This is a genomic window from Allobosea sp. GW821-FHT09G06 (assembly GCF_059416005.1).
This window is the reverse complement of sequence record NZ_JBWKOI010000009.1, coordinates 1-54,109: the sequence shown is the minus strand read 5'-3', so window position 1 is coordinate 54,109 and position 54,109 is coordinate 1. Positions and strand designations below refer to the sequence as shown.

57 protein-coding genes (1 of these 57 cut by a window edge) are annotated in these 54,109 nt (G+C 67.1%); 29 read left to right on the top strand and 28 right to left on the bottom strand.

Going from position 1 to position 54,109, the window contains the following annotated elements; all coding sequences use genetic code 11:
• On the bottom strand, positions 1 to 704 hold the 5' portion of the coding sequence (gene gluQRS, locus AC07NY_RS25585; RefSeq protein ID WP_494586077.1) for a tRNA glutamyl-Q(34) synthetase GluQRS. 178 nt of this gene lie to the left of the window's left edge; only the first 704 of its 882 coding nucleotides appear in the window; it begins with the start codon at positions 702 to 704; its stop codon lies off the left edge, out of view.
• 187 nt (positions 705 to 891) lie between these two features.
• Between gluQRS and AC07NY_RS25580 the strand changes: the two genes are divergently transcribed.
• Positions 892 to 1,536 carry a DNA-3-methyladenine glycosylase family protein gene (locus AC07NY_RS25580; RefSeq protein ID WP_494586076.1) on the top strand — a complete coding sequence of 215 codons (645 nt, stop codon included), beginning with the start codon at positions 892 to 894 and terminating at the stop codon, positions 1,534 to 1,536.
• A gap of 31 nt (positions 1,537 to 1,567) precedes the next feature.
• Here the strand turns inward: AC07NY_RS25580 and AC07NY_RS25575 are convergent, their stop codons facing one another.
• On the bottom strand, positions 1,568 to 2,347 hold the full coding sequence (locus tag AC07NY_RS25575; RefSeq protein ID WP_492288296.1) for an HpcH/HpaI aldolase family protein: 780 nt from the start codon (positions 2,345 to 2,347) through the stop codon (positions 1,568 to 1,570).
• Between the two features lie 146 nt (positions 2,348 to 2,493).
• Positions 2,494 to 2,817: a DUF1476 domain-containing protein gene (locus tag AC07NY_RS25570; protein WP_492288297.1), complete on the bottom strand. Its 324-nt coding sequence runs from the start codon at positions 2,815 to 2,817 to the stop codon at positions 2,494 to 2,496.
• Between the two features lie 317 nt (positions 2,818 to 3,134).
• Here AC07NY_RS25570 and purC point away from each other — a divergent pair, with 317 nt between their 5' ends.
• The 4 genes from purC to purQ all read left to right on the top strand — a co-directional run bounded on the left by purC (position 3,135) and on the right by purQ (position 5,727).
• Positions 3,135 to 3,929, top strand: coding sequence for a phosphoribosylaminoimidazolesuccinocarboxamide synthase (purC, locus tag AC07NY_RS25565; RefSeq protein WP_257735084.1), 795 nt, complete (start codon positions 3,135 to 3,137; stop codon positions 3,927 to 3,929).
• A 185-nt stretch (positions 3,930 to 4,114) separates the two neighbouring features.
• Positions 4,115 to 4,702: a hypothetical protein gene (locus AC07NY_RS25560; protein WP_494586075.1), complete on the top strand. Its 588-nt coding sequence runs from the start codon at positions 4,115 to 4,117 to the stop codon at positions 4,700 to 4,702.
• 83 nt (positions 4,703 to 4,785) lie between these two features.
• Positions 4,786 to 5,028 carry a phosphoribosylformylglycinamidine synthase subunit PurS gene (gene purS / locus AC07NY_RS25555; RefSeq protein WP_047580918.1) on the top strand — a complete coding sequence of 81 codons (243 nt, stop codon included), beginning with the start codon at positions 4,786 to 4,788 and terminating at the stop codon, positions 5,026 to 5,028.
• Positions 5,029 to 5,031: 3 nt separating this feature from the next.
• Positions 5,032 to 5,727, top strand: coding sequence for a phosphoribosylformylglycinamidine synthase subunit PurQ (purQ, locus tag AC07NY_RS25550; RefSeq protein WP_494586073.1), 696 nt, complete (start codon positions 5,032 to 5,034; stop codon positions 5,725 to 5,727).
• A 129-nt stretch (positions 5,728 to 5,856) separates the two neighbouring features.
• Here purQ and AC07NY_RS25545 read toward each other — a convergent pair whose 3' ends face one another.
• The 4 genes from AC07NY_RS25545 to AC07NY_RS25530 all read right to left on the bottom strand — a co-directional run bounded on the left by AC07NY_RS25545 (position 5,857) and on the right by AC07NY_RS25530 (position 7,741).
• Entirely contained in the window at positions 5,857 to 6,450 is a 594-nt protein-coding gene (locus tag AC07NY_RS25545; RefSeq protein ID WP_494586072.1) for a DsbE family thiol:disulfide interchange protein, read from the bottom strand.
• Positions 6,447 to 6,632 carry a heme exporter protein CcmD gene (gene ccmD / locus AC07NY_RS25540; protein WP_494586071.1) on the bottom strand — a complete coding sequence of 62 codons (186 nt, stop codon included), beginning with the start codon at positions 6,630 to 6,632 and terminating at the stop codon, positions 6,447 to 6,449. The genes AC07NY_RS25545 and ccmD overlap by 4 nt, the downstream gene beginning before the upstream one ends.
• Positions 6,629 to 7,390, bottom strand: a complete 762-nt coding sequence (locus AC07NY_RS25535) for a heme ABC transporter permease (RefSeq protein WP_494586070.1) — start codon at positions 7,388 to 7,390, stop codon at positions 6,629 to 6,631. Before AC07NY_RS25535 ends, ccmD begins: the two co-directional genes overlap by 4 nt.
• A 108-nt stretch (positions 7,391 to 7,498) precedes the next feature.
• Positions 7,499 to 7,741 (bottom strand): hypothetical protein, encoded by a 243-nt coding sequence (locus tag AC07NY_RS25530; protein ID WP_494586069.1) that lies wholly within the window; start codon positions 7,739 to 7,741, stop codon positions 7,499 to 7,501.
• Between the two features lie 200 nt (positions 7,742 to 7,941).
• Here AC07NY_RS25530 and AC07NY_RS25525 point away from each other — a divergent pair, with 200 nt between their 5' ends.
• A complete protein-coding gene (locus AC07NY_RS25525) occupies positions 7,942 to 8,169 on the top strand; it encodes a hypothetical protein (RefSeq protein ID WP_494586068.1) in 228 nt (75 codons plus the stop codon).
• 5 nt (positions 8,170 to 8,174) lie between these two features.
• Here AC07NY_RS25525 and ccmB read toward each other — a convergent pair whose 3' ends face one another.
• Complete coding sequence (ccmB, locus tag AC07NY_RS25520) at positions 8,175 to 8,843, bottom strand: heme exporter protein CcmB (RefSeq protein WP_494586067.1); 669 nt, start codon at positions 8,841 to 8,843, stop codon at positions 8,175 to 8,177.
• Positions 8,840 to 9,463, bottom strand: coding sequence for a heme ABC exporter ATP-binding protein CcmA (ccmA, locus tag AC07NY_RS25515; RefSeq protein WP_494586066.1), 624 nt, complete (start codon positions 9,461 to 9,463; stop codon positions 8,840 to 8,842). Before ccmA ends, ccmB begins: the two co-directional genes overlap by 4 nt.
• Positions 9,464 to 9,682: 219 nt before the next feature.
• Between ccmA and acnA the strand changes: the two genes are divergently transcribed.
• From acnA to AC07NY_RS25470, 9 genes are all read left to right on the top strand, one after another.
• Positions 9,683 to 12,382: an aconitate hydratase AcnA gene (gene acnA / locus AC07NY_RS25510; RefSeq protein WP_494586065.1), complete on the top strand. Its 2,700-nt coding sequence runs from the start codon at positions 9,683 to 9,685 to the stop codon at positions 12,380 to 12,382.
• Positions 12,383 to 12,585: 203 nt separating this feature from the next.
• Positions 12,586 to 12,867 carry an acyl carrier protein gene (locus AC07NY_RS25505; RefSeq protein ID WP_047580420.1) on the top strand — a complete coding sequence of 94 codons (282 nt, stop codon included), beginning with the start codon at positions 12,586 to 12,588 and terminating at the stop codon, positions 12,865 to 12,867.
• 128 nt (positions 12,868 to 12,995) lie between these two features.
• Positions 12,996 to 13,460, top strand: coding sequence for a 3-hydroxyacyl-ACP dehydratase FabZ family protein (locus AC07NY_RS25500; protein ID WP_492288306.1), 465 nt, complete (start codon positions 12,996 to 12,998; stop codon positions 13,458 to 13,460).
• A complete protein-coding gene (locus tag AC07NY_RS25495) occupies positions 13,457 to 14,590 on the top strand; it encodes a beta-ketoacyl-ACP synthase (RefSeq protein ID WP_494586063.1) in 1,134 nt (377 codons plus the stop codon). Before AC07NY_RS25500 ends, AC07NY_RS25495 begins: the two co-directional genes overlap by 4 nt.
• Before the next feature lie 11 nt (positions 14,591 to 14,601).
• Positions 14,602 to 15,882: a beta-ketoacyl-ACP synthase gene (locus AC07NY_RS25490; RefSeq protein WP_494586062.1), complete on the top strand. Its 1,281-nt coding sequence runs from the start codon at positions 14,602 to 14,604 to the stop codon at positions 15,880 to 15,882.
• Positions 15,879 to 16,625 (top strand): SDR family oxidoreductase, encoded by a 747-nt coding sequence (locus tag AC07NY_RS25485; RefSeq protein WP_494586061.1) that lies wholly within the window; start codon positions 15,879 to 15,881, stop codon positions 16,623 to 16,625. The genes AC07NY_RS25490 and AC07NY_RS25485 overlap by 4 nt, the downstream gene beginning before the upstream one ends.
• A gap of 27 nt (positions 16,626 to 16,652) precedes the next feature.
• Positions 16,653 to 17,675, top strand: coding sequence for a zinc-binding dehydrogenase (locus AC07NY_RS25480; protein ID WP_494586060.1), 1,023 nt, complete (start codon positions 16,653 to 16,655; stop codon positions 17,673 to 17,675).
• Between the two features lie 221 nt (positions 17,676 to 17,896).
• Positions 17,897 to 18,868 (top strand): lipid A biosynthesis lauroyl acyltransferase, encoded by a 972-nt coding sequence (locus AC07NY_RS25475; RefSeq protein WP_494586059.1) that lies wholly within the window; start codon positions 17,897 to 17,899, stop codon positions 18,866 to 18,868.
• A gap of 68 nt (positions 18,869 to 18,936) precedes the next feature.
• Positions 18,937 to 19,704 (top strand): DUF1223 domain-containing protein, encoded by a 768-nt coding sequence (locus AC07NY_RS25470; protein WP_494586058.1) that lies wholly within the window; start codon positions 18,937 to 18,939, stop codon positions 19,702 to 19,704.
• 17 nt (positions 19,705 to 19,721) lie between these two features.
• Here the strand turns inward: AC07NY_RS25470 and AC07NY_RS25465 are convergent, their stop codons facing one another.
• The 3 genes from AC07NY_RS25465 to AC07NY_RS25455 form a co-directional block, all read right to left on the bottom strand.
• Complete coding sequence (locus AC07NY_RS25465; protein WP_492288313.1) at positions 19,722 to 20,327, bottom strand: TPM domain-containing protein; 606 nt, start codon at positions 20,325 to 20,327, stop codon at positions 19,722 to 19,724.
• Complete coding sequence (locus AC07NY_RS25460) at positions 20,327 to 21,130, bottom strand: TPM domain-containing protein (RefSeq protein ID WP_494586057.1); 804 nt, start codon at positions 21,128 to 21,130, stop codon at positions 20,327 to 20,329. The genes AC07NY_RS25465 and AC07NY_RS25460 overlap by 1 nt, the downstream gene beginning before the upstream one ends.
• A gap of 142 nt (positions 21,131 to 21,272) precedes the next feature.
• Positions 21,273 to 21,824, bottom strand: a complete 552-nt coding sequence (locus AC07NY_RS25455) for a LemA family protein (protein WP_492288342.1) — start codon at positions 21,822 to 21,824, stop codon at positions 21,273 to 21,275.
• Positions 21,825 to 21,999: 175 nt separating this feature from the next.
• On the opposite strand from AC07NY_RS25455, the gene ggt reads away from it, so the two are divergent.
• Positions 22,000 to 23,736 (top strand): gamma-glutamyltransferase, encoded by a 1,737-nt coding sequence (ggt, locus tag AC07NY_RS25450; protein ID WP_494586056.1) that lies wholly within the window; start codon positions 22,000 to 22,002, stop codon positions 23,734 to 23,736.
• Positions 23,737 to 23,742: 6 nt separating this feature from the next.
• Here the strand turns inward: ggt and AC07NY_RS25445 are convergent, their stop codons facing one another.
• The 3 genes from AC07NY_RS25445 to AC07NY_RS25435 all read right to left on the bottom strand — a co-directional run bounded on the left by AC07NY_RS25445 (position 23,743) and on the right by AC07NY_RS25435 (position 26,293).
• Complete coding sequence (locus AC07NY_RS25445) at positions 23,743 to 24,222, bottom strand: hypothetical protein (RefSeq protein WP_492288316.1); 480 nt, start codon at positions 24,220 to 24,222, stop codon at positions 23,743 to 23,745.
• A 3-nt stretch (positions 24,223 to 24,225) separates the two neighbouring features.
• Complete coding sequence (gene rlmN / locus AC07NY_RS25440) at positions 24,226 to 25,452, bottom strand: dual-specificity RNA methyltransferase RlmN (protein ID WP_494586055.1); 1,227 nt, start codon at positions 25,450 to 25,452, stop codon at positions 24,226 to 24,228.
• Positions 25,453 to 25,681: 229 nt separating this feature from the next.
• Positions 25,682 to 26,293 carry an invasion associated locus B family protein gene (locus AC07NY_RS25435; protein WP_492288318.1) on the bottom strand — a complete coding sequence of 204 codons (612 nt, stop codon included), beginning with the start codon at positions 26,291 to 26,293 and terminating at the stop codon, positions 25,682 to 25,684.
• 185 nt (positions 26,294 to 26,478) lie between these two features.
• Between AC07NY_RS25435 and AC07NY_RS25430 the strand changes: the two genes are divergently transcribed.
• Positions 26,479 to 27,453 (top strand): NADPH:quinone oxidoreductase family protein, encoded by a 975-nt coding sequence (locus tag AC07NY_RS25430; RefSeq protein ID WP_494586054.1) that lies wholly within the window; start codon positions 26,479 to 26,481, stop codon positions 27,451 to 27,453.
• A gap of 7 nt (positions 27,454 to 27,460) precedes the next feature.
• On the opposite strand, the gene AC07NY_RS25425 is transcribed toward AC07NY_RS25430, so the two are convergent.
• A complete protein-coding gene (locus tag AC07NY_RS25425; RefSeq protein ID WP_494586082.1) occupies positions 27,461 to 27,796 on the bottom strand; it encodes a YkvA family protein in 336 nt (111 codons plus the stop codon).
• Between the two features lie 218 nt (positions 27,797 to 28,014).
• On the opposite strand from AC07NY_RS25425, the gene AC07NY_RS25420 reads away from it, so the two are divergent.
• Positions 28,015 to 28,800 carry an SDR family NAD(P)-dependent oxidoreductase gene (locus AC07NY_RS25420; RefSeq protein WP_494586053.1) on the top strand — a complete coding sequence of 262 codons (786 nt, stop codon included), beginning with the start codon at positions 28,015 to 28,017 and terminating at the stop codon, positions 28,798 to 28,800.
• 103 nt (positions 28,801 to 28,903) lie between these two features.
• Here the strand turns inward: AC07NY_RS25420 and AC07NY_RS25415 are convergent, their stop codons facing one another.
• The 4 genes from AC07NY_RS25415 to ftsY form a co-directional block, all read right to left on the bottom strand.
• The gene (locus AC07NY_RS25415; RefSeq protein ID WP_494586052.1) at positions 28,904 to 29,617 is read right to left on the bottom strand and encodes an RES family NAD+ phosphorylase; all 714 of its coding nucleotides are present in this window, start codon (positions 29,615 to 29,617) and stop codon (positions 28,904 to 28,906) included.
• Positions 29,614 to 30,027: an MbcA/ParS/Xre antitoxin family protein gene (locus AC07NY_RS25410; protein ID WP_494586051.1), complete on the bottom strand. Its 414-nt coding sequence runs from the start codon at positions 30,025 to 30,027 to the stop codon at positions 29,614 to 29,616. Before AC07NY_RS25410 ends, AC07NY_RS25415 begins: the two co-directional genes overlap by 4 nt.
• Positions 30,028 to 30,096: 69 nt before the next feature.
• On the bottom strand, positions 30,097 to 30,732 hold the full coding sequence (locus AC07NY_RS25405; protein WP_494586050.1) for a septation protein A: 636 nt from the start codon (positions 30,730 to 30,732) through the stop codon (positions 30,097 to 30,099).
• Positions 30,729 to 32,000 carry a signal recognition particle-docking protein FtsY gene (ftsY, locus tag AC07NY_RS25400; RefSeq protein ID WP_494586049.1) on the bottom strand — a complete coding sequence of 424 codons (1,272 nt, stop codon included), beginning with the start codon at positions 31,998 to 32,000 and terminating at the stop codon, positions 30,729 to 30,731. Before ftsY ends, AC07NY_RS25405 begins: the two co-directional genes overlap by 4 nt.
• 70 nt (positions 32,001 to 32,070) lie before the next feature.
• On the opposite strand from ftsY, the gene AC07NY_RS25395 reads away from it, so the two are divergent.
• Positions 32,071 to 32,823, top strand: coding sequence for an RluA family pseudouridine synthase (locus AC07NY_RS25395; RefSeq protein ID WP_494586048.1), 753 nt, complete (start codon positions 32,071 to 32,073; stop codon positions 32,821 to 32,823).
• A gap of 6 nt (positions 32,824 to 32,829) precedes the next feature.
• Here the strand turns inward: AC07NY_RS25395 and AC07NY_RS25390 are convergent, their stop codons facing one another.
• The 4 genes from AC07NY_RS25390 to AC07NY_RS25375 all read right to left on the bottom strand — a co-directional run bounded on the left by AC07NY_RS25390 (position 32,830) and on the right by AC07NY_RS25375 (position 35,648).
• Positions 32,830 to 33,126: a 4a-hydroxytetrahydrobiopterin dehydratase gene (locus AC07NY_RS25390; protein WP_492288327.1), complete on the bottom strand. Its 297-nt coding sequence runs from the start codon at positions 33,124 to 33,126 to the stop codon at positions 32,830 to 32,832.
• A complete protein-coding gene (gene thpR, locus AC07NY_RS25385) occupies positions 33,123 to 33,695 on the bottom strand; it encodes an RNA 2',3'-cyclic phosphodiesterase (protein ID WP_494586047.1) in 573 nt (190 codons plus the stop codon). Before thpR ends, AC07NY_RS25390 begins: the two co-directional genes overlap by 4 nt.
• Positions 33,696 to 33,902: 207 nt before the next feature.
• Positions 33,903 to 34,958 carry an NADP(H)-dependent aldo-keto reductase gene (locus AC07NY_RS25380; protein WP_494586046.1) on the bottom strand — a complete coding sequence of 352 codons (1,056 nt, stop codon included), beginning with the start codon at positions 34,956 to 34,958 and terminating at the stop codon, positions 33,903 to 33,905.
• 81 nt (positions 34,959 to 35,039) lie between these two features.
• The gene (locus tag AC07NY_RS25375) at positions 35,040 to 35,648 is read right to left on the bottom strand and encodes an arylesterase (RefSeq protein ID WP_494586045.1); all 609 of its coding nucleotides are present in this window, start codon (positions 35,646 to 35,648) and stop codon (positions 35,040 to 35,042) included.
• 180 nt (positions 35,649 to 35,828) lie between these two features.
• Here AC07NY_RS25375 and AC07NY_RS25370 point away from each other — a divergent pair, with 180 nt between their 5' ends.
• The 4 genes from AC07NY_RS25370 to AC07NY_RS25355 all read left to right on the top strand — a co-directional run bounded on the left by AC07NY_RS25370 (position 35,829) and on the right by AC07NY_RS25355 (position 40,826).
• Positions 35,829 to 36,530, top strand: a complete 702-nt coding sequence (locus AC07NY_RS25370) for an ABC transporter ATP-binding protein (protein ID WP_336814626.1) — start codon at positions 35,829 to 35,831, stop codon at positions 36,528 to 36,530.
• A gap of 2 nt (positions 36,531 to 36,532) precedes the next feature.
• The gene (locus tag AC07NY_RS25365) at positions 36,533 to 39,118 is read left to right on the top strand and encodes an ABC transporter permease (RefSeq protein WP_494586044.1); all 2,586 of its coding nucleotides are present in this window, start codon (positions 36,533 to 36,535) and stop codon (positions 39,116 to 39,118) included.
• A 220-nt stretch (positions 39,119 to 39,338) separates the two neighbouring features.
• On the top strand, positions 39,339 to 40,121 hold the full coding sequence (locus tag AC07NY_RS25360) for a Bax inhibitor-1/YccA family protein (protein WP_494586043.1): 783 nt from the start codon (positions 39,339 to 39,341) through the stop codon (positions 40,119 to 40,121).
• Between the two features lie 168 nt (positions 40,122 to 40,289).
• On the top strand, positions 40,290 to 40,826 hold the full coding sequence (locus tag AC07NY_RS25355; protein WP_494586042.1) for a GNAT family N-acetyltransferase: 537 nt from the start codon (positions 40,290 to 40,292) through the stop codon (positions 40,824 to 40,826).
• A gap of 147 nt (positions 40,827 to 40,973) precedes the next feature.
• On the opposite strand, the gene AC07NY_RS25350 is transcribed toward AC07NY_RS25355, so the two are convergent.
• Positions 40,974 to 41,342 (bottom strand): DUF2794 domain-containing protein, encoded by a 369-nt coding sequence (locus AC07NY_RS25350; protein ID WP_492288334.1) that lies wholly within the window; start codon positions 41,340 to 41,342, stop codon positions 40,974 to 40,976.
• A 462-nt stretch (positions 41,343 to 41,804) separates the two neighbouring features.
• Positions 41,805 to 42,353 carry a peroxidase-related enzyme gene (locus AC07NY_RS25345; RefSeq protein WP_494586081.1) on the bottom strand — a complete coding sequence of 183 codons (549 nt, stop codon included), beginning with the start codon at positions 42,351 to 42,353 and terminating at the stop codon, positions 41,805 to 41,807.
• 182 nt (positions 42,354 to 42,535) lie between these two features.
• Here AC07NY_RS25345 and AC07NY_RS25340 point away from each other — a divergent pair, with 182 nt between their 5' ends.
• Complete coding sequence (locus tag AC07NY_RS25340; RefSeq protein ID WP_494586041.1) at positions 42,536 to 47,368, top strand: NAD-glutamate dehydrogenase; 4,833 nt, start codon at positions 42,536 to 42,538, stop codon at positions 47,366 to 47,368.
• Between the two features lie 183 nt (positions 47,369 to 47,551).
• Positions 47,552 to 47,749, top strand: coding sequence for a Trm112 family protein (locus tag AC07NY_RS25335; protein WP_336814632.1), 198 nt, complete (start codon positions 47,552 to 47,554; stop codon positions 47,747 to 47,749).
• Between the two features lie 115 nt (positions 47,750 to 47,864).
• On the opposite strand, the gene AC07NY_RS25330 is transcribed toward AC07NY_RS25335, so the two are convergent.
• Positions 47,865 to 49,115, bottom strand: coding sequence for a ubiquinone biosynthesis hydroxylase (locus AC07NY_RS25330; RefSeq protein ID WP_494586040.1), 1,251 nt, complete (start codon positions 49,113 to 49,115; stop codon positions 47,865 to 47,867).
• Between the two features lie 123 nt (positions 49,116 to 49,238).
• Here AC07NY_RS25330 and tesB point away from each other — a divergent pair, with 123 nt between their 5' ends.
• From tesB to AC07NY_RS25315, 3 genes are all read left to right on the top strand, one after another.
• On the top strand, positions 49,239 to 50,105 hold the full coding sequence (gene tesB, locus AC07NY_RS25325; protein ID WP_494586039.1) for an acyl-CoA thioesterase II: 867 nt from the start codon (positions 49,239 to 49,241) through the stop codon (positions 50,103 to 50,105).
• A 238-nt stretch (positions 50,106 to 50,343) separates the two neighbouring features.
• Positions 50,344 to 50,682: a P-II family nitrogen regulator gene (locus tag AC07NY_RS25320; protein ID WP_199085746.1), complete on the top strand. Its 339-nt coding sequence runs from the start codon at positions 50,344 to 50,346 to the stop codon at positions 50,680 to 50,682.
• Positions 50,683 to 50,708: 26 nt separating this feature from the next.
• Positions 50,709 to 52,184 (top strand): ammonium transporter, encoded by a 1,476-nt coding sequence (locus AC07NY_RS25315; RefSeq protein WP_494586038.1) that lies wholly within the window; start codon positions 50,709 to 50,711, stop codon positions 52,182 to 52,184.
• Positions 52,185 to 52,239: 55 nt separating this feature from the next.
• Here AC07NY_RS25315 and AC07NY_RS25310 read toward each other — a convergent pair whose 3' ends face one another.
• Positions 52,240 to 52,575 (bottom strand): hypothetical protein, encoded by a 336-nt coding sequence (locus tag AC07NY_RS25310; protein ID WP_494586037.1) that lies wholly within the window; start codon positions 52,573 to 52,575, stop codon positions 52,240 to 52,242.
• A 190-nt stretch (positions 52,576 to 52,765) separates the two neighbouring features.
• Between AC07NY_RS25310 and AC07NY_RS25305 the strand changes: the two genes are divergently transcribed.
• Positions 52,766 to 54,109: DNA translocase FtsK (locus AC07NY_RS25305; RefSeq protein WP_494586036.1), on the top strand; the 1,344-nt coding region annotated here is incomplete at its 3' end.

Here is a 54,109-nt window from a genome sequence, read left to right as displayed (position 1 = left end):
ACGTCCGTCGCCGCTTCCAGATCCTGGCCGCGCACGACATGGGTCACGCCCTGCAAGGCATCGTCGACGGTGACGGCAAGGTGATAGCTCGTCGGCACATCCTTGCGGGCGAGCACGACATCGCCCCAGCGCTCAGGCGCGACCGGGACGGCCTGCCTGAAATCCGCGACGTCGAAAGCTGCATAGCTGAGAGGCCGCTTCGCAGCGGCGAGCGCCGCCGCCATGTCGAGCCGCAGCACATGCGGCTCTCCGGCCGCGATGCGTCGCGCCGCCTCATCCGGATCGAGCCCCTTGCAGAGGCCGGGGTAGAGCGGCGCGCCATCTGGATCGACCGGCCAAGGCTGGCCGGTCGCGGCTTCCCGCGCGGCCACAGCGCTGCGAATCTCCTGTCGCGAGCAGAAGCAGGGATAGACCAGCCCGCGCTGGCGTAAGGCAGCCAACGCCCCAGCATAATCGTCGAAATGCGCCGATTGCCTGCGGTGGCCCGGCTCAAACCGGATACCGAGCCAGGCAAGATCCTCTTCGATCCCCTCCACGAATTCCGGCCGGCAGCGGGTCAGGTCGATATCCTCGATCCGCAGCAGCAAGCGGCCGCCGAACCGACGCGCCAGCGCCTCATTGGTCAGGGCCGACAGCGCATGGCCGAGATGGAGGCGCCCGTTCGGGCTTGGGGCAAAGCGGAAAACGGGTGGAGAGGGCGGCATTGCTCCTGTCTAAAGCATTTTCGAGCGAAGTGGACACCGGTTCGCGTGAAGAAAATGCGTTAAAACAAAGGCCTAGAGCAATTCCGCGATTCGGAGAATTACGGAATTGCTCTAGGCCTTGCATCCGCCCGCGCCAAGCGGCTCCCTGCTGACGAAAGCCGTCGCCTCTGCCATCGATACCCGGATCATGATCGAGAGAATCACATCCAACGCCGATCTCGAGGAAGGCATGGCCGCCCTTATCGCCCTGCACCCGGACTGGCAGCCCATCGTCGCGCGCACCGGCCTGCCGCCCTTGCGGCTGCGCGAGGGCGGCTTTCCCGGCCTCGCCGCGATCATCGTCTCCCAGCAATTATCGGTCGCGAGCGCGCGCGCCGTCTGGAACCGGTTCGCCAGCGTCTTCGTCCCGCTGACGCCCGAGCGCGTGCTCGCCGCGACGGATGACGACATGCGCCTGTCCGGCCTGTCGCGGCCGAAGCAGCGCACGCTGCTTGCGCTTGCAAGCGCCCTCGTCGAGCGGCGCTTCGCCTTCGAGGCGCTTGAACATGCCTCCCCCGAGGCGGTTCACGCGCAGATGACGGCGATCTCCGGCATCGGCCCCTGGACGGCGGATGTCTATCTGCTGTTCTGCCTCGGGCATCGCGACGGCTTCGCGGCCGGCGATCTCGCCATCCAGGAAGCAGCCCGCCACGCCTTCGGCCTCATCGCCCGCCCGAAGCCGGCCGAGCTTCAGGCGATGGCGGAGGCCTGGCGGCCCTGGCGCGGCGTCGCGGCGCGGCTGCTCTGGGCGGATTACGCCCTGCTGAAGCGCCGCGAGGGCATCAACGCCTGAGATACCGGCCCGAAGGGCGCGGAACGGCCTTTCAGCCCCGCGTGATCTGGAGCGCCGTCTGCGCGGCCGCCTTCAGCATCCCTGAATCGCTCATCACCGTCACCATGCGCGCCCCCATGGCGAGGCCCTGCTTGGCGCGCTCCGCCGTCGCCGCATAGAGCGCAACCGGCTTGTTGGCCGCCGACGCCCGCGCGACGACATGCTTCAGCGCCTCATCGACCTCGCGCGCGGTGGCATCGACCTTCGCTCCACCGGAGAGCGCGATCGACAGGTCGGACGGCCCGACGAACAGCGCGTCGATCCCGTCCAGCGCCAGAATGTCGTCGACGATCGCCATCGCCTCGCGTGTCTCGATCATCGCGAAGGTCATCGAGAAGCTGTTGGCGGTCTTGAGATAGCTGTTCTGGTCAAGGCCGGAGGCGCCGAGACCGCCATAGCTACCCCAGCTCCGCTCGCCCATCGGCGGATATTTGGCATAGGCCGCGAAGCGACGGGCATCCTCCATCGTGTTGATCATCGGCGCGATCACGCCGGAGACACCGCTGTCGAACAGCTTCGAGACATTCTGGAACTCGCCGACCGGAATGCGCGCGATCGCCGGCTTGCCGGCGGCATTGATCAGCGGGATCGCGCGGATGACCTCGCCAAGCGTGATCGGCCCGTGCTGCATGTCGAGCGTGATCGCGTCGAAATCCTCTTGCGCCAGGATCGCCGCGATCGACGGGTCCGGCAAACCGCACCAGGCCGAAACGACGCTGTCACCCCGGGCGAAACGATCGGCGAGGGAAGCGAGGACGGTGGGCTTGGCCATGATGCGTTCATCCGTGTCTGGCCGCATTTCGGGCGTTGCGGCGGTCGATGCAGGTTGAACAGTCTCAGGCCGGAAAAGCAAACGGGCGCCCATGCGCCCGTTTCAAAGACGTCCTGCGTCAGCCGGGATGCAACCGGCCTGGGAGCTTAGCGCCCGGCCTGGATGTCGTCGGCCGCCTTGATCAACAGCTCGGTCATCACGGTGCGGATCTCGGTATCAGCGACGGTGACGCTGGCCAGCGCGAAGTCGTTCTTGACCTTGCGCACTACGTCCTCGTCGCCGGCCTCCTCGAAATCGGCCACGACGACCGACTTGGCATAGGCCTCGGCGTCGGCGCCGCTCTTGCCGAGCTTCTCGGCAGCCCAGAGCCCGAGCAGCTTGTTGCGCCGGGCGGTCGCCTTGAAGCGCAGCTCCTCGTCATGGGCGAACTTGTTCTCGTAGGCGTCCTTGCGCTGGTCGAAGGTCGTCATGCGGCGTCCATGTCCTTGTCTGGGGAATATGTCGCTCAACCATATAGGTTGCTCGCGAGGCGAGAGCCAGCCTCGATCAGGGTCTTCAGCGGTCTTTAAGCGTCTGGAAGCCTCCAAACGGCGATTTGTTGCGTTTACGGCGTAGACACTCCATATAGCAGGCGCGAGAGCACCGCCGGTGTTCCCGCACGCAACCGGCGCCGCTGCCGCCGCTGGATTCGTACCCGACGAGTCCGACAGGCCGACGACGCTGGACAAGAACAGATCAGGGGCCAGATCCCGCCGCGAGACCATCGCGTCCAGAGAAGGGCCGACCTTTGGATTTCCTCAAGCCACGGTACATACCCATGAATCGCCGCCGTCGCATTTACGAAGGCAAGGCGAAGGTCCTCTATGAAGGACCCGAGCCCGGTACGCTGATCCAGCACTTCAAGGACGACGCCACCGCCTTCAATGCCAAGAAGCATGAAGTGATCGACGGCAAGGGCGTGCTCAACAACCGCATCTCCGAGCACATCTTCTCGAATCTCAACGACATCGGCGTGCCCACGCATTTCATCCGCCGGCTGAACATGCGTGAGCAGCTCATCCGCGAGGTCGAGATCATCCCGCTCGAGGTCGTCGTGCGCAACATCGCCGCCGGCTCGCTGGCGACCCGCCTCGGCCTCGAGGAAGGCACGCAGCTGCCGCGCTCGATCATCGAGTTCTACTACAAGAACGACGCGCTGAACGACCCGATGGTCTCGGAAGAGCACATCACTGCCTTCGGCTGGGCGACGCCGCAGGAGATCGACGACATCATGGCGCTCGCCATCCGCGTCAACGACTTCCTCTCCGGCCTCTTCCTTGGCGCCGGCATCCGCCTCGTCGACTTCAAGATGGAGACCGGCCGGCTCTGGGAAGGCGAGATGATGCGCATCGTCGTCGCCGACGAGATCAGCCCCGATTCCTGCCGTCTCTGGGACATCAAGTCCAAGGACAAGATGGACAAGGACCGCTTCCGCCGCGACATGGGCGGCCTGATCGAGGCCTATTCCGAAGTCGCCCGCCGCCTCGGCATTCTCGGCGAGAACGAGAACCCCGGCCCGTCCGGCCCGCGCCTGGTGCAGTGACAAGGCCGTTTGACAATTCGCTGCGGGGTGTCGAATGGCGGCATTTTTGAGAACCGGAGCGGAGCGTACATTTGTACGTGAGCACTGGAAGCGCAAAAATGCTGTCAGTCGACCGCCGCAGTAGAATTGGCAAACTGGCCTTGAAAGCCATCGCGGCGCCATTATCGCCGACGAAACGGGAGCGCATGCGCTCCCGTTTTCATGTCGCGGCCGTGCTTCTGGTTGGCAGCCTCCTGCTCGGCGCCTGCTCGCATCATTTCGGAGCAGGCATCGCCGACCTGCCGGCTTCCCACGGCTGGCAGCCCCTGCCGATCGGCTCCTGGGTGCTGAATGACGGGCTCGAAGCCCGCTCCATGGTGTTCTGCCCGCGCGAAAGCTGCACGCGCCAGGGCTTCGCTGCCGTGATCGCCCTCGAAGGCGAGCAGGCCCGCGACATGGAAAAGGCTCTTTCCGAAAGCCCGGCGAGCCTCGGGCAGGCCTTCGCCCGGATGGCGGCAACGAAAGCGGCCGAGCGCCGCAAGGCGCAGCGAGGGCTGAAGAAAAAGCCCGACGCGAAACCGGAAGCCCGCAGCGCGACCGACGTCGCCCGCATCGCTTCGACTGATGCCAAGGGCGTTCTCGTCACGATCCGCTCGCTCGATACCGCCGGCCGTCAGGCCGTCGCCGCGATCTTCTATGGCCGCGAGGCCGACCGGCTCGTGCTGGCGCTTGCCGTCAGCGAGACCGCCGAGGCTGCCCGCCGCGATGCCGAAGCCGCCTGGCGCAGCCGCTGATTCACGTGAAACGGCGGGAAACGGTTGAGCCCGCTTCGATTCGCCGTTAAGGCACCCGTAACAATCCGCGTCCGGAGAACCCCATGAAAGCCCGCGTCACCGTCACCCTGAAGAACGGCGTGCTCGATCCGCAGGGCAAGGCGATCGAAGGCGCGCTGAAGTCGCTCGGCATCGCCGGCGTCGATTCCGTCCGCCAGGGCAAGGTCTTCGATATCGAGCTCTCGGGCTCGGACAAGGCCGCCGCCGAGGCTGCCCTCAAGGCCGCCTGCGACAAGCTCCTCGCCAACACCGTGATCGAGAACTACCGCGTCGAGATCGGAGCCTGAGCGATGAAAGCCGCCGTCATCACCTTTCCCGGCTCCAACCGTGACGGCGACGTCGCCAAGGCGCTGAAGCAGGCCGGCGCCGAGGTCACCCATATCTGGCACGGCGACAGCGAGCTGCCGGCCGGGACCGATCTCGTCGTGCTGCCGGGCGGCTTCTCCTATGGCGACTATCTGCGCACCGGCGCCATCGCCGGCCGCGCCCATATCATGGATGCCACTCGCGCCCATGCCGCCCGCGGCGGCTATGTTCTGGGTATCTGCAACGGCTTCCAGATCGCCTGCGAGGCGGGGCTGCTGCCCGGCATCCTCGTGCGCAACGCCCATCTGAAATTCGTCTGCAAGCGCCAGCACCTCAAGGTCGAGCGTAACGACACGCCCTATACGAGCGCCTATGCCAAGGGTCAGGCGATCGATGTTTGCATCGCCCATGGCGAGGGCAACTACATCGCCGATGCCGAGACGCTCGCCCGCCTCGAAGGCGAGGGCCTCGTCGCCTTCCGCTATGCCGATGCCGAGGGCAACGTGACCCCGGCGGCGAACCCGAACGGCTCGCTCAACAACATCGCCGGCATCTATTCGCCGGGTTTCAACGTGCTCGGCCTGATGCCGCACCCGGAAAACCTGATCGATTCGCTGGTCGGCGGCACCGACGGGCGCGGCCTGTTCGACAGCCTCGTCGGCTCCAAGCGCGCGGCCTAAAAAAGCGGCGAGCAAGCACAGGCACGTCATTCTCGGGCGAAGCGAAGCGCAGACCCGAGAATCTCCCGCAGAATAGACCGCCCTTTTCGGCATGAGATGCTCGGGTCAAGCCCGAGCATGACGCACCGGTCACCGCGCCTTCAGCGCCCGCTGTAGCAGCTTGCTCGCGGCATTCTGGTCGAGCGGGCCGACATGCTTGTCGAGGATGTGCCCGTCCGGCCCGATGACGAACGTCTCGGGCACGCCGTAGACGCCCCATTCGATCGCCCCGCGCCCGGCGGGATCCACACCGACCGCCGAGAACGGATTGCCGAGCGCACCGAGGAAGCGGCGGGCATTTTCGGCCTCGTCCTTGTAGTTCATCCCGACGAGAGCGACCTTGCCCTGCTTGACCGCATCGGTCTCGGCCAAGCCCATCAGCACGGGATGCTCGACCCGGCAGGGCGCGCACCAGCTCGCCCAGACATTGACCAGCGTCGCCTTTCCGCCAATGAGATCGGCATTGCCAAAAGCCGGCACGGGCTTGCCATCCCTTTGCAGCCCTTCCAGCGGCGCGAGCGTGATTACCGGTGCGACGCGCCCGATCAGGGCGGAGGGCACCTTGCTCTTGTCGCCGCTGAACAGGCCGATGCCGAAGACGATGGCGAGCAGGCCGAAAATGATCAATGGCGCGAGGAAGACGAGCGGCGAACGCCGCCGCGGCGCGGCTTCGACCTGGCTCATACCGCCTCCCGGCCCGAGCGGCGGCCGGCACCGCGACGCTCCAGCGCATCGAGCGCCCGCTTCTGGGCAGCGTGGTCGCGCAGGATCGCCAGCGTCAGCCCGGCGAGAACGAGCGCAGCCGCACCATAGGACGCCAGGATGAAGCCGGCATGCGGCCCGATTGCGTCGAGAAGCGCGCTCATGCCGGCGCGCCCTGCGCCGCCAGCCGGTCGAGCCGCTCCGCTTCGAGGATCGTCAGCGTCCTGACCCGCCGGCGCATGATCTCGGCGCGCATCGCGACCATATGCAGCGACAGCGCCATAAGCGTGAAGCCGACCGCCAGGATCAGGAGCGGCCAGAGCATCGAAGGATGGATCGTCGGCCCGCCCATGCGCAGCACCGAAGCCGGCTGGTGCAAAGTGTTCCACCAATCGACCGAGAACTTGATGATCGGCACGTTGACGAAGCCGACCAGCGTCAGGATGGCGACGGCCCGCGCTGCCCGCGAGGGATCGTCGAGCACCCGCCAGAGCGCGATCAGGCCGAGATAGATCAGCAAAAGCACGAGCATGGATGTCAGCCGCGCATCCCAGACCCAGTAGGTGCCCCACATCGGCTTGCCCCAGAGCGCGCCTGTGACGAGGCAGATCAGCGCGAAACAGGCGCCGATCGGCGCGGCGGCCTTCTGCGCGACATCGGCGAGCGGATGACGCCAGACCAGGGTGCCGAGCGCAGAGAGTGCCATCATCGAATAGAACATCATGGCGAGCCAGGCGGCCGGCACATGGATGAACATGATGCGGATGGTCTCGCCCTGCTGGTAGTCGGCAGGCGCCTTGAACCACGCGAGATAGAGCCCGACGACGATCAGCAGCGTCGCGATCGCGGCAAGCCACGGCAGCAGCAGCGCCGAGAAGCGCATGAAGCGCGTCGGATTGGCGAGGTCGATCAGGCTGGCCATGATGCCGGCGATGTCAGTTGCGGGGGCTTGAGCGCCATGGCGCAGCTTTAGCAATCTCGACGGGTTCCAAGCAATGGATGCCAGGGGGATGCGACAATCACGCTTCGGCTAGGTTTCCTCATCCGGGCCGGAAGCCTCCGCACCGCCCTTGTCGACGATGCCGAACTGCTTGGATTGAACGCCTTCACCGGCCAGATCGAAACCTTCGGCGGCCAGCCCACGTCGCAACAGCTCGCGCACGGCCGCCGCGCGGCTGGGCATGCGCTTGTCGAATCGCCAGTTTTCCAGGGCCCGCAACTCGTCCTGGTTGAGCATGATCTGGAGGCGTTCGCCCCGTTCTTCGGGCGGCATCCTGTGCAACCACATCAAAATGAGTAAGTGACGATAACAGCGCTTGAGACTGGGATGCAAGCACCTGCTCCAATGCCTGCACCGACGATGGTTCCTGCAATTGACTATCTTGCTAAACCATTGAAAATATTATCATTTTTTGACTTTCCGGTTGCCCCAGCCTTTGCCTTGCGCTAGCTTCACCGACAGGAGGATCGACCATGCTGATCAAGCTGTCGGAAGACATGCAGCGCGCCGTCGAGATGAAGGTGCGCAGCAAAATCGACGAGGTGCTTGTCCTCGACGTCAACGCCACCGCCGAGGAAATCCGCCGCGCTTTCGTCGAGCGGAACGTCGCGCTTGAGGATATCGCGGTATCCGTCGCCAAATTCGCGACCCAATGCGGCTACCCGGTCGAATTCGCGCCGCAGGCGCCCCAGCGCGACTGAACCGCCTAGTCGGCCGATCTCAAGGCTGCGGCGGCAGCCACGGTGCCCACCACGATCGCGCCCAGCGAGATCGCACAGAGGATCAGGAACGGCGTCAGGAAGGGCACGGTGCCGCCGACAGCGGCATTGGCAGCCGACACGCCGAAGATCAGCACCGGCACCGTCAAGGGTGCAACCAGCACCGGCACGATCAGACCGCCACGCCTGAGGCTTGCAGCCAGCGCCGCCCCGCCCGCCCCGATAAAGCTCAGGGCCGGCGTACCGACCAGAAGTGTCGCGACCAATGGCAAAACGCCCTCACCCGGCAGCGCCACCAGCAAGCCGAGCAATGGCGAGACCAAAGCCAGCGGCAGGCCCGTCGTCAGCCAATGCGCCAGCCCCTTGGCCAGCACGGCGAGCTCCAGCGGCAGGGCCGAGGCGCGGATCAGATCGAGCGAACCGTCCTCCTCGTCGCTCTGGAACAGCCGGTCGAGCCCGATCAGCACCGACAGCAGCGCACCGAGCCAGAGAATCGCCGGACCGATCCGCGACAGCAGGTTGAGATCGGGACCGAGCGCGAAGGGCACGAGCACGACGAGCGTCAGGAAGAAGACGAGCGCCAACTCGCCGCCACCGCCGGCCCGGCTCGCGACGGCGAGGTCACGCTTCAGGATGGCCCAGAAGGCGCGTCTCACGGGCCGATCCTGACTTCGCGCGTGCCCTCGATCCCCAGCGGGCCATGGGTCGCGGCGAGAATCGCGCCGCCCTGCGCCAAGTGATCGCGCATCAATCCGGCAACCATCGCTTGCGAGGCTGCGTCAAGTGCCGAGAGCGGCTCGTCGAGCAGCCAATACGGCCGCCGTGACACCAGAAGCCGCGCCAGCGCGACGCGCCGCCGCTGCCCCGCCGACAGATAGCCGGCCGGCAATTCCGCCGCGTGGCCGAGCCCGACGACGGCCAGCGCTTCGTCCGGGGTCAAGGCGGCGTCGCCCAGCACATCCCTTGCAAAGACGAGATTCTCGCGGGCCGTCAGCGCCGTCTTCAGCCCGTCGCGGTGGCCAACGAGATGCGAGATCTCCGCGAGATCGGCCTCGTCCTCCGTCCCTTCCAGCCGGATGCTGCCGCTGTCCGGCCTCAACCTCCCGCAGAGCATCGCGATCAGGCTCGACTTGCCAGCGCCGTTACGGCCAGTCAGAGCAATCGCCTGGCCCGGTTGCAGCGTGAAGCTCAAGCCCTCGAAAATCAGCCTGCCGCTGCGTCGGCAGGCGAGATTCTCGGCGTGGAGGCGCGTCGGCAGGAATGGAACTTGCTTCAAGGCAGCGCTGCCGCAGATACGTCCGAGCTCATTTCGTTCATCTAGCGCGCTTCTTGGAATTGCTCTATAGAACCCGCGGCTACGCCGCACGCCGATCCGGCGCGGGGCTCGGGCACTCCCGAGGCGGCGCGCGCGTCATGCGCATTAGGCCTTCGAACGGCGGTGTCCGCAAGGGCGCTCCGGTCGCGACCGCAACCCCTTGATCAGGATCAAGCCCGAATGGCCTCGCTCGACTCATTCAAAGCCCGCAAGACGCTCACCGCCGGCGGCAAGACCTACACCTATTACTCCCTGCCCGATGCCGAGAAGAACGGCCTGCCGGGCATCTCGAAGCTGCCCTTCTCGATGAAGGTGCTGCTCGAGAACCTCTTGCAGTTCGAGGACGGACGCTCCGTCACCAAGGCCGACATTGAAGGCTTCGTCGCCTGGCTCGACGACAAGGGCACCGCCGGCAAGGAGATCGGCTTCCGCCCGGCGCGCGTGCTGATGCAGGACTTCACCGGCGTTCCGGCCGTCGTCGACCTCGCCGCGATGCGTGATGGCGTCAAGGCGCTCGGCGGCGACCCGCAGAAAATCAACCCGCTCGTGCCCGTCGATCTCGTCATCGACCACTCGGTCATCGTCGACGAGTTCGGCACGCCCAAGGCGCTCGCCCAGAACGTCGAGCTCGAATACGAGCGCAATGCCGAGCGCTACAAGTTCCTCAAGTGGGGCCAGGGCGCCTTCGACAATTTCCGCGTCGTCCCGCCCGGCACCGGCATCTGCCACCAGGTCAATCTTGAGTACCTCGCCCAGACCGTCTGGACCCGCAAGGAGACCATCGACGGCGTCGAGGTCGAGGTCGCCTATCCCGACACGGTCGTCGGCACCGACTCGCACACCACCATGGTCAACGGCCTCGCCGTCCTCGGCTGGGGCGTCGGCGGCATCGAGGCCGAGGCCGCCATGCTCGGCCAGCCGCAGTCGATGCTGCTGCCGGAAGTGATCGGCTTCAAGCTGACCGGCTCGCTCAAGGAAGGCATCACCGCGACCGACCTCGTGCTCACTGTCACCCAGATGCTGCGCAAGAAGGGCGTCGTCGGCAAGTTCGTCGAGTTCTTCGGCCCCGGCCTCTACAACCTGACGCTGGCCGACCGCGCGACCATCGCCAACATGGGTCCGGAATACGGTGCGACCTGCGGCTTCTTCCCGGTCGATACCGAGACGCTGGATTATCTGACCACCACCGGCCGCGCGGCCGACCGCATCGCGCTGGTCGAGGCGTACAGCAAGGCGCAGGGCCTCTTCGCCACCCCCGAGACGCCCGATCCGGTCTTCACCGACACGCTCGAGCTCGATCTCTCGTCGGTCCAGCCCTCGATGGCCGGCCCGAAGCGTCCGGAAGGCCGCGTCGACCTCTCCGCCGTCAAGGCCGGCTTCGCCGCCGCCATGGACACCGACTACAAGAAGGGCGCCGAGCTCTCGCGCCGCGTCGAGGTCGAGGGCGAGGATTTCGACCTCGGCCATGGCGACGTCGTCATCGCGGCGATCACCTCCTGCACCAACACCTCGAACCCCTCGGTGCTGATGGCGGCGGGTCTGCTCGCCCGCAACGCGGTCGCCAAGGGCCTCAAGGTCAAGCCCTGGGTGAAGACCTCGCTGGCGCCCGGCTCGCAGGTCGTCGCCGAATATCTCGCCAAGTCCGGTCTCCAGACCGATCTCGACAAGCTCGGCTTCAACCTGGTCGGCTTCGGCTGCACGACCTGCATCGGCAATTCCGGCCCGCTGCCGGCGCCGATCTCGAAGACGATCAACGAGAAGGGCCTGATCGCGGGCGCCGTCATCTCCGGCAACCGCAATTTCGAAGGCCGCGTCTCGCCGGACGTGCAGGCGAACTACCTGGCATCGCCGCCGCTCGTCGTCGCCTATGCGCTCGCCGGCTCCATCCAGATGGACCTGACCACGCAGCCGATCGGCCAGGGCTCGGACGGCAAGGACGTCTACCTGAAGGATATCTGGCCCTCCAACAAGGAGATCCAGAGCTTCATCCAGCAGAACGTCACCCGCGCCATCTTCGAGGCGAAATATGCCGACGTCTTCAAGGGCGACGCGCATTGGCAGGCGGTCAACGCCCCGACCTCGGAAACCTATGCCTGGGACGACGATTCGACCTATGTGCAGAACCCGCCCTATTTCCAGGGCATGGGCAAGAAGCCGGCCGCGATCGGCGACATCAAGGGCGCGCGCATCCTCGGCCTGTTCGGCGACAAGATCACGACCGACCACATCTCCCCGGCCGGCTCGATCAAGGCGGCCTCTCCGGCTGGTTCCTACCTGACCGAGCACGGTGTCGCGGTGGCCGACTTCAACCAGTACGGCACGCGCCGCGGCAACCATGAGGTGATGATGCGGGGCACTTTCGCCAATATCCGCATCCGCAACCACATGCTCGGCCCGAACGGCCGCGAGGGTGGCTACACGATCCACTATCCCAGCAAGGAAGAGCTGCCGATCTACGACGCGGCGATGAAGTACCAGGCGGAGAAGGTGCCGCTGGTGATCTTCGCCGGCGTCGAGTACGGCAACGGCTCCTCGCGCGACTGGGCGGCGAAGGGCACGAACCTCCTCGGCGTCAAGGCTGTGATCGCCCAGAGCTTCGAGCGCATCCACCGCTCGAACCTGGTCGGCATGGGCGTCGTTCCGTTCACCCTGCAGGAGGGCACGAGCTGGGCCTCGCTCGACCTGAAGGGCGACGAGAGCGTCACCATCCATGGTCTGGCCAACGTCAAGCCGCGCCAGATGATGGAAGCCGAGATCACCTATGCCGACGGCTCGGTGAAGAAGGTGCCGATCCTCTGCCGCATCGATACGCTGGACGAGATCGACTACTTCAAGAACGCCGGCATCCTGCATTACGTGCTGCGCGGCCTCGCCGCCTGAGCCGAAAGCAGCGACAACACAGCTCATGGCCGGCGCAAGCCGGCCATGACGCATTGGGGGCGCCTCCCGGTTGTCCTCGCGCCCGCCGCAGTGTAAGGGGGCGGTTCAGTCATCCTCGGTGGCGACTAGGGGCAGGCGCAGGGCGAGTTCCCGCGCTCGGATGTCGTCCGCCATCACCGACAACAGACGGGAGCACCCGCAGCATGTCCGCCACGTTCGAGACGGTCGCCGGCATCATTTCCGAAACCTGCGATATTCCGCGGGAAAAGATCACGCCGCAGAGCCACGCGATCGAAGATCTCGGCATCGATTCCCTGGCCTTCCTCGACATCGCCTTCGCAATCGACAAGGCCTTCGGCATCAAGCTGCCGCTTGAGCAGTGGACGCAGGAAGTCAACGAGGGCAAGGCCCCGGCCGAGCAGTATTTCGTGCTCGAGAACCTCTGCAAGCGCATCGACGATCTCGTCGCTGCCAAGAAGGCGTAACAGCCTTCCGCCGCCGCCGGACTTGAGCCGGCGCGCGGCTCCCGATAGAGCATAGGGGCCGTTGCGCGGATCGACCGATCCGTGTCGCGGCCTTGCGCCGTTCTGGCGCCGATAGAGTCAAGGATCGCATGCGCCTCGAATATTTCGACATGATCGACAGGGTCGTGACCTTCGATCCGTCGCAGAAGCGCATCGTGACGCGCTCCACCGTTCCCGCCGAGAGCCCGGTCTTCGAGGGCCACTTCCCCGGCCACCCGCTGGTGCCCGGCGTGCTCCTGACCGAGACCATGGCGCAGGCCTCGGGCTATCTCCTGCTCGGCCTCAACGGGCTCTCGCAGATGCCGTTCCTGATGACGGTCGACAAGGCGCGCTTCCGCACCTTCGTCGAGCCCCGCACCGAACTGGAAGCCAGCGCCGAGCTGGTGATCGAGGGTTCCGGCTATGCGGCCACCAAGGTGAAGCTGACCAGCGAAGGCAAGCCGATCTGCGATGCCGAACTGCGCTTCCGCCTGATGCCATTCCCCGCCGATATGCGCGCGCTGATGCAAGGCCGCATCGAAGCCATCGGCCTGAAGCCGGAGCCTGCGCCATGAACCGCCGCGACGTGGTCATCACCGGCATCGGCATCGCCTCCAGCCTCGGCGAAGGCGTCGAGGCCCATGCCGCTGCGCTCGCCGCAGGCGGGCCGCCGGTCGTCGATACCGAGAGCTTCAAGCCCTATCCGCTCCACCCGCTGGCGGCGCTGGAACTGGACAAGCAGATTCCGAAGAAATCAGACCAGCGTCAGATGGAGCCCTGGCAGCGGCTCGGCGTCTACACGGCTGGCCTCGCCCTCGATTCCGCCGGGCTGAAGGACGATGCCGAGGCGAAGAGTGCCCTGCAGGTCATCGTCGCGGCCGGCGGCGGCGAGCGCGACCATGCCGTCGATGCCGGCATCCTCGAAGGCCTGCGCGGCGCCAACGACACCGGCGCCTTCCTCAACGAGCGCCTGATGGGCGATCTCAGGCCGACGCTTTTCCTGGCCCAGCTCTCCAACCTGCTCGCCGGCAACATCGCCATCGTCCACGGCGTCACCGGCCCGTCGCGCACCTTCATGGGCGAGGAGCAGGCCGGCGTCGATGCGATCCGCACCGCCCATGCCCGCATCGCCTCGGGCCAGTCCGACCTGATGCTCGTCGGCGGCGCCTACAATGCCGAGCGGCGCGACATGCTGCTGCTCTTCGAGCTCGGCGGCTATCTGCACCGCGACGATTTCAAGCCGGTCTTCACGCGCGAGGACGCTCCGGGCCTGATCACCGGCAGCGCCGGTGCCTTCCTCGTGCTGGAATCGGCCGAGCGCGCCGCCGCCCGTGGCGCCAAGGCCTATGCGAAGCTCAAGCACACAGGCGCCGCGCGCAGCCGCCGCGAGGCTGGCACGGTCCAGTCGGCCCTGACGACGCTGCTCGGTGGCTTCGGCCCGGTCGCCACTGAGGCGCTCGCGATCTCCGCCGCGACCGGCTGCGCCGGCATCACCGGAGAGGAAGCGGCGGCCATCGCAGCCGCGGCTCCTTCCGCAAAGCGCATCGCGGCCGGCGATCTCGTCGGCCATGGCGTCGAGGCGGCTTTCCCGGTTTCTGTGGCGCTGGCGGCAATCGCCCTGTCAGCCGGGCAGGCCAAGGAAGCGATCGTCACAGGCGCCGGCCACTGGCGTGGCGAAGGCGCCGCACATCTCATTCAAGCGTGAGGGTTGAAACCATGACCACGCATCGCGACGCCAAGGGCCGTCCGCTCGTCGCCGTTACCGGCCTGGGCGTCGTCACCTCGCTCGGCCAGGGCAAGGAAACCAACTGGCAGGCCCTGACATCAGGCCAATCCGGCATCCACCGCATCGATCGTTTCCCGACCGAGGGCCTGAAGACCAGCATCGGCGGCACCGTCGATTTCCTGTTCGACGGACCGTTCACTGCCCCCCAGCTCTCCGAGAAGCTCGCGACGCTCGCGGCGGAGGAAGCCGTCGGCCAGAGCGGCATCGGCACCGACGGCGATTTCCCCGGCGAACTCTTCATGGCGGTGCCGCCCGTCGAGATGGAATGGCCGCAGAAGCAGGAGATGGCCCAGGCCGTCTCCGGCGAGGTCGATTATGACGGTCTGCTGCGCGCCGCCGCCACCGGCAAGTTCCGGGCGATGCACGAGCTCTTCGTCTTCGGTGGCGTCGCCGACCATATCGCCGACCGTTTCGGCACCAAGGGCTCGCCGATCTCGCTCTCGACCGCCTGCTCCTCCGGTGCGACCGCGATCCAGATGGGCGTCGAGGCGATCCGTCGCGGCGATACGCAAGCCGCCCTCTGCATCGGCACCGACGGCTCGATCCATGCCGAGGCGCTGATCCGGTTCTCGCTGCTCTCGGCCCTCTCGACCCAGAACGACCCGCCGGAAAGCGCCGCCAAGCCCTTCTCGAAGAACCGTGACGGCTTCGTCATGGGCGAAGGCGCGGGCGCCTTGGTGCTGGAGGATTACGACCATGCGCTGGCGCGCGGCGCGACCATTTTGGGCATCGTCGCCGGTTGCGGCGAGCGCGGCGATGGCTTCCACCGCACCCGCTCCAGCCCGGACGGCAAGCCCGCCATCCTCGCCATGCAGGATGCGCTGGCCGATGCCGGGCTGACGCCCGACGACGTCGACTACATCAACGCGCACGGCACCTCGACGCCCGAGAACGACAAGATGGAGGCGATGAGCTGCGCCGCCGTCTTCGGCGAGCGCATGGCGAGCCTGCCGATCTCCTCGAACAAGTCGATGATCGGCCATACGCTGACGGCGGCCGGCGCGGTCGAGGCGGTGATCTCCTTCATGACCATCGCCAACGGCCTGATCCCGCCGACGATCAACTACGTGAACCCCGATCCGGCCATCGCGCTCGATGTCGTGCCGAACACGGCCCGCGAGGCGAAGGTTAGGACGGTGATCTCCAATTCCTTCGGTTTCGGCGGCCAGAACACTTGCCTCGTGCTGACGGCGCCTCCGGAGGCCGCATGACAAAAGTTCTCGTCACCGGCGGCGCCAAGGGCGTCGGCGCCGCGATCGTGCGCGCGCTCGCCGCCGCAGGCCACGATGTCGACTTCACCTTCCGATCCTCCGCCGAGCAGGCGAAGGCGCTGGCGCAGGAGATCGCCACGAGCCATCCCGGCCGCGCTATTACCGCGCTGCCGCTCGACCTTGCCGACAAGGGCGCGCTCGACGCCTTCTGCGAGGCGCGCGAGGGCGAAAGCTATTTCGGCCTCGTCCACAATGCCGGCCAGCCCTATGATTCGCTGGCCGCGATGATGGTGCAGGACAAGGCCGAGGCGGCGATGCAGGTCAATTTCTGGGCCTTCACCCGGCTCGCGAAGAGCCTGATGCGCGCCATGATCCGTGCACGTGCCGGCCGCATCGTCGCGATCGGCTCGGTCGCCGCGTTGCGCGGCAATCCCGGCAATGCCGCCTATGCAGCCTCCAAGGGCGCACTGATCTCCTACGCCAAGACGCTCGCTGTCGAGACCGGCAAGCGCGGCGTCACCGTCAACGTGATCGCGCCGGGCTTCGTCGATACCGACATGATGGCGCCCTACGCCGCCTATCGCGACAAGATGCAAGCGCAGATCCCGGCCGGCCGCTTCGCCAAGCCGGAAGAGGTCGCCGGCCTCGCCGCCTTCCTGATGAGCGAGCCCGCCGCGTATATCAGCGGCACCGTGCTGCCGATCGATGGCGGTTTGACGGCCCAGCTCGGCATTCACCGCTGATCCGTTTGTTCTGAAAGGTCGATTTTCATGCGTTCCCTCCAGCTCCACGGCGACCGCGACCTGCGCCTGGAAGAGATCGAGCCGCCACCGCCGCCCGGTCCGGGCGAGGTGCAGATCCGCATCAAGGCGGTCGGGCTCAACTATCTCGACCTCTGGGGCTTCCGCGGCATGGCCTTCGCCAAGCGCAAGATGCCGCAGGCGGCCGGCGTCGAGGCGGCCGGCGAGATCGTCTGCGTTGGCGAGGGCGTCACCGGCTTCGCGCCCGGTGACACCGTGACGGCCTACGGCGCCGATACCTGCGGCCAGTGCAAGGCCTGCCGCGAGGGCCGCGACAATCTCTGCGAGAACGTCGCCGGCATCATGGGCTTCCATATCGACGGCTTCGCCCGCGAATTGCTGAACCGCCCGGCGCGCCTCACCATCAAGGCGCCGAAGGGCGTTTCCTTCGAGGATGCGGCCTGCGCCCCCATCGGCTTCGGCACGGTCCAGCACATGCTGTTCGACAATGCGAAGCTGGAGCCCGGCGAATCCGTGCTCGTCCATGCCGGCGGCTCGGGCATCGGCACGGCCGCGATCCTGATGGCCAAGGCGATCGGTTGCACGGTCTATACGACCGTCGGCGACGACGAGAAGGGCGCCAAGGCCAAGGCGCTGGGCGCCGACCATGTCATCAACTACCGCGAGGACCGCTTCGAGGGCGTCGTGCGCAAGCTCACCGGCCGCAAGGGCGTCGATGTCGTGTTCGAGCATGTTGGCGCCGACACCTGGAACGGCTCGCTGCTCTGCCTGAAGCGCGGCGGCCGGCTCGTCACCTGCGGTGCGACCTCCGGCCCCTCGGCGACGATCAACCTGATGCAGCTCTTCCAGCAGCAATACCGCATCACCGGCTCCTTCGGCTGCCGCATCGAGAACATCGCGCAATCGCTGGAGAAGATGGCCGGCGGCATGAAGCCGGTGATCGATTCGGTCTTCCCGCTCGCCGAATTCGAGAAGGGTCTCGCTCGCATCGAGGGCCGCAAGGTCTTCGGCAAGGTCGTCATCGCCTTCTGATCGGGACCTGTTCCCCGCCAAGGACTTGACGCGGGCGGCTTCCTGCCCCAGATCGCCCGTTCAAGGCCCGGTCTTGCTCTCGGCACGGGCGAGCTAGAGCATTTTCAAGCGAAGTGGGCACCGGGTCGCGTGAAGAAAATGCGACCAAACAAATGGGCAGAGCAAGTGTGCGTTGCGCAGCGACGCGGACCTGCTCTGGGGCAGGACCGACCTTGAGACGATTGAAGGCAATCGCCGCGCGCATCGGCGCGGCGGCGATGATCGGTGTGATCCGGACGCTGTTCGCGTTCCTGCGCATGCTCGGCCCCGAGCGCGCCAGCGATCTCGGCGGCTGGCTCCTGCGCAGCGCGAGCCCGCTGATCCCGGTCAACCGCGTCGCGCTCGCCAATATCCGCGCAGCCTTCCCCGAGAAGGACGAGGCCGAGGTCAAGCGCATCGCGCGCGGTGCCTGGGAGAATCTCGGCCGCGTTGCCGGCGAATACGCCAATCTCAAGGCGCTGTTCGACTACGACTACCACAACCCCGACAAACCCTCGCGCGTCGAGGTCAAGGGCATCGAGCATTTCATTGCGCTGAAGGACGACGAGAAGCCCGGCCTGATCTTCTCGACCCACCTCGCCAATTGGGAACTGCCGGCGATCTGCGCCCAGGCCTATGATCTCGATACCACCGCGGTCTTCCGCGCCCCCAACGACCCGGCGATCGCCGCTGTCGTCCACGAGATTCGTTCCGGCGCGATGGGCGGGCTCGCGGCCGCCAGGCAGGGCGCGGCCTTCGCCATGCAGGGCGTGCTGGAGAACGGCGGCCATCTCGGCATGCTGATCGACCAGCATTTCACCCGCGGCGTCGTCGTGCCCTTCTTCGGCCGCCCCGCGCTGACCAACCCGATCATGGGCAAGTTCGCCAAGCGCTTCGAATGCCCGGTCCATGGCGTGCGCGTCATCCGCCTGCCGAACCACCGCTTTAGGCTGGAGCTGACGCCGCCGCTCGACCTGCCACGCGACGCCAATGGCGAGATCGACGTCCAGGGCGCGATGGCGATGATGACGGCCGTGGTGGAAGGCTGGGTGCGCGAATATCCCGAGCAATGGCTCTGGATGCATCGCCGCTGGCGGCCCAACATGATCTCGGCCGCAGCGCGTGAAGCCTTCGATCACGCCAACGCGACCGTGCCCGTTTTCAAGGCAACGTGATTTCCCTCGCAAGCCGATTGCGGGCTTTGGTAACCTCAGGAAAAGAAGTCGTCCGCAGAGTCCCGATCATGTTCCCTCGCCCGCGCCATCTCGCAGCGACCGTTGCCGCCTTTGCCTTGGGCATGGCGACCGCGCACGCGCAGGCGCCGGCAAAGCCGCCCAAGGCGGTGATCGAGCTCTTCACCAGCCAGGGCTGCTCCTCCTGCCCGCCGGCCGATGCCCTGGTCGTCGAATTGGCCAAGGATCCCGAGCTGATCGCCCTGACCCTGCCGGTGACCTATTGGGACTATCTCGGCTGGAAGGACACGCTCGGCAAGGATTCCTTCGCCAAGCGGCAGAAGCTCTATGCCAAAGCCCGCGGCGACGGGCAGGTCTACACCCCGCAGGTCGTGATCAACGGCGCCGCCCATGCGATCGGCTCTGAACGCCCCGAGATCGAAAAAGCGGTGAACCAGTTCGCGACCACCGGATTCGCCGCTCGCATCGCTTTGAAGGAAGAGAACGGCGCCCTCCAGATCCGGATCGCGCCGGCCGGCAACGAAAGCGAGACCACGGCCGGAATCTGGATCCTGCCGACCACGTATCAGGCGGCGGTACCGATCACGCGCGGCGAAAACCAGGGCCGGACGCTCACCTACGCCAATGTCGTGCGCGGCATGGTGCGCGTCGGCGACTGGACCGGCAAGGAGGCGACCGTCACCGCACCGCTCTCCGCCACGCAGGCGCCGGAGGCCGATGGCTATGTCGTGATCGTCCAGGCCGAACGCGCCAACAAATACGGCCACATGATGCCCGGCGCGATCCTCGGCGCCGCCAAGGGACTGGCGAAGCGCTGAATCGGAAGCGCCGCTGCCTATAGCAGGATCACCTTGTTCGAGAGCTCGTCGACATCGCCGGGCACCGGCGGCACGTGCTGGGCCAGCACCGTCCCGACCGAGCTCACGGCGGTGATCAACCCTTCCGTCAGGCGATCCTCGCGCGCGGCTGCGAGCAGCGGCTCGATGATGCCGCGCCAGGTATCCTTCTCGACCAGCCCGTCGATGCCGGTATCGGCAAGGATTTCGGCATAGCGCTCCTGCAGCGCGATATAGAGCAGCACGCCCGTGCGCCCCTTGGTCCGGGTCAGCCCGCGCGCCGTGAATTCCCGCAGCGCCACGTCATGCGCCCGCCCGCGCTTGACGAAGCCGGGCACGAAGCGTCCGCCACGACCATACCAGAGCAGGCTCGCCAACAGGCCGGCTGCGCAGATCAGCTGGATCAGGAATATGCGCGGCGCGCTCATCACCGTCAGCCACAGCAGCGGCCAGGGTACGAACAGCGCCAGCGTCAGCGCCAGCATCGCGGGGACGTTCCGATAGCTCGACGCCGCCCGGTCGATCACCACGACGATCTCGCCCGCGGTCAGGCTCTCGGCCCGGCGCACGGCTTCCGCGATCGCGTCCCTGTCGGCTGCATCCATCACCAGTCTCCCGAAGCTCCGCCACCGCCGGAGGAGCCGCCGCCACCGGAAAATCCGCCGCCGCCCGAGCTCCAGCCACCCCCGCCGCCGCTCCAGCCCGAACCGGAACCGGACCCGGTGCTCCAGCCCGTGCTCTGCGGCAGTGTCACCCATTGCCCGTTGCGCAGGCGATGCCGGCGCGCGCCGCCTTGCTGGCTCAGGCCGCGCAGGAAAGCGACGATGAACAGGAAGATGAAGATCATCGCGATGACGACGGCGATATCCTCGCCCAGCGTGCTCTCGTCCGAGCGCACCTCGGCGCGTCGCTGCCATTCCTCGGCATCGCCCGCGAGAATCGTCAGGATGGCGTCGACGCCGGCCTCGATGCCCCCCGCGAAATCGCCGGTCTTGAACTTAGGCGCGATCGCCGTCGTGATGATGACCTTGGAGAGCGCATCGGTCAGCGCGCCTTCGAGGCCGTAGCCGACCTCGATGCGGACCTTGCGCTCCTTGGGAGCGACGATCAGCAGGGCACCGTTGTTCTTGGCCTTTTCGCCAAGCTTCCAGTGCCGGAAGAGACCGTTGGCGAAATCCTCGATCGTCACATCCTGCAACGAGGGCACCGTCGCGACGACCACCTGGTCGGAGGTCTTGTCCTCATGCGCCTTGAGCTTGTCCTCAAGCCGCTGTCGAACATCTGGAGCGAGCAGGTTGGCGCCATCGACGACCCGCCCCGTGACGGCGGGGTAGGTCGGCTCGGCAGCGAGGGCGAAGCTGCTCCAAAGCAGCAGGAGCAGCAATACCGCCGCGTGCCAGAGCGTCATTCTCGGGCGCAGCCCTCGGGTCCGACCTTTGGTCGGCCCAAGGATAAACTCCGCGCAGACCCGAGAATCTCTGGCAGGAGATGCTCGGGTCAAGCCCGAGCATGACGGGCTGGTCGCTGCCACCGGATTCAGCCGATCGACCTCAGAACTTCACCGCCGGCGGCCGCTCGGCACCGGCGGTCGCCGTGAACGTCTCCATCGGCTTGGCACCCCAGAACAGCTTCGCCCAGATCACGCCCGGGAAGGTGCGGATCTCGGTATTGAAGGCCTGCACGGCCTGGATGTAGTCGCGCCGGGCGACCGCGACGCGGTTCTCGGTGCCCTCGAGCTGCGACTGCAGGGCAAGGAAGTTCTGATTGGACTTCAGCTCCGGATAGCGCTCGACCGTGACGAGCAGCCGGCCGAGCGCGCCGGTGAGCTGGTTCTGCGCGTCCTGGAATTCCTTGAACTTCGCGGGGTCGTTGATGGTCGAGGCATCGACCTTGACCTGGCTCGCCTTGGCGCGGGCCTCGACCACGGCGGTCAGCACCTCACGCTCCTGCGCGGCATAGCCCTTCACGGTCTCCACCAGATTCGGGATCAGGTCGGCCCGGCGCTGATACTGATTCTGTACCTCGGACCAGGCCGCCTTCGCCTTTTCCTCCAGCGTCGGCACGTTGTTGTAACCGCAACCGGCCAACACGATTCCGAGCATGCCAAGGACAAGCCAGGTGAGCGGCCGGCGGAGATGAGTCACAATCGACATGCCGAAAACCCCTTTTGGCAACGTCAGAACAAGCGATTCGGACCTTACCCGCCAGCGCCCGCCCATCCAAGCTGTCAGGCCGCGACGAATAGCCTATCCTGCGCTTCTCACCGGAGCTTCGCCCATGCGCCTGTCTCTCTTTCTCTCGGTTCCCGCAGCCCTGCTCGCCACCCAGATCGCCGTCGCCCAACCGCAAGCGCCGGCTCCCGAGGCCGCGACCGGGCGGACGATCAAGTCGCTGGGAACGGCCCAGCGCTTCATGGCCGCAGCCGCCAATCCGCTGGCCGCGACGGCCGGGCGCGACATCCTGCGTGCCGGCGGCAGCGCCACCGACGCCGCCATCGCCATCCAGCTCGTCCTCAATCTGGTCGAGCCGCAGAGCTCCGGCATCGGCGGCGGCGCCTTCTTCGTCCATTGGGACGAGGCCGGCCGCAAGGTGACGACGCTCGACGGCCGTGAGACCGCGCCGGCCGCCGCCAAGCCCGATCGCTTCATGAAGGACGGCAAGCCGATGCCGTTCCGCGAGGCCGTGGTCGGCGGCCGCTCGGTCGGCGTGCCCGGCACGCTGAAATTGCTGGAAGACGCCCATCGCCGCTGGGGCAAGCTGCCCTGGCCCGATGTCGTCGCCCCGGCCCTGAAGCTGGCGGAGGAAGGCTTCGCGATCTCGCCGCGCCTCAACGGCCTGCTCGCAGGCGAGAAGGATCTGCCGAGGAACGCGCTGGCCGCCACCTATTTCTACGAGCCGGACGGCAAGCCAAAGGCGGTCGGCTCGGTCCTGAAGAACCCGGCCTTCGCCGCGACTTTGCGCGCTGTCGCAGTCCAGGGCCCGGACGCCTTCTACAAGGGCGCGATCGCCGAGGACATCGTCGCGACGGTCACCGGCCATCCGACCAATCCCGGCGACATCACGCTCGCCGATCTCGCCGCCTACAAGGTCGAGGAGCGCGAGGCCGTCTGCGGCGCCTATCGGATCTGGCGCCTCTGCGGCATGGGCCCGCCGAGCTCGGGCGCGGTCGCGCTCCAGCAGATGCTCGGCATCCTCGAAGGCCAGGACCTGCGCCGCATGGGGCCGGGCGCCGATGCCGCCCACTGGTTTACCGAGGCCGGCCGGCTCGCCTTTGCCGACCGTGCGCTCTATCTCGCCGATCCCGCCTTCATCAGCGTGCCCGTGCGCGGCCTGATCGACCGGGACTATATTCGCTCGCGCGCCGGACTGGTCAGCCCCGAGCGCTCGATGGGTCGCGCCAAGCCCGGTGATCCGCCGCATCGGCGGGCGCAACTCCTCGCCCCCTCCGACGGCATCGAGAACGGCACCAGCCATATCTCCGTCGTCGATGCTGACGGCAACGCCGTCGCCATGACCACGACGATCGAGGACGGTTTCGGCTCGCGCCTGATGACCAAGGGCGGCTTCCTGCTCAACAACGAATTGACCGATTTCAACTTCGCCCCCGAGGAGGACGGCAAGCCCGTCGCCAACCGCGTCGAGCCCGGCAAGCGCCCGCGCTCCTCGATGGCCCCGACGCTGGTCTTCGATGCCTTCGGCCGGCTCTACGCCGTGGTCGGCTCGCCCGGCGGAAGCCAGATCATCGGTTATGTCGGCAAGACGCTGGTCGCCCTGCTCGACTGGAAGATGGACCCGCAACAGGCCGTGGATTTCGGCAATTTCGGCAGCCGCAACGGCCCGACCGAACTGGAGAAAGGCACGGAGGCCGAGGCCTGGAAGGCTGCGCTCGAAGCGAAGGGCCACGAGGTCCGCCTGCTGGAAATGACCTCGGGCACGCAGGCCATCGTCAAGACGTCGGAAGGCTTCCTGGGCGGTGCCGATGGCCGCCGTGAAGGCGTCGCGATCGGCGATTGAAAGGCGTTAAGCCTGCGCCGGGCGCTCGCCACCAGCGCCGCGTCCGGCGATCAGCCAGTAGACGAAGCCCGTCGCCGCGCCGACCAGGAAGAGGCCGGAGATGATCTGGATCTCGGCCGTGCTCGGCGCGCGCGACAGCCGGAGCATCGCGAGCGGCAGCAGCGCGGCCAGCAAACCGGTGAAGCCGCTCTGGAGCAGGCCGCTGCGCAGGCGGAAGAGTTCGCTGCCGACCGCGACCAGCACCACCGGCGCCACGATGATCGCCATCCCGAGTTTGCCGATCAGGGCGAAGGCGGCCTGAGCGGCCGGCGCCGGATCGACCCCGCTCTCGGCGAGGCCGAACAGGATATCGATCAATCGCTCGATGCCGCCGCCGATCAGCATGGCCACGGCCGGCGAAGCAACACTTGCCATGGCGAGGAAGGCCACGCCCGCGCCCATCGCAACGAGGCAGGCGAACGGGATCAGCAGAATCCAGCGCAGCAAGGCTTACTCCGCCGCAACCGCGGGAGCGTCGGCCTGCGCCTCGTCCAGCATCAATCGGGCGCGGGCGGAAAGCTTCTCCGTCTCGCTCTTGAGCTGGCCGCAGGCGGCGAGGATGTCGCGCCCGCGCGGCGTGCGCACCGGCGAGGCATAGCCGGCGCGGAAGACGATCTCGGAGAAGCGCTCGATCCGGTCCCAGTCCGAGCACTCGTATTTCGTGCCGGGCCAGGGGTTGAAAGGGATCAGGTTGATCTTGGCCGGGATGCCCTTGAGCAGGCGGACGAGTTCGCGCGCCTCGGCATCGGAATCGTTCACGCCCTTCAGCATGACGTATTCGAAGGTGATGCGCTTCGCGTTCGACAGGCCCGGATAGTTCCGGCAGGCCTCGAGCAGGTCCTTGATCGGGTATTTCTTGTTGAGCGGCACCAGCTCGTTGCGCAGGTCGTCGCGCACGGCATGCAGCGAGATCGCCAGCATCGTGCCCATCTCCTCGCCGAGCGGGCCGATCTGCGGCACCACGCCCGAGGTCGAGACGGTGATGCGCCGGCGCCCGAGCGACAGGCCCTGGTCGTCGGTGATCACGCCGATCGCGTCGCGGACGCCGTCGAAATTGTAAAGCGGCTCGCCCATGCCCATGAAGACGATGTTCGAGACGAAGCGTCCGCCATCATTCGGCACGAAGGCGCCGTCCGGTGCCTTGCGGTTCGGGAAATCGCCGAGCCGGTCGCGCGCGACCATCAATTGGGCGACGATTTCCTCGGTCTTGAGGTTGCGCACCAGGCGCTGCGTGCCGGTATGGCAGAAGGTGCAGGTCAGCGTGCAGCCGACCTGGCTGGAGACGCAGAGCGTGCCGCGGTCGACCTCGGGAATATAGACGCATTCGATCTCGGCGCCGCGGTCATGCGGACCGGTCGAGGGCATGCGCATCAGCCATTTGCGGGTGCCGTCGGTCGAGACCTGCTCGGCCGTGACGGTCGGCAGATCGAGCGAGAAGCGCTCGGCGAGCTGCCCGCGCAGCCCCTTGCCGATCGTCGTCATCGCGTCGAAATCGCGCACGCCGTAATGGTAGATCCAGTTCCAGAGCTGGCCGACGCGCATGCGCCGCTCCTTCTCAGGCACGCCGATCTCGGCCAGCGCCTCGGTCAGGCCGGCGCGGGTGCGCCCGGCCAGCGAGGGGCGTCGCAAAACGGGTTCGGCCGCCGGAGCGGCGGTAGCGGGAACGGATGCGGTCATCGGAGCTCTGTCGTCGCCCATCGGGGAAGGCGCGGGATTTCGCGGCTCCCTAGCACAATTCGGCAGAAATCGGAAATCGAGCCCCGTCGTCATTCTCGGGCGGAGCGAAGCGCAGACCCGAGAATCTCCGGACACGTAGGCGCAGAGAGCTACTTCCGGCATAAGATGCCCGGGTCAAGCCCGGGCATGACGAGCCTTCGGGCTCGACCTCGATATCGCTATCCGCGCCTTACTTGCAGGCGTCTTCGGCCCGCTTGACGATCTGGCTGATGCCGGCGAGCGAGTACTTGTCGCTGGTCGGGTTGCCGCGCTTCGACGTGCCCTTGATCTCAAGCCCGGAGCCACGGCGCAGCGCGTCGAGCATGCGCGGCTCCTCGGCCGGGTTCTTCAGCCACATGTTCTGGCCCTTGGCGACCAGCGCGAAGCGCTCGTTGCCGATGATCGCCTGATGCTCGACCCCTTCCTTGAGGTCGAAATTCATCACGAAGCTGATCTCGTTGCGCACGCCCTCGCCCGGCCGGCTGGAGACGAAGAGCAGGCCTTCGACATCCTTGAGATTGGTGGGAATGCGGGTCTCGGCCTTGGACAGGGCGTAGCAGACCTTGGAGCGGCCCTGCTGGGATGAGAAAGCCTGCCACTTGCCGGCCGTCTCCAGCAGCATGGCCTGGCCCTGGCCGGGACTGGCGGCAGCAGCGGCTGCGGCCGGAGCGGGCTTGGCGCGCTGCTGGGCGGCTGCGCCTGTCGGCAGCAACAGCACAGCGATGCCGCCCGCCGCGAGGGTGGCAGCAAGAGCAGAACGGAGGGCAGCGGCGCGGGAGGTGCGGAGGAACGAGCTGATCATGGACCGCCATCAGTCACTAAAAAACTTAATACCGCGTTTACCACCTGTTGATCAGGCGCGCTCACGCGGGGACGGCGGCATAGAGTGTCACGATCCTGGCGAAAATACGAATGGCGGCGGGGCGGTTCCGCGCCGTCTCCGGCCATGCCAAAATCAGATCCAGCGACGACGAAGGCGGATCAACGATGAAAGCCCTGCTCTGCGACCATCACGGCCCGGCCGAGGAACTGGCGATCCGCGACCTGCCCGATCCGGAACCCGGCCCCGGCGAGGTCGTCATCACGGTGAAGGCCGCCGCCCTCAACTTCTTCGACACGCTGATCATTCAGGGCCGTTACCAGACCAAGCCTGCCTTCCCCTTTTCGCCCTCGGCCGAATGCGCGGGCACCATCGCCGCCATCGACGAGGGCGTCACCGGCTGGCAGATCGGCGAACGCGTCGCGGCCTGGCTGGGCTATGGCGCGGCGCGTGAAAAGGTCGCGGTTTCCGCCGATCAGCTGATCCGCATTCCCGAGCGGCTCGACGATGCGCAAGCGGCCGGGCTCTTCGTGACCTATGGCACCGCCATGCACGGGCTGATCCAGCGCGCCGGACTGAAAGCGGGCGAGACGCTCGCCGTCCTCGGCGCTTCCGGTGGCGCGGGGCTTGCCGCCGTCGAGATCGGCGCCCTGCTCGGCGCCCATGTCATCGCCTGCGCCTCCTCGCCCGACAAGCTGGCGCTCGCCCGCGAACACGGCGCGCAGGAGGAGATCGATTATGCCCGCGACGATATCCGCGCCGGACTGAAGAAGCTCACCGAGGGCCGCGGCGTCGACGTGCTCTACGACACGGTCGGTGGCGAACTGGCCGAGCCGGCCTTGCGCTCGATGGCCTGGGAAGGACGCTATCTCGTGGTCGGCTTTGCCGGCGGCGAGATTCCGAAAATCCCGCTCAACCTGCTCCTGCTCAAGGGTTGCGACCTGCGCGGCGTGTTCTGGGGCCAGTTCGTCGCGCGAGATCCGGCCGGCCATCGCCGCAATATGGAACGCCTGCTGGACTGGGCGGCGGGCGGCCATATCCGCGCCCATGTCCACGCCACAGTCCCGCTGGAACGCTGGACCGAAGCCTATGCGCTGATTGCCGACCGCAAGGCCAAGGGCAAGATCGTCCTGACGCTGTGACGGAGTCTCAGAGCTCCGCCATCGCCTTCTTCGCCCGCTCGCGATGCTCGATCGTGATCGAGCCGGCGACGGCCGCGATGGCAGCGGCGATCACCGCCGCATCGTCGGTGAAACCGAGCAGCGGCATGATGTCGGGAATGGCATCGATCGGCAGCACGAAATAGCCGAGCGCGGCGAGCAGCGTCATCCGCACGCGCCGCGGCGTCGCCGGATCGCGCGCGCAGAACCACGCCGCCAGCAAATCCTCGGCAAACGGAATACGCTTCGCGACGCGCTTGAGCCGGGCCATGAAATCAGACCCGAACTTCGCCTCGTCGCGCAGGCTCTTGCGGATCGCCTCCATCTCCTCGCGGCTGAAGCTTGCGCTGAACCCCTCGCTCATCCCTGTCTTTCTCCTTGACGTTCGATGACGCCGATAATCGCGCGCTCCCGATCGAAGCGCCATGTCGAAAGATGGCCCCGGCGCAATCCTGCACAAGAGGCGGTTCCGAAAACCCGCTTGGAACAGTGCGAAACGCCCTCTAAACCGGCTGTCAGAACAAGATTGACGGGAAACGCGCCATGAAACTCGATTCCTCCCTCGCTGCCATCGTCACCGGCGGCGCCTCCGGCCTCGGCGAGGCGACCGCGCGCATGCTGGCGGGCCAGGGCGTCAAGGTCGCGCTGCTCGACCTCAATGCCGAGCGCGGCGAGGCCGTCGCCAAGGAAATCGGCGGCGTCTTCGCCCTCTGCGACGTCACGAGCGAGGGTTCCGTCGATGAAGCGCTGGCCAAGGCCCGCGCCGCCCATGGCGTCGCCCGCATCATCGTCAACTGCGCCGGCATCGCGCCCGGTCGCCGCGTCGTCTCGAAGAAGCGCGACACCGGCGAGCTCGTCGCCCATGACCTCGCCACCTTCGAGAAGGCTGTCGCGATCAACCTGAACGGCACCTTCCGCGTCATCGCCAAATCGGCGGTCGCACTCGCCGGGCTCGATCCGATCACCGAGGATGGCAGCCGCGGCGTCATCATCTGCACGGCCTCGGTCGCGGCGGAGGACGGCCAGATCGGCCAGGCCGCCTATGCCGCCTCCAAGGCCGGCGTCGTCGGCATGACCCTGCCGATTGCGCGCGATCTCGCCGGCGTCGGCATCCGCATCGTCACGATCATGCCCGGCCTGTTCGAAACCCCGATGTTCGCCGGCCTTCCCGACGACGCCAAAGCCTCGCTGGCGGTCTCGGTACCACACCCCTCGCGCCTCGGCCGCCCGGCGGAATATGCCGCGCTCGCCCGCAGCATCATCGAGAACGACATGCTGAACGGCACTGCGATCCGCCTGGATGGCGCAATCCGGCTCGCACCGAAATAGCATCGGCCATCGTCGTCATGCTCGGGCTTGACCCGAGCATCCCCTGCAAGAGATTCTCGGGTCTGCGCTTCGCTGCGCCCGAGAATGACGCGCGGGTTACCCATCAGACGATCCGAAACACCTCGCCGGCGCTGCGGTCCCGGTAGAGGTCCACCCGCGTGCCGTTCCAGTGATAGTCGAGATGCCGGCCCTGAACGGGATGCCTCGCGCCATCGGGATAGAACAGCCCGGCGCACTCGCCACCGGGGCAGCGCACGCTTGGATAGGCGACGCCGGCCGAACCGAGCGCCCGCAAGCCGATGCCGAGCGCCTGGCTCGCCGTGTAGTCGGCGGGGTCGAGCACCGGCGCAGCTTCGGCCCCGAGCGGCCTGATATCGTGAAGCTCCGCGTCGACCTCCAGCACGATCTCACGGAATTGCGAGGTCCAGCCCGGCGGCTGAGCGGTGGCCAGCATGAAGCGGGCGTGGTGGTGGATCGTCTCCAGCAGCGCCACCTCGAAGCGATCCCCCACATAGAGCACGCCAAAACTGCCGTCGCTGAAACGGCTCGGCCGATCCGGGCTGACATGGGTGAAGGGCGCCATCAGCCAGCTCGCGCCCGGCCCGGAGACGCGGCGGTCGGCCGGCACCAGATCGAGATTGCCGATCGTCTCCATCAGGCGCGGATTGGTCTTCTGCTCGGCCGCGATCAGCAAAGGCCAATCGGCGGGGTCGGCGATATCCTCGAACAGGTCGATCGGCGGGAAGATGCTGCGGATGATCCGGACCGCACCGCGCCATTCGATATCGGCGACCGGCAGGCTCGCCGGATCGATCACCAGGCGCCCCGCTCGGCATCGAGCAGGCGGCGCACCCGCATCAAATCGGTCAGTTCGCCACAGAGCATGACATCCAGCGCCGTTCTGCCGCCGAAATCGGCATTGGCCCGCTTGATCCAGTCATAACCGCGCTGCGGCTCGGTGAAGATCAGGCGCAACGCCTTGTGGATGCCCATCAGGTTCGAGAGCCGGGCCTTGCCGTCGCGCGAGATCCGGCCGATCTCGCCGGCTTTCCAGCGCCGGTAGCTCCTGACCGGCAGGTCGATCAGAACCGCCGCTTCCTCGTCGGTGATCCGCCAGAGCCGGAACAGGTTCACCGCGGCGCGGAACATCGCGGCGGCCTCGTCATCCGAGATCGGATCGGGGACGAAATCGCGCTGGGCCGTCTCGATGCGCAGCAGGCCGATCATGGGATTGCTCTCCATTTGGCATAAAATGGAGATAATCCTGCCAAATGGCAAGAGGCCGCAATTGTCGACCTATTCCTCGGTCTTCGCCGGCTTGATCTCGTGCTTCAGGATCAACGGCGTCTGCGCCAGCGCGAAGGCCATGGTCAGCGGCATCACGCCCCAGACCTTGAAGGCGACCCAGAAATCCTGGGTCTGCGTGCGCCAGACCACCTCGTTGATCGCCGCCAGCACGAAGAAAAACAGGCCCCAGCGGAAGGTCAGCTTGCGCCAGCCCTCGGCATCGAGCTGCAGCACCGTCTCCAGCACCAGCGAGAGCAGCGAGCGCCCGAAGAACAGCCCGCCGAGCAGGACCGAGCCGAATAGCGCGTTCACGATGGTCGGCTTGACCTTGATGAAGAAGGCGTCGTCCAGCGCCAGCGTCAGCCCGCCGAACACCGTGACGACGATGGCGTTCACGATCGCCATGCGCGGGAGATAGCCGAGCAGCGCCCGCGACAGCGCCAATGCGATCAGCGATGCCGCGATGAAGATGCCGGTCGCGACGAAGATGCGCCGGTCCTCGGCCACGCCGAACAGCCGGTCGCCATAGGAATTGGCGAAGAAGAAGATCGCCAGCGGCCCGAATTCCAGCGCGAGCTTGAGCAGCGGATTGACCGCCTTGCCCTTGCCTGCCGCCTCGGCCGGTTGCTGCACCGTCTCGCTCACGCCGCCTCTCCCAATCCCGCCACGGCCCGCGCGAAATCACGCGCCGAGAACGGCTCCAGATCATCGACGCTCTCGCCGACGCCGATGAAATGCACGGGCAGGCCGAACTGCGCCGCCAGCGCGACCAGAATGCCGCCGCGCGCCGTGCCGTCGAGCTTGGTCATGACGAGCCCGGTCACGCCTGCGGTCTCGCGGAAGGCCTCGACCTGCGAAATCGCGTTCTGGCCGACGGTCGCGTCCAGCACCAACAGCGCCGCATGCGGCGCGCTCGGGTCCTGCTTGCGGATGACGCGCACGACCTTGGCGAGCTCGTCCATCAACCCCTGCTTGTTCTGCAAGCGGCCGGCCGTGTCGATCAGCAGCACGTCGGTATTGTTCGCCTTGGCCTTCTGCAACGCCTCGAAAGCGAGGCCAGCCGCGTCGGCGCCCTGCTGGCCATAGACGACCTCGGCCCCGGTGCGCTCGCCCCAGACCCGGAGCTGCTCGATCGCCGCAGCGCGGAAGGTATCGCCGGCCGCGAGCATCACGGATTTCCCCTCGGCGCGGAATTTCGCGGCGAGCTTGCCGATCGTCGTGGTCTTGCCGGAGCCATTGACCCCGACCATCAGCAGGACGAACGGCTTTTTCGTGGCGTCGATCGCGAGCGGCTGGGCGACCGGCACAAGGATCGTCTCGACCTCGCGCGCCAGGATCGCCTTCACTTCGGCCGGATCGATCTGCTTGTCGTAGCGACCGTCACCGACCGCTTTCGCGATCTTTGCGGAGGCCGCAAGGCCGAGATCGGCCTGGATCAGGATGTCTTCCAGGTCTTCGAGCGTGCCGGCATCGAGCTTGCGCTTGGTGAAGAGGTCGGTGATCCCCGTCGTCAGCGCCGAGGATGTCCGCGACAGCCCCTCGGTCAGACGCCGCCACCAGCTCCGCTTCGGCTGCGGAGCGGGGGCGGCAACTGGTTCAGGAGCAGCAGTGGGCGCCGACGGCGCAACGGCAACAACCTCAGGTTCCGGCTCCGGCTCCGGCTCGGCCGGAGGCGCGACCGCTTCGACCGGAACGGACGGCGCCACGGGCTCCGGAACCGGCGCCTCGACGACCAGCGCATCCGCTTCGACAGCCGCAGGAGCAGCCTCTTCGACCTCCGGTTTCGACTCCTCGACAGGCTCGACACCCCGCTCGGTCACCGTCTCCGGCGCGGGCGCCGGCTTGGCCGGTTCCTCGTCGCGCCCGAACAGCCTCGAAAAGAAGCCGCGTTTCTTCGGTTCGGTCTCGCTCATCGTCGTCCTGTCTTCGGTTCGGCGGGCATCTTTGGTTGCGCCACCGGGCCGGCTTCGCTAGCGCAATGCCATGGCAACGCCGGACCGACCAGAAAATTCGCACCCTGACGGGCATAACGACGCCGAACTGCCGGTGCCGCTGCTCTATCGCGACGCCATGATGCTCGTCATCGACAAGCCCGCCGGACTGCCTTCGCATCGCGGCCCGCAGGCCAAGCGTCGCATCATCCCGGTCCTGACCGATTATCTCGATGCGCTGCGCTTCGGCCTGCCGCGCAAGCCGGAGGCCGCCCACCGGCTCGACAAGGATACCTCCGGCTGCCTCGTGCTCGGCCGGCATCCCCGCGCCATGGCCGAGCTCAACCAGATGTTTCGCGATGGGCGCATCGACAAGACCTATTGGGCGATCGTGCAGGGCAGCCCTGCGGAAGACGAAGGATTGATCGACTTGCCCTTGGCCAAGCGCTCGCCCGAGCGCGGCTGGTGGATGAAGGTCGATCCGGCCGGCCTGCCCTCGCAGACCCGCTATCGCGTCCTCGGGCGGGGCGAGAGCGAGCATGGCCCGCTCGCTTGGATGTCACTGGAGCCGCTGACCGGGCGGACGCATCAGCTGCGCGTCCATTGCCAGGCCTCGGGCTGGCCGATGCTCGGCGACGAGATCTATGGCGATGCCCCGCGCGAGGGAGGGCCGGGCCTCCAGCTCCATGCCCGTGCGATCACGATCCCGCTCTACAAGAAGCGCGATCCGGTCACGGTCGAGGCGCCGCCACCCCCACATATGCTGGCGGCGCTCAGGGCTTGCGGGTGGAAACCTGAGGGATGAGCCGCTTCAGCTGGCGAGCGCGTCGATCGCCTTGGCCAGCTTGACGTCGAGCTCGGTCAGGCCGCCCGCATCATGGGTCGCGAGCGTGATGTCCACGGTGCGATAGACATTCGACCATTCCGGATGATGGTTCATCGCCTCGGCCAGAAGCGCGACGCGGGTCATCCAGCCGAAGGCTTCGCTGAAATCGCGGAAGACGAAACGCTTGGCGATGGCCTCGCGCCCCTGCACGAGCTTCCAGCCGGTCAGGGTCGCCAGCGCTTCGGCCTGTGCCTCGGGCGAAAGCCGCTTCGGCCGCGTCATCGGCGCATCTCCCGTGACAGGCGATTCGGGTAGGAAGGGCCGAGCGGATAGGCCGCCTCCAGCACATAGGGTCCACCCCCGATCGAATCACGCGAGGACATCAGCGCAACCCGGCGGGCGGTGAAGGTGAACGGGCGAACGATCGGGTGCTGGCTGAGGAAATGCGCGAGCTCGACGGGGGTCGTGTCGCGCAAGCGCGCCAGCGTGACATGCGGCACGAATTTGCGCGCCTCCGCCGGCAGGCCGAGCCGGCGCATCTGCCGTTCCAGATCAGCCTGGAGATCGGTCAGGGTCTTGCTCGGCTGCGCCCGTGCGAACAGCGCGCGCGGCTTGTCGCCGCCGAAGCTGCCGAGCGCATCGAGCGTGACCTCGAACGGATAGGCCGTGAGGTCGGAGAGCATGTAGTCGATATCGTTGGCCATGCGGCGGTCGACATCGCCCAGGAAGCGCAGGGTGATGTGATAGTCGGCCGGCTCGATCCAGCGCGCACCCGACAATCCGCCGCGGTGCAATGTCAGCCCGGTCGCGACCTCGGCGGGGATTTCCAGAGCGATGAACAGCCTCGGCATGAGCGAATCCCTGCCAAGCGATTGTGACTCTGGCGAGACGGTAGAGCAGGAAGCCGGCTTAGGGGAATTGTTTTTGCGTGAAGCGCACCGACCGCGGGCTCGTCATGCCCGGGCTTGACCCGGGCATCTCTGGAGGGAAAGGCGCCTTCTTCCGGCAGAGATTCTCGGGTCGAAGCCTTGCTTCGCCCGAGAATGACGCGCGCCTGCTCAGGGGCAGGGATTGCCGACGAGCTGATGGATCGCGTCGATCTTCGCCTCCACCTCCGGCGAGAGCTTCACATCGATCGAGGCGATATCGGTCTTGAGCTGCTCCATCGTGGTCGCGCCGATGATATTGGCGGTGACGAAGGAACGGCTGTTGACGAAGGCAAGCGCCATTTGCGCGGGGTCCAGCCCGGATTCGCGGGCGAGCGCGACATAGCGCTTGATCGCCGCCTCGGCGCCTTCCGTCTGGTAGCGCTGGCCGCGATCGAACAGGGTCGTGCGCGCACCCGCCGGACGGGCCCCGTCGAGATACTTGCCGGTGAGATAGCCCTGCGCCAGCGGCGAGTAAGCGAGCAGCCCGACATCCTCGTGAAGCGCGACCTCGGCCAACGCCGTCTCGAAAGTACGGTTCAGCAGGTTGTAGGCGTTCTGGATCGACTGCACCCGCGGCGTGCCACGCGCCTCCGAATCCCCGACGAAGCGCATCGTGCCCCAGGCGCTCTCGTTGGAGAGGCCGAGATGGCGGATCTTGCCGGCCTTGATCACCTCGGCGAAAGCGTCGAGCTGCTCGGCAATGCCCGTCTCGTCGGCCGCCGACGCATAGGCATCCCTAGCAAAGCGCGTCGGATTCGAGCCCCAGGGCATCGGCCGCTCGGGGAAATGCAGCTGGTAGAGGTCGATATAGTCCGTCTGCAGCCGCTGCAGGCTCTTGTCGACGGCTTCGAAGATCTGCTTGCGCGTCACCCGCGTCGGGCTCTTGTCGTCGCGGAACCAGGTATTGCCGCCGCGCCCGCAGACTTTCGACGCCAGGATGACCTTGTCGCGGTTCTTCCGCGCCTTGAACCAGCTGCCGATGATCCGCTCGGTCGAGCCTTGCGTCTCCGGCCTCGGCGGGATCGCGTAGAGCTCGGCGGTGTCGAAGAAATTGACGCCCTGCTCGATGGCATAGTCCATCTGGGCATGGCCTTCGGCTTCCGTATTCTGCTCTCCCCAGGTCATGGTTCCCAGGCAGATCACCGAGACCTTGAGATCGGTACGTCCGAGGCGGCGGTATTCCATGGCGAAGCAACTCCGGAAGCGGGGGCCGGCAGGCGGCAATGCAAGAATCGGGGATACGCAAGCGGAGAACCCGCAGGCGGATCAGGACCTGGGCGGCAAGGTGGCGATGAAGCGCTCGACCGTCGGCAGGATGGTCCGGACGATGACGGCGACGCCCTCGGCCGTGGGATGGAGCCCATCCGCCTGGTTCAGGGCGCGGTCACCCGCGATGCCTTCCAGGAAGAACGGGTAAAGCACCAGCCCGTGCTTCTTCGCAAGCTCCGGATAGATCGCATCGAAGCGTTTCGCATAATCCTCGCCGAGATTGCGCGGCGCATACATGCCGGCCAGCAGCACCGGGACCCTCCGCTCGGTCAGTCGTGCGATGATCGCTTCGAGATTTTGCCGGGTCAGGGCCGGGTCGACGCCACGCAAGGCATCGTTCGCGCCGAGCTCGAGGATCACGCCGTCGGTGCCATCGGGCACTGACCAGTCGAGCCGCTCGAGCCCGCCCTGCGTCGTGTCGCCGGAGACGCCGGCGTTCACGATTTCGACAGCGAGGCCCTTCTGGCGCAAGGCCTGCTCCAGCACGGCCGGGAAGGCGGCACTGCCCGGCAGATTGTAGCCCGCCGACAACGAATCGCCGAAGGCCACGAGCTTCAGCGGCTTCGCAGCGTCGGGATTGGTGTTGGAGGGCTGGGCATTGGCCATGACGAGGGAACCCAGGAGAAACAGCGTGAGAGCGACGAAAAACGTCGCAGCCGATTGGACAAGCGTGAATCCGCGCCCATATGGCCGCAGACCGCGCCGCGCCGTGGTTCCGCCCCGCTCGGGGCGCGATTCGGTGCGAGCGGGGTTGGCGATGAAAGCGTAAGTCGGGATCATGGTGTGATGAGCGAGAAGGCCGCTTCGGCAATCGAGTTGCAGGATGTCCACCTGAGTTTGGGGCGTGGCGCCGCCCGCGTCCATATCCTCAAGGGCGTCTCGGTGTCGCTGGCCGACGGCGAGGCGACCGGCCTCGTCGGCCCCTCCGGCTCCGGCAAGTCGACCCTGCTGATGACCATGGCCGGGCTGGAACGCCCCGATTCAGGCCTCGTCAAGGTCGCCGGGCAGGATCTCGGCGCCCTCGACGAGGACGGGCTCGCGATCTTCCGCGGCCGGCATATCGGCATCGTCTTCCAGTCCTTCCACCTCGTCCCGACCATGACGGCGCGCGAGAACGTCGCCCTGCCGCTGGAACTCGCCGGCCACCCCGACGCCTTCACCCGCGCCGAGGCTGAACTGCGCAATGTCGGCCTGGGCCATCGCATGGACCATTATCCGGCCCAGCTCTCGGGCGGCGAGCAGCAGCGCGTCGCCATCGCGCGTGCCGTCGCGCCCGATCCCGCAATCCTCGTCGCCGACGAGCCCACCGGCAATCTCGACGAATCGACCGGCCGCTCGATCGTCGACCTGATCTTCGCCCTCAAGCGCGAGCGCGGCGCCACGCTGGTGCTCGTCACCCACGACCTTTCGCTCGCAGCGCTTTGCGAGCGCACCGTCCGGCTACGCTCCGGCGTGATCGAGGCCGAGCCCGAGACGGCGGTCGCCTGACGATGCACGCACCCGTCAAGCCGTCCCAAAGCCCGGCCTACCGAACCCCGAGCATCGGGCTCGTCCTGCGCCTCGCCATCCGAGATCTGCGCGCGGGCTTGCGCGGCTTCGGCATCTTCATCGCCTGCCTCGCGCTCGGCGTCATGACCATCGCTGCCGTCGCTTCCGCCTCGCGCGGCCTGACCGAGGGCCTCGCCCGCGAGGGGCGCCGCATCCTTGGCGGCGATGCCGCCTTCAGCCTGATCCATCGCGAGGCGACGGCGCCCGAGCTCGCCTTCCTGACCGCGCGCGGCACCGTCTCCAGCATCGCGACCATGCGCGGCATGGCCAATGCCGGTGAGAAGGGCGCAGCCCTGGTCGAGATCAAGGCGGTCGATGCCGCCTATCCGAGCATCGGCACGGTCGAAACCGACCCGCAGGCGCCATTGCCCAGCCTGCTCGACCAGCGCGATGGCGCCTATGGTGCGGTCGCTGACCCCGTCCTGTTCGGCCGGCTCGACCTCAAGCCCGGTGATATCGTCACGGTCGGCGGTGCCAAGATCCAGCTGCGCGCCAATCTCGTTTCCGAGCCCGACAAGATCGCGGCCGGCGTCGGCTTCGGGCCGCGCCTCCTCATGTCGCAGGACGCGCTGAGGGCGACCGGCCTGATCCAGCCCGGCAGCCTGATTCGCTGGACCTATCGCCTCCAGCTCCCACAGAGCGCGACGAGCGATGCCGATCTTGAGAAGCTCATCACCGATGCCGGCGCGCAGCAGCGCGACGCCGGCTGGGAAATCCGCTCCCGCGCCAACGCGGCGCCGAGCTTCCAGCGCAATCTCGAGCGCTTCACCCAGTTCCTGACGCTCGTCGGCCTCACCGCCCTGCTGGTCGGCGGCGTCGGCGTCGCCAATGCCGTGCGTCGCTTCGTCGAGGCCAAGAAACTCGATTTCGCGACGATGAAGGCCGTCGGCGCCACCGGCGGGCGCGTCGTCGCGATCCACCTGACCGAGGTCATGCTCGTCGCCGCGATCGGCACGGCCATCGGGCTCGTGCTCGGTGCAGCCGCCCCCTTCGGTCTCGGCGCGATCGTCCAGAGCATCCTGCCCGTGCCGTTCGAGCCGACGCTGGCCCCGAGCGAACTCGCCATCGCCGCGCTCTACGGGCTGCTGACGGCATTCGTCTTCGCGATCATCCCGCTTGGGCGCGCCCATGACATCCCCGTCTCCGCCCTGTTCCGCGACAAGGTCGAGCCCGATCCCCGCCGCCCGCGCGCGATCTATCTCGTGCTTTGCGTGCTGGCGCTCGCCGGCCTTGCCGGCGTCGCCATCGGCTTCGCCTACGATCGCCGGATCGCGCTGATCTATATCGGCGTGATGTTCGGCGTCTTCCTGCTGCTGCGCGCCGTCTCGCTCGGCCTGATGGCGCTGGCCCGCCGCATCCCGCGCCCGCGCCGACCCGCCCTGCGCATGGCGCTCGCCAACAGCCACCGGCCGGGCGCGCTGACGCCGGCGCTCGTGCTCTCGCTGGGCCTGGGCGTCGCGCTGCTCTCGGCGCTCTCCTTCATCGATGTCAGCCTGACCCGGCAGCTCACCGGCGCCCTGCCCGACAAGGCGCCGAGCTTCTTCTTCCTCGACGTGCCCAGCCGCGATTCCGAGCGCTTCGACGCCTTCCTCGCGGCCGAGCGCCCGGGCGCGAAGACCGAGCGCGTACCGATGATGCGCGGCCGCATCGTCTCGGTGAACCAGACCCGCGCCGAGGACATCAAGGCGAGCGAGCAATCCGCCTGGGTGCTCGATGGCGATCGCGGCATCACTTACGCCGCAGCACTGCCGGAAGGCTCGCGCGTCGCGGCCGGCGAATGGTGGCCGGCCGATTATCGCGGCGAACCGCTCGTCTCCTTCGACGCGCAGAACGCCGCCGGGATCGGCCTGAAGATCGGCGACAGGCTCACCGTCAACGTGCTCGGCCGCAATATCACGGCCCGCGTCGCCAATTTCCGCACGGTCGACTGGCGCTCCTTCGGCATCAATTTCGTCATGGTGTTCTCGCCCAACACCTTCGCCGGCGCGCCGCACACCAATCTCGCCACCATCGCGGCGAGCCCGGACGGCAAGGGCGCGACCGACGCCGTGCTGATGCGACGCCTCGCGCTCGACTTCCCGGCGGTGACGGCGGTGCGGGTCAAGGACGCGCTCGAAGCGGTCAACACCATCGTCGCCCAGCTCGCCATGGCGATCCGCGGCGCCTCCGGCCTCGCCATTGCCGCCAGCCTCCTCGTGCTCGGCGGCGCGCTCGCGGCCGGCCAGCGGGCGCGGCTCTATGACGCGATGATCCTGAAGACGCTGGGCGCGACCCGCCGCTTCATACTTTCGTCGTACGCCCTTGAATACGCCGCCATCGGCTTCGTCGCGGCCGTCTTCGGCGTTCTCGCGGGTACAGCGGCGGGCTGGGGCATCGTCACGCAAGTGATGCGGATCGAGTTCGTCAGTGATCCCAGAGGAGCTATACTGGCTGCAACTGCCGCCGTCGGGGTTACCGTCCTGTTCGGGCTCGTCGGTACGATAAAAATACTGACGAAAGCGCCGGCTTCTCATCTCAGGAATTTATGATGACTATCTGAGAACGACTCTCGATAGACATTAAAATCCTGTAATTCTGCCTATGTGCAGCGCCGAACTTCTATACCGGGTCCGGTCTTAACCATGGCGGGCTCTTGTAAGAACCGGCAAAGCCGCCCATATTCCCGTCATCGCGACTTTTCGTGCGCGAGGACGGCTGGCGCTTGCGCGCTCTCCGTCGTCCGAAACTACGTCAGGGGAAACTCTCTTAATGAGCAACTTCGACCGCAATGCTCCAGTCTGGGGTGCCGGCCGCGCACAGCAGACCAGCGCCGTCGAGATGGATCAGGGCCTGCGCTCGTTCATGCTCGGCGTCTACAACAACATGGTGATCGGCCTGGCGATCTCGGCGCTGTTCGCGCTGGGCGTCAACAAGATGGCCGTGACCGATCAGGCCAACGCCGTCGCCAAGATCGGCAACACCTACCTGACCTCCTTCGGCCAGCTGCTCTATGGCACGCCGCTGATGTGGGTGGTCGCGCTGGCGCCGCTGGCCTTCATCTTCTTCTTCTCGTTCCGCGCCGACAAGATGTCGGCCTCGTCCGCCCGGACGATGTTCTTCGCCTTCGCGGCGGTGATGGGCGTCTCGCTTTCGACGATCCTGATCCGCTACACCGGCGCGTCGGTGGTGCAGGTCTTCTTCATCACCGCGGCGGCCTTCGGTGGCCTCAGCCTCTATGGCTACACCACCTCGAAGTCGCTCTCCGGCATGGGCTCGTTCCTGGTCATGGGCCTGATCGGCCTGATGCTGGCCTCGATCGTGAACATCTTCCTGGGTTCGGGCGCTCTGGGCTTCGTCATCTCGCTGGTCGGCGTCGGCATCTTCGCCGGCCTGACCGCCTGGGATACCCAGCGCCTGAAGGAGATGTATCTCTACTCCGAGCTCGGCCCGGAGGAAGCTGCGAAGCTCTCGGTGAACGGCGCGCTGTCGCTCTACCTGAACTTCATCAACATGTTCCAGTTCCTGCTCTCGCTGATCGGCAACCGCGAGTGAGAACGACAGGCTCCTGAACGGGAGCAAGAGCATCGGCCCGAAAAGTGGAACGCGGTTTTCGGACAAAGCCGATGCAAAATCGAAGAGTTGAAGCCCCGGCCCCACGGCCGGGGCTTTTTCTTTGGGCGGACCTTTCCTTTTGGCACGGGCATTGCTCATGCTTTGGGCATGACGACGCCTTCGATCCGCCCCGGCCTTCCCGCCGACATCCCCGCCATCGCCGCGATCTACGCCCATGCGGTGCTGCACGGCACCGCCTCCTGGGAGCTGGAGCCGCCAAACGAGGCCGAGATGCAACGACGCTTCGAGGCGATCCTGGCCGGCGGCTATCCCTATCTCGTCGCCGAAAGGAGCGGCGCCATCCTCGGCTATGCCTATGCCGGCGCCTATCGGCCGCGCCCGGCCTATCGCGCCACCGTCGAGAACTCGATCTATCTCGCGCCCACGGCGCAGGGGTTGGGAATCGGCAGCCTGCTGCTCGACGCCCTGATGCAGGCCTGCACCGAGCGCGGCTTCCGCCAGATGATCGCAGTGATCGGCGACGGCACCGGCGCCTCGGTCGGCTCGCGCCGCCTGCATGAGCGCGCCGGCTTCCGCCTGATCGGCGTCGCCGAAAAGGTCGGCTTCAAGCACGGCCGCTGGCTCGACCAGATGCTGATGCAGAAGGAGCTGGGCGAGGGCGGCCGCACGCCGCCGGAATTCTGACCTTAACAGCCTCATGCTGAGGAGCTGCGTCAGCGGCGTCTAGAAGGATGGTCCAGCTGTCCCCAGAACCTCCTGAAGCATCCTTCGAGACGCGCCTTCGGCGCTCCTCAGGATGAGGGCTCGAACAACTGTCCGGTCCGTGACGCCTCAGCTCACCACGCTGAGCTTGTTGTCGAGCACCTTGAGCACGCGCGAGAGCTCCGAGCCGCGCTTCAGGATCAGCCCGGTCGCCGCGACGACCGAATAGGCGCCCTGCCGTCGCGCCAGCGCCGGGTCCTTGACGATCCGGTAAAGCGGCATCTCCGACGAGCGCCGGAACACCGAGAACTGCGCCTTGTCCTTCAGGAAATCGATGGCGTAGTCGCGCCATTCGCCGGCCGCGACCATCCGGCCATAGAGATTGAGCAACTCGCTGAGTTCGCGCCGGTCGAAGGTCACGGGAATCTGTCGCGCGGGCGCGGGGAAGTTCACAACCGCGCTCGCGGTCTGCGATTGTGGCGTTTCGCTCTCGCTCATGGCGCCTCCCTGGTCGGGGCCTCACCAAATCATGCCCGGATGATGCGCCCGCGGTCCTGTGCTGGCAAGAGACCGCTCTCGCACTCTGGGTCGGCGTTCTCAGCGAATGCCCCATTTTCGCCGCGAACGCGCCAAGCGAGCGCCAAGTTGCGACGTTCAACTCCCCTCGTTGCCTCGACGGCCCGGTTTCGCTGATCGCCGGTTTGTCAGCCCCCCAGCCCCCCGGAGTTCGGGCGGAGCCGGGCCACCGAGTCGAGGCCAACTAGCGGCTGGCATTGCGCCGGCCGTTTTTCTTTTGGGGCTTCCAGCGCCACCGCTGTCATTCCGGGGCTTCGCGGAGCGAAGAGCCCGGAACCCACGACCGGGCGAGCGGCTTACAACGCGGCATAAAATCTCTCACCGAGTCGTGGGTTCCGGGTTCGCGCCTGCGGCGCGCCCCGGAATGACAAACATGGGCACGCTCTACCGCGCCTGCCCGTGATATTCGGCATTGGGCCGCATATCGACCGCCGAGGCCATCCGGTTCGACATGTTGTAGAAGGAGGCGACGGCGCCGATATCCCAGATATCGCGCTCCCCGAATCCGGCCTTGCGCAGGGCTTCCCGGTCCTCCTCGCCGATCAGATGCGGCGTTTCCGTCAGCTTGACCGAGAAGTCGAGCATGGCGCGGTGCCGCACCGACAAGTCCGCCGCCCGGTAATTCATCACCATCAGCTCGCCCAGCACGGGATCGCCGGAAAGCTGGCGCACGGCCGCGCCATGGGCGGTGAGGCAGTAATAGCAGCGGTTCACGCTGGAGACGGCCACCGCGATCATCTCGCGCTCCAGCTTCGACAGACCGGACGGCGCCAGCATCAGGTCGTTGTAGAAGGCGGCGAAGGCCGTGAGCTTGGCGTCGTCATGGGCATAGGAGGAGAGCACATTCGGCACGAAGCCGAGCTTCTCCTGGCATTTCGCGAAATAGGCCTGGTTTTCGGCCGAGAGCGAACCCGGTTTCAGGTCCAGCGCCATGACGGCCGGCGGCGAATCCTGACGCGCCGGCTCTTCTCCCACCTTGGGTTTGTCATGCTTTGTTGCCATGGTGTGTCCTGTCGAGTCGGGGGGAGCGTCAGTTTGCCGCTTTTTCAGGCACGGCAAGTTGAAAGGCTCCGCAGCCTATGTCATCGCTGCGGCAAAACAACTGGGGTTGGGACATGGGCAAACGGGTGACGAACGCGACTGCGGGCGCAATCGCAGCGATCGAGGCCGCAGCCACCGGACTGAAGAGTTCGATGCCCGCCGAATTCCCCCGCCTGCTTTTTGGTCGCTCCGTCGCCGAGGATCTCGAGGCCCTTCCGGCCGAGATGCTCGCCCGCACCGCCGCTGCCGCCTTCGAGCAGCTCGCCCAGCCGCGCAAGCCCGACACGATCAACCTGCGCTTCCGCGACGAGGAATACGGCGAGGGCGAGCGCAAGAACCAACTCACCGTCCTCGAGGTCGTCAACGACAACAAGCCGTTCCTGCTCGATTCGACGCTCGCCGAATTGCAGGAACAGGGCCATGAGCCGCGTCTCGTCGCCCACCCGATCCTGGCCGTCGCCCGCGACGCCAAGGGCAAGTTCACCTCGCTCGCCGGCGAGGCCGCCGGTCGCGCCCCCGAGGGCACGCGCCGCGAGAGCCTGCTCCATATCCACGTCCCGCGCATCGATACGCCGGAAGCCCGCGAGAAGCTGCGCGCCGGGCTCGACCACGTCTATGCCGATGTCGCGCTCGCCGTCGACGACTGGGCCGCGATGCGTGGCCGCATCACCGAGGTGATCCAGGCCTATCGCGCCAATCCGCCGCCGCTGCCGGAGGACGAGATCAACGAGGCGCTGCAATTCCTCGAATGGATCGCCGGTGACAACTTCACCCTGCTCGGCATCCGCGCCTATCGCTTCCCGGGCGGTGACGTCGCGGCCGATCCGATCGAGGGCTCGGGCCTCGGCATCCTGCGCGATCCCACGGTCAAGGTCCTGCGCAAGGGCCGCGAGCTGGTCACGGTCACGCCGGAGCTGCGCTCCTTCCTGGCCAAGCCCCAGGCGCTCATCATCACCAAGGCCAACGTCAAGAGCCGCGTCCACCGGCGCGTCCATCTCGACTATGTCGGCGTCAAGCTGTTCACGCCGGACGGCCGGCTCGACGGCGAATTGCGCATCGTCGGCCTGCTGACCTCGAACGCCTATACCGGCTCGGCCCGCGCGATTCCGTATCTGCGCCTCAAGGTCGCGCGCGTCGCCAAGAATATCGGCTTCGATCCGGCAAGCTATTCCGGCCGGGCGCTCATGAACGTGCTCGACGCCTATCCGCGCGACGAGCTCTTCCAGATCGATGTCGCGACGCTGGAGCAGTTCGCGCTCGACATCCTCCAGCTCACCGAGCGGCCGCGCATCCGCGCGCTCGCCCGCGTCGACGAGTTCGACCGCTTCGTCTCGATCCTCGTCTTCATCCCGAAGGACCGCTACGACACCACGGTGCGCCTGCGCGTCGGCGATTTCCTGGCGCGGATCTTTGGCGGGCGCCTCTCGGCCGCCTATCCCGCCTATCCCGAAGGGCCGCTCTCGCGCACCCACTACATCATCGGCCGCGACGAGGGCAAAACCCCGCGCGTCGAACGCTCGACGCTCGAGGCCGGCATCAGCGCCATCGTCCGCACCTGGGGTGACGGGCTCAAGGACGTGCTCGATCAGGAGAAGGCCGGCCCCGCCGCCCGCGCGCTGGCCGAACGTTATGCCGAGGCCTTCGGCGCCGCCTATCGCGAGCGCTTCTCGGCCGCCGACGCGCTGGTCGATATCGAGATGCTCCAGCAGCTCACGCCGGAGCGCGGCCGCGCCGTCAACCTCTACCGGCGCGAGGGCGACGACGCCAAGCGCGCCAATCTCAAGGTCTTCTCGCGCGGCGCGCCGATCTCGCTCTCGGCCCGCGTCCCGGTGCTGGAGAACATGGGCTTCCGCGTCGTCAACGAGCGGACCTACAACGTCATGCCGCAGGGCAATGGCGACGCGGTCCGCATCTGGCTCCATGATATGACGCTGGAGCGCGCCGACGACGGCGAGATCGATATCGAGCATCTCGATCCGACCATCGAAGCGGCGCTGATGGCGCAGTTCCGTGGTTTCGCGGAATCCGACCGGTTCGACCAGCTCGTACTGGTCGCCGGCCTCGGCTGGCGTGAGGCCGCCTTGCTGCGGGCCTTCGGCCGCTATCTGCGCCAGGCCGGCGCACCCTATGCCCAGGGCTATATCGCCGACGCGCTGACCCGCCATCCCGACATCGCGTCGAGCCTCCTCGCCTATTTCACGGCCAAGTTCGACCCGCGCGTGCCAGCCGGTGAACGCGAGCAGCGCATGGCCCAGAAGCATGCCGAGATCGAGCAGGCGCTCGACGCCGTCACCAGCCTCGACGACGACCGCATCCTGCGCCGCCTCGTCAACCTGGTCGATGCCGCCTTGCGCACAAACTTCTTCCAGATCGGCCCGGACGGACAGCCGCGCCAGACCATCACCTTCAAGTTCGACTGCGCCCGGGTCGACGGCCTGCCGCTGCCGCGCCCGCTCTACGAGATCTTCGTCTATTCGCCGCGCGTCGAGGGCGTGCATATGCGCTTCGGCAAGGTCGCCCGCGGCGGCCTGCGCTGGTCCGACCGGCCGCAGGATTTCCGCACCGAGGTGCTCGGCCTCGTCAAGGCGCAGCAGGTCAAGAACGCGGTGATCGTGCCGGTCGGCGCCAAGGGCGGCTTCTTCCCGAAGCAGCTCCCGCCGGCCTCGGATCGCGCCGCCTGGCTCGCCGAGGGCACCGAGAGCTACCGCATCTTCATCCGCAACCTGCTCGAACTCACCGACAATCTCAACGGCGAGACCATCGTGCCGCCGCCGGACACGGTGCGCCATGACGGCGACGACCCCTATCTCGTCGTCGCGGCCGACAAGGGCACCGCGACCTTCTCTGACACCGCCAACGCGATCTCGCTGGAGAAGCATCATTGGCTCGGCGACGCCTTCGCTTCGGGCGGCTCGCAGGGCTACGACCACAAGGGCATGGGCATCACGGCCCGCGGCGGCTGGGAAGCGGTGAAGCGCCATTTCCGCGAAGTCGATATCGACATCCAGACCACGCCCTTCACGGTTGCCGGCGTCGGCGACATGTCGGGCGACGTCTTCGGCAACGGCATGCTGCTCTCGCCGGCGATCAAGCTGGTCGCGGCCTTCGACCATCGCGACATCTTCCTCGATCCCGATCCGGACACCGCGAAGTCGCTGGCCGAACGCCAGCGCCTCTTCGCCCTGCCGCGCTCCTCCTGGGCCGATTACGACAAGAGCCTGATCTCGAAGGGCGGCGGCGTGTTCTCGCGCCAGGCCAAGAGCATCCCGCTTTCGGCCGAGGTGCGCGCGCTGCTCGACCTCGACAAGAAGGAGGTCTCACCTCCCGAGCTGATGACGGCGATCCTCAAAAGCCGCGTCGACCTGCTCTGGTTCGGCGGCATCGGCACCTATATCCGCGCCACCGACGAGACCGACGCGCAGGTCGGCGACCGCGCCAATGACGCGATCCGCATCACGGGCAATGATCTCCGGGCGCGGGTCATCGGCGAGGGCGCCAATCTCGGCGTCACCCAGCGCGGCCGCATCGAGGCCGCGCGCAAGGGCGTCAAGCTCAACACCGACGCGATCGACAACTCGGCCGGCGTCAACACCTCCGACGTCGAGGTCAACATCAAGATCGCGCTCGCCGGCCCGGTGAAGGACGGCCGCCTGAAGGAAGACAAGCGCAACGAATTGCTGGCGGCGATGACCGACGAGGTCGGCGATCTCGTCCTGCGCAACAACTACCTGCAGACGCTGGCGCTCTCGCTGACCGAGGCGCAAGGCTCGGCCGCGACGCCGGGCCTGCGCTTCCTGATGCAGACGCTGGAGCAGGACGGAAAACTCGACCGCTCGGTCGAGTACCTGCCGAGCGACGCCCAGCTCGCCGAGCGCGAGAAGCGCAGCGAAGGCCTGACCCGGCCGGAACTCGCCGTGCTCCTGGCCTATGCCAAGCTCTCGCTGCACGACGCGCTGCTCGAATCCTCGGTGCCCGACGACCCCTATCTCGCCAGCGAACTCGTCCGCTATTTCCCGAAGGCGCTGCGCGAGGCCTATCCGGACGCGATCGCCAGCCACAAGCTGCGGCGCGAGATCGTCGCGACGCAGCTCGCCAACGCGATCGTCAACCGCGGCGGCCCGGCCCTCGTGCCGGTTCTGGCGGCGCTGACCCGCTCCGACGCGCCGGCCATCGCCGCGGCTTACGCGATCGCGCGCGATTCCTTCGATCTCATCGCCCTCAACGGCGAGATCGACGCGCTCGACGCAAAAATCCCCGGCAAGACCCAGCTCGGCCTCTATGGCGCCGCGCAGGAGCTTGTCACCAACCGCATGGGCTGGTTCCTGCGGCGCGGCGTCGCCAAGCCCGGCACGATCGAGCAGACCATCGCGCGCTATGCCAAGGGCGTGAAGGAGCTGGCCGGCGAGCTTGGCACCCTGCTGCCCGAGGCTGCCTCGCAGGCACGGCTGGCGCGCATCGCCGTGCTCACCTCCGAAGGTGTGCCGGAGGCGCTGGCCACGCGCATCGCCAGCCTGCCGGCGCTGGCCGAGGCGACCGACATCGTCGACATCGCCGAGCGCAGCAAGCGCAAGATCGGCGAGGTCGCCCGCATCCATTTCGGCGTCGACGCGCTGTTCGGCCTGTCGAGCCTCAAGGCGGCGGCCGCCGCCGTGCCGGCGACGGACGATTACGAGCGCCTCGCCCGCGAACGGGCGATCGAGACCCTCGACGACGCCCAGTCCAATCTGACGCAGGAGGTCGCGGCCTCCGCCAAGGGGCAGGGCACGCTGGAGAGCTGGATCGCCGAACGCGGCGAGGATGCGGAGCGCACCCGCAGCACGGTCAATGCGATCGCAAGCTCCGGCCTGACCTTGCCGAAGCTGATGGTGGCGGCCGGCATGCTGGCCGATCTGCCGCGCAAGCGCTAGAAGGCGTGGTGTTGTGACGACGAAACACGCCGTCATCCCGGGCTTGCCCCGGGATCCATCGTAGAGCGCCACGCCCTATGATGGATTCCGGATCAGCGCCGCTATCGCGGCTTGTCCGGAATGACGGTGGTGTTTCCATACGCAAACCGGCACCCGCTTGTGCTCCCCTGAACGGAAAGACCGATGACCGGCGAAGCCGACACGACCACCCGCATCGACCCCAAGCTGCTCGAAATCCTGGTCTGCCCGCTGACCAAGGCGACGCTGGAATACGACGCCGCCAAGCAGGAACTGATCAGCCGCGCCGCCAAGCTCGCCTATCCCATCCGCGACGGCATTCCGATCATGCTGCCGGAAGAGGCGCGCCCGCTGGAGGATTGAGACAGGGTGTCATTCTCGGGCGGCCCGCAGCGGCGACCCGAGAATCTCATGCCGATAGAGGCGCCATTTCCTGCAAGAGATGCTCGGGTCAAGCCCGAGCATGACGTGGAACTCCTTAAAGCGCCTCACCCCTCAGCAACCGAGGCGACGCGCCTGCCACGCCTGCCGCCTCGCGGATGAAGAAGCGCTTCAGCCCCGGCAACCGATCGACGATCCCGAGCCCGAGATCGCGCGCCAGCCTGAGCGGCGTCGCGTCGTTCGAGAACAGGCGGTTCAGCCCGTCCGTCACCGCGCCCATCGCCACCGTGTCGAAGCGCCGCGCCTTCTCGTAATCCTCCAGCACGTCAACCGAGCCGGGATCGAGCCCGAGCCGCGCCGCATCGACGATCACCTCGGCCAGCGCCGCAACGTCCTTCAGGCCCAGATTGAGCCCTTGCCCTGCGATGGGGTGAATCAGATGCGCGGCATCGCCCAACAAAGCCAGCCGCTCGCCGACGAAGCGCCGAGCCACGCCGAAGCCGAGCGGATGCGCGCTCACCTTGCTTTCGAGCGCGATCTCGCCGAGTTCGAGCCCGAAACGCCGCTCGATCTCGGCCAGCATGTCCTGGGCATCGAGCGAGAGCAGCGGCTCGACATTCTCCGTCCGCTCCGTCCAGACGATCGAGGAGCGGTGACCCAGCGTCCCGCCATCGGCCAGCGGCAGGATGGCGAAGGGGCCCGACGGCAGGAAATGCTCGATCGCCCGGCCACCATGCGGACGCTCATGGCCGATCGTCGCGACGATGCCCGACTGGCCGTAGCCCCAGCCGACCCAGCCGATCCCGGCCTGCTCGCGCAGTTTCGAGCGGGCACCGTCGGCTGCGACCAGCAGCGCCGCCTCGCAGCGCGCGCCGTCGGCGAAAACGATCTCGACCGCCGCATCATCGGCGGTGAAACGCCGCACGCCCGTGCTGCGCAAATCCACGCCAGAAGCTTCGCAGGACGCCTTCAGCGCTGCGACCAGGGCCGCATTCTCGACCATATGGGCGAAGGGCTCGCCGGGCTCGACCTCACCGTCGAAGGTCAGGAAGACCGGGCGGACGGCGTCCTCGGTCCGGCTGTCCGAGACGATCATCTCCAGTATCGGCTGGGCCGTGTGCGCAATCGCATCCCAGATGCCGAGCGTCTTCAGCATCGCCCGGCCACCCGCCGCGACCGCATAGGCCCGGTTGTCGGCGCGGGGGGCCGCTGCCAGTGCCGGATCGGCCAGGATCACCGAGAAATCCGCGCCCAGCCCCTGCTTCAGCGCGAGCGCCAGCGCCAGCCCGGCAATGCCGCCGCCCGCGATGACGATGCGCATGGCGCCGCTGCCCTGCTCGATAGCCATATCGTCCTTCTCTCCGCGCCGACTTGACGCCACGGGATGCCTCGGTGCTGATGCTAGGCGAAACCGGCTGTCCCTGTGCGGGCCGCCGGCCGTTCCGTCAACCTGACCGCGATACCGCCGACCATGTCCCAGATCAGCGCCTCCCTGACGGCGATTCTCGACCTCGAGCAGCTCGAGCGCAACCTGTTCCGCGGTCGCAGCCCCAAATCGAGCTGGCCGCGCGTCTTCGGCGGTCAGGTGATCGCGCAATCGCTCTATGCCGCCTGCAAGACGGTCGAGGGCCGGCAGCCGCATTCGCTGCACGCCTATTTCCTGCTGGCGGGCGATCCGGAAGTACCGATCGTCTACGAGGTCGATCGCCTGCGCGACGGCCGCTCCTTCACCACGCGACGCGTCCTGGCCATCCAGAAGGGCGAGGCGATCTTCGCCATGTCGGCCTCCTTCCATGTCGAGGAGGCCGGCTACGAGCACCAGATGCCGATGCCGAAGGTGCCGATGCCGGAGGAACTGCCGGACCGCGAGGAGATGGTGAAGCTGTTCAGCGCGCCCGAGCACAACCCGCTCCAGACCTTCTATCAGCGCAAGCGACCGATCGAGATCCGCCCGGTCGAGCTCGAACGCTATCGCGGCGGCGGCAGCCTGGAGCCGAGATTCAACGTCTGGATCCGCGCGATCGAGCCGCTGCCGGACGAGCCGGCCTTCCACCAGAGCGTGCTCGCTTACGCTTCCGACCTGCTGCTGCTCGATTCCAGCCTGATCGCCCATGGCGCGACGGTCTTCGACCGGAAGATCCAGGCTGCGAGCCTCGACCATGCTTTGTGGTTCCATCGCCCGTTCCGGGCCGATGACTGGCTGCTCTATTCGCAGGACAGCCCCTCGACTTCGGGCGCGCGCGGCTTCTCGCGCGGTCTGGTCTTCGACCGGCAAGGCCGCCTCGTCGCCTCGGTCGCGCAGGAAGGGCTCGTCCGGCCCCGGCCCGATCTCGGCTGACCGGAATTCAGGCAGCTGCGCAGAATCCAGTCTCTTGCCTAAATCTTAGGCAGTAGAGCCGGCCATTTCCCTATGACCACCACGATTCCACCTCCGGATGCGCCTTTGCGCCGTCTGGAGCGGGTTGGCACGTCCCTTGAATTGCATGTTGCGACGCAACTGCGGTCCCGCAGGCGCGAGAGTGCAACGAGATCGCCGGGGCTGACGACCGGGCGGCGCAGACGGGGAAACCCAGCACATGAAAATCGTGATGGCGATCATCAAGCCGTTCAAGCTGGAGGAGGTGCGCGACGGGCTCACCGCCGTCGGCGTGCACGGCCTGACCGTGACCGAGGTGAAGGGCTACGGCCGTCAGAAGGGTCATACGGAAATCTACCGCGGCGCCGAATATGCCGTGAGCTTCCTGCCGAAGATCAAGATCGAGGTCGCGGTCTCCGACGAGCTCGTCGACCGGGTGATCGAGACGATCACCGCCGCCGCCCGCACCGGCCAGATCGGCGACGGCAAGATCTTCGTCTCGTCGATCGAGAAGGCCGTGCGCATCCGCACCGGCGAGACCGACACCGACGCCCTCTGAGCCCCGACCTCCAGGAGTTTTCGACGATGAATTTCAGGACTTCCCTGCGGGCCGGATTGGCTGGCCTCTCACTGGCCGCGCTGACGGCCGGCGTTGCACTGGCCCAGGCTCCCGCCACCCCACCCGTCCCCAACAAGGGCGACGTCGCCTTCATGATGAGCTCGACGATCCTCGTCCTGCTCATGACCGTTCCCGGCCTCGCCCTGTTCTATGGCGGCCTCGTCCGCTCGAAGAACATGCTCTCGGTCCTGACGCAGGTCTTCGCCATCGTCAGCGTCGTCTGCATCCTCTGGGTCACCTATGGCTACTCGCTCGCCTTCACCAATGGCGGCGGCCTGAACGACTTCGTCGGCGGCTTCTCCAAGGCCTTCCTCAGGGGCGTCGATGCCACCACGGTGGCGGGCACCTTCTCGAACGGCGTCTACATCCCCGAATTCGTCTATGTCTGCTTCCAGATGACCTTCGCCTGCATCACGCCGGCGCTGATCGTCGGTGCCTTCGCGGAGCGCATGAAGTTCTCGGCCCTGCTGCTCTTCACAGTGCTCTGGGTCACCTTCATCTATTTCCCGATGGCCCACATGGTCTGGTACTGGGGCGGGCCTGACGCGGTCGGCAATGCCGCCAAGGCGCTCGCCGAGGCCGGCGCGGACGGCAAGGCTGCCGCTCAGGCGGCGCTCGACGCCGTCAACGCCGATGCCGGCATGCTCTTCAAGTGGGGCGCGCTCGACTTCGCCGGCGGCACGGTCGTCCATATCAATGCGGGCATCGCCGGCCTCGTCGGCTGCATCCTGATCGGCAAGCGCGTCGGTTTCGGCAAGGAACTGATGGCGCCGCACTCGCTGACCATGACGCTGATCGGCGCCGCGCTTCTCTGGGTCGGCTGGTTCGGCTTCAATGCCGGCTCAAACCTCGAGGCGAACGGCACCGCCGGGCTCGCCATGCTCAACACCTTCGTCGCCACCGCTGCGGCGGCGCTGGGCTGGCTCTTCGTCGAATGGGCGGTCAAGGGCAAGCCGTCGATGCTGGGCATGGTCTCGGGCGCGGTCGCCGGCCTGGTCGCGGTCACGCCGGCTGCCGGCTTCGCCGGCCCGATGGGTTCGATCATGCTCGGCCTCGTCGCCGGTGCCGTCTGCTTCGTCTTCTGCACGACGGTGAAGAACGCCCTCGGCTACGACGATTCGCTCGACGTCTTCGGCATCCACTGCGTCGGCGGCATCATCGGCGCGATCGCGACCGGCATCCTCGTCAACACCACGCTCGGCGGCGCCGGCATCCCGGACTATTCCAGCAAGCCCGGCGAGCTCGCCGTGGGTGCCTATGAGTTCGGCCCGGCCGTCATGGCCCAGATCAAGGCGGTGCTGTTCACCATCGTGTTCAGCGCCGTCGGCTCGGCCATCCTCTACAAGATCGTCGACCTCGTCGTCGGCCTGCGCGTCACCACCGACCAGGAGCGCGAAGGCCTCGACATCGCCGAGCATGGCGAGCGCGCCTATCACAGCTGATCCTCCCGCCGCTCCCAGCGGCAACTCGGCCCCGGCAGCTCTGCCGGGGCCTTTTTCATGGCCCCGGCTCGTTCACGACGATCTCGAGCACCTGCACGCCATCCGGCAATTCGATCAGGAACTCCGCATCGCGCGGCAGATGATGGATGCGGCGCGGATCGGGCCCGGCGAAGCGCGACATCGCCGCGACGCTTTCCCAGTAGGAGATCGTGACGAACTCGGTCTCGGCCTCGCGATCCTCGCGGAACATCTGCGCGCCCAGCGCCTTCTCCAGCAGCGGCGTCACGCCTTCGCTGCGCAGGTAGATCGCATACTCGTCAGCCTTCGCGCGGGTCGTTCGGCCGCGCCAGATTCTCGCGATCCGGGCTTGAGCGGGCTTCGATTCTGTCACGGATGCCTCCCTTCCGGTTCGGGAGATCAAAGCAACGGCATCGCGTCCCGGTTCCGCCCGCTCCCGACAATCGACGGCAGCAGCGCGCCGGCATGGCTCAAGGTTAAGCGGGTCTTAACCTCGTCTTCCTAACCTTCCGCTGATGGCCGGAATGATGCGGCCCGACAGTCCGGACAAGACCCGAAACCGCATGCGCACGATCCGCCGCTCCCAATCGCTCATGGACCGCCTGCCCGACCCGGTGCGCGAGTTCCTGTCGCGCCGTGCCTCGGAGCTCACCGGGATGGGCGTGCTCGCCCTGATGGTCGCCGTCGCCACGGCGCTGGCGAGCTGGTCCGTCGACGATCCCAGCCTCAACAACGCCACCAGCGGCGCCGTCCGCAACTGGCTCGGCCGCCCCGGCGCCATGGTCGCCGATCTCCTGATGCAGCTCATCGGGCTTGGCGTCATCGCCCTGCTCTTCCCGCCGGTGATCTGGGCGCTCAGGCTCGTCCGCTTTCATATCTTCGATCGCGGCGCGCTGAAGCTCGGCCTCTGGGTCGTCGGCGTCGCCGCCACTGCCGCCGTCGCCAGCGCCCTGCCGGCCACCCCGCGCTGGCCCCTGCCCACCGGCATGGGTGGAGTCATCGGTGATGGCCTGCTGTTCGGCACGCGCAATATCGCGGGCATCGCCGGCAGCGCGGTTGGCAGCCTCGTTGGCTTCCTCTATGCCGGCATCGCCATCCTTGCCGTCACCGCGGCTGCCGGCTTCGGCTTCGTCGCCGATGAGGACCCGGCCTTAGACAATGACGAAGCCGAGGACAGCTGGTCCGACGGCGAGGAGCGCCGTGACGACGAGCCCGGCATCGCCGTCATCCTGATCGGCTGGCTCGCCCATGGCGCTATGGCCCTGCGCGCCGCGATCCTGCGCCGTCTGCCGCAGCCGCCCGAGCCCGCGGTCGATACCGGCGTGGTTCCGACCCGCGACAGCAGCCGCGTCCGCCGCGAGCCGCAATTCGGCGAAGCCCCGGCCAGCCGCCGCAGCCTGCCCGATTTCGACCCTGAGCCGCTGCCCGGCGCCCGTTCTGTTACGGGCCCGAATCGAGCTTCCGACGACTACGACACGCCCTTCGATCTCGACGACGAGCCGCAGGACCTGCGCGACCTCAACGCCCCGCGCGTGACCATGCCCCGAGCTGCGCCGAAGCCCGGCAAGCGCATGCAGCGCGAGGCGCAGCCCTCGCTTCTCGATCGCGACACGTTCGAACTGCCGCCGCTGACCTATCTGGCCGAGCCGAAGAAGGTTGCCGCCAACGCGGTCTCGACCGATGCGCTGGAGCAAAACGCCACGCTGCTTGAAGGCGTGCTGGAGGATTTCGGCGTGCGCGGCGAGATCTCGCAGGTGCGCCCCGGCCCGGTCGTGACCCTTTACGAGCTGGAGCCGGCTCCGGGTACGAAATCCTCCCGCGTGATCTCCCTGGCTGACGACATCGCGCGTTCGATGAGTGCGGTGTCGGCGCGCGTTGCGGTGGTGCAGGGCAAGAACGCGATCGGC

What these genes read in the sequence shown, in the direction of transcription:
- AC07NY_RS25580 (WP_494586076.1), top strand. Translation starts at nt 892, where the DNA reads ATGATCGAGAGAATCACATCCAACGCCGATCTCGAGGAAGGCATGGCC.
- AC07NY_RS25575 (WP_492288296.1), bottom strand. Translation starts at nt 2,347, where the DNA reads ATGGCCAAGCCCACCGTCCTCGCTTCCCTCGCCGATCGTTTCGCCCGG.
- AC07NY_RS25570 (WP_492288297.1), bottom strand. Translation starts at nt 2,817, where the DNA reads ATGACGACCTTCGACCAGCGCAAGGACGCCTACGAGAACAAGTTCGCC.
- AC07NY_RS25560 (WP_494586075.1), top strand. Translation starts at nt 4,115, where the DNA reads ATGCGCTCCCGTTTTCATGTCGCGGCCGTGCTTCTGGTTGGCAGCCTC.
- purS (WP_047580918.1), top strand. Translation starts at nt 4,786, where the DNA reads ATGAAAGCCCGCGTCACCGTCACCCTGAAGAACGGCGTGCTCGATCCG.
- purQ (WP_494586073.1), top strand. Translation starts at nt 5,032, where the DNA reads ATGAAAGCCGCCGTCATCACCTTTCCCGGCTCCAACCGTGACGGCGAC.
- AC07NY_RS25545 (WP_494586072.1), bottom strand. Translation starts at nt 6,450, where the DNA reads ATGAGCCAGGTCGAAGCCGCGCCGCGGCGGCGTTCGCCGCTCGTCTTC.
- ccmD (WP_494586071.1), bottom strand. Translation starts at nt 6,632, where the DNA reads ATGAGCGCGCTTCTCGACGCAATCGGGCCGCATGCCGGCTTCATCCTG.
- AC07NY_RS25535 (WP_494586070.1), bottom strand. Translation starts at nt 7,390, where the DNA reads ATGGCCAGCCTGATCGACCTCGCCAATCCGACGCGCTTCATGCGCTTC.
- AC07NY_RS25530 (WP_494586069.1), bottom strand. Translation starts at nt 7,741, where the DNA reads ATGCCGCCCGAAGAACGGGGCGAACGCCTCCAGATCATGCTCAACCAG.
- AC07NY_RS25525 (WP_494586068.1), top strand. Translation starts at nt 7,942, where the DNA reads ATGCTGATCAAGCTGTCGGAAGACATGCAGCGCGCCGTCGAGATGAAG.
- acnA (WP_494586065.1), top strand. Translation starts at nt 9,683, where the DNA reads ATGGCCTCGCTCGACTCATTCAAAGCCCGCAAGACGCTCACCGCCGGC.
- AC07NY_RS25505 (WP_047580420.1), top strand. Translation starts at nt 12,586, where the DNA reads ATGTCCGCCACGTTCGAGACGGTCGCCGGCATCATTTCCGAAACCTGC.
- AC07NY_RS25500 (WP_492288306.1), top strand. Translation starts at nt 12,996, where the DNA reads ATGCGCCTCGAATATTTCGACATGATCGACAGGGTCGTGACCTTCGAT.
- AC07NY_RS25495 (WP_494586063.1), top strand. Translation starts at nt 13,457, where the DNA reads ATGAACCGCCGCGACGTGGTCATCACCGGCATCGGCATCGCCTCCAGC.
- AC07NY_RS25490 (WP_494586062.1), top strand. Translation starts at nt 14,602, where the DNA reads ATGACCACGCATCGCGACGCCAAGGGCCGTCCGCTCGTCGCCGTTACC.
- AC07NY_RS25485 (WP_494586061.1), top strand. Translation starts at nt 15,879, where the DNA reads ATGACAAAAGTTCTCGTCACCGGCGGCGCCAAGGGCGTCGGCGCCGCG.
- AC07NY_RS25480 (WP_494586060.1), top strand. Translation starts at nt 16,653, where the DNA reads ATGCGTTCCCTCCAGCTCCACGGCGACCGCGACCTGCGCCTGGAAGAG.
- AC07NY_RS25470 (WP_494586058.1), top strand. Translation starts at nt 18,937, where the DNA reads ATGTTCCCTCGCCCGCGCCATCTCGCAGCGACCGTTGCCGCCTTTGCC.
- AC07NY_RS25465 (WP_492288313.1), bottom strand. Translation starts at nt 20,327, where the DNA reads ATGGATGCAGCCGACAGGGACGCGATCGCGGAAGCCGTGCGCCGGGCC.
- AC07NY_RS25460 (WP_494586057.1), bottom strand. Translation starts at nt 21,130, where the DNA reads ATGACGCTCTGGCACGCGGCGGTATTGCTGCTCCTGCTGCTTTGGAGC.
- AC07NY_RS25455 (WP_492288342.1), bottom strand. Translation starts at nt 21,824, where the DNA reads ATGCTCGGAATCGTGTTGGCCGGTTGCGGTTACAACAACGTGCCGACG.
- ggt (WP_494586056.1), top strand. Translation starts at nt 22,000, where the DNA reads ATGCGCCTGTCTCTCTTTCTCTCGGTTCCCGCAGCCCTGCTCGCCACC.
- rlmN (WP_494586055.1), bottom strand. Translation starts at nt 25,452, where the DNA reads ATGACCGCATCCGTTCCCGCTACCGCCGCTCCGGCGGCCGAACCCGTT.
- AC07NY_RS25435 (WP_492288318.1), bottom strand. Translation starts at nt 26,293, where the DNA reads ATGATCAGCTCGTTCCTCCGCACCTCCCGCGCCGCTGCCCTCCGTTCT.
- AC07NY_RS25430 (WP_494586054.1), top strand. Translation starts at nt 26,479, where the DNA reads ATGAAAGCCCTGCTCTGCGACCATCACGGCCCGGCCGAGGAACTGGCG.
- AC07NY_RS25425 (WP_494586082.1), bottom strand. Translation starts at nt 27,796, where the DNA reads ATGGAGGCGATCCGCAAGAGCCTGCGCGACGAGGCGAAGTTCGGGTCT.
- AC07NY_RS25420 (WP_494586053.1), top strand. Translation starts at nt 28,015, where the DNA reads ATGAAACTCGATTCCTCCCTCGCTGCCATCGTCACCGGCGGCGCCTCC.
- AC07NY_RS25410 (WP_494586051.1), bottom strand. Translation starts at nt 30,027, where the DNA reads ATGATCGGCCTGCTGCGCATCGAGACGGCCCAGCGCGATTTCGTCCCC.
- ftsY (WP_494586049.1), bottom strand. Translation starts at nt 32,000, where the DNA reads ATGAGCGAGACCGAACCGAAGAAACGCGGCTTCTTTTCGAGGCTGTTC.
- AC07NY_RS25395 (WP_494586048.1), top strand. Translation starts at nt 32,071, where the DNA reads ATGGCAACGCCGGACCGACCAGAAAATTCGCACCCTGACGGGCATAAC.
- AC07NY_RS25390 (WP_492288327.1), bottom strand. Translation starts at nt 33,126, where the DNA reads ATGACGCGGCCGAAGCGGCTTTCGCCCGAGGCACAGGCCGAAGCGCTG.
- thpR (WP_494586047.1), bottom strand. Translation starts at nt 33,695, where the DNA reads ATGCCGAGGCTGTTCATCGCTCTGGAAATCCCCGCCGAGGTCGCGACC.
- AC07NY_RS25380 (WP_494586046.1), bottom strand. Translation starts at nt 34,958, where the DNA reads ATGGAATACCGCCGCCTCGGACGTACCGATCTCAAGGTCTCGGTGATC.
- AC07NY_RS25375 (WP_494586045.1), bottom strand. Translation starts at nt 35,648, where the DNA reads ATGGCCAATGCCCAGCCCTCCAACACCAATCCCGACGCTGCGAAGCCG.
- AC07NY_RS25370 (WP_336814626.1), top strand. Translation starts at nt 35,829, where the DNA reads ATGAGCGAGAAGGCCGCTTCGGCAATCGAGTTGCAGGATGTCCACCTG.
- AC07NY_RS25365 (WP_494586044.1), top strand. Translation starts at nt 36,533, where the DNA reads ATGCACGCACCCGTCAAGCCGTCCCAAAGCCCGGCCTACCGAACCCCG.
- AC07NY_RS25360 (WP_494586043.1), top strand. Translation starts at nt 39,339, where the DNA reads ATGAGCAACTTCGACCGCAATGCTCCAGTCTGGGGTGCCGGCCGCGCA.
- AC07NY_RS25355 (WP_494586042.1), top strand. Translation starts at nt 40,290, where the DNA reads ATGACGACGCCTTCGATCCGCCCCGGCCTTCCCGCCGACATCCCCGCC.
- AC07NY_RS25350 (WP_492288334.1), bottom strand. Translation starts at nt 41,342, where the DNA reads ATGAGCGAGAGCGAAACGCCACAATCGCAGACCGCGAGCGCGGTTGTG.
- AC07NY_RS25345 (WP_494586081.1), bottom strand. Translation starts at nt 42,353, where the DNA reads ATGGCGCTGGACCTGAAACCGGGTTCGCTCTCGGCCGAAAACCAGGCC.
- AC07NY_RS25340 (WP_494586041.1), top strand. Translation starts at nt 42,536, where the DNA reads ATGGGCAAACGGGTGACGAACGCGACTGCGGGCGCAATCGCAGCGATC.
- AC07NY_RS25335 (WP_336814632.1), top strand. Translation starts at nt 47,552, where the DNA reads ATGACCGGCGAAGCCGACACGACCACCCGCATCGACCCCAAGCTGCTC.
- AC07NY_RS25330 (WP_494586040.1), bottom strand. Translation starts at nt 49,115, where the DNA reads ATGGCTATCGAGCAGGGCAGCGGCGCCATGCGCATCGTCATCGCGGGC.
- tesB (WP_494586039.1), top strand. Translation starts at nt 49,239, where the DNA reads ATGTCCCAGATCAGCGCCTCCCTGACGGCGATTCTCGACCTCGAGCAG.
- AC07NY_RS25320 (WP_199085746.1), top strand. Translation starts at nt 50,344, where the DNA reads ATGAAAATCGTGATGGCGATCATCAAGCCGTTCAAGCTGGAGGAGGTG.
- AC07NY_RS25315 (WP_494586038.1), top strand. Translation starts at nt 50,709, where the DNA reads ATGAATTTCAGGACTTCCCTGCGGGCCGGATTGGCTGGCCTCTCACTG.